53 protein-coding genes and 2 tRNA genes (1 of these 55 cut by a window edge) are annotated in these 55,774 nt (G+C 70.9%); 22 read left to right on the forward strand and 33 right to left on the reverse strand.

The annotated features are described in order from the left end of the window. The first annotated feature begins 400 nt into the window (after positions 1-400). Together ACIPRD_RS10175 and ACIPRD_RS10180 are read left to right on the forward strand one after the other, a co-directional pair. Positions 401-823, forward strand: a complete 423-nt coding sequence (locus ACIPRD_RS10175; protein WP_401561954.1) for a hypothetical protein — start codon at positions 401-403, stop codon at positions 821-823. Between the two features lie 152 nt (positions 824-975). Continuing rightward, a complete protein-coding gene (locus ACIPRD_RS10180; protein WP_401561957.1) occupies positions 976-1,320 on the forward strand; it encodes a DUF2750 domain-containing protein in 345 nt (114 codons plus the stop codon). Here the strand turns inward: ACIPRD_RS10180 and ACIPRD_RS10185 are convergent. Next, a protein-coding gene (locus ACIPRD_RS10185) for an IS5 family transposase (RefSeq protein WP_401561960.1) occupies positions 1,317-2,164 on the reverse strand; the annotation gives its coding sequence in 2 pieces (ribosomal slippage) (positions 1,317-1,804 and positions 1,804-2,164; 849 coding nt in all). The two genes, ACIPRD_RS10180 and ACIPRD_RS10185, sit on opposite strands and share 4 nt — an antisense overlap. 332 nt (positions 2,165-2,496) lie before the next feature. On the opposite strand from ACIPRD_RS10185, the gene ACIPRD_RS10190 reads away from it, so the two are divergent. Continuing rightward, positions 2,497-2,718: a hypothetical protein gene (locus tag ACIPRD_RS10190; protein WP_401561963.1), complete on the forward strand. Its 222-nt coding sequence runs from the start codon at positions 2,497-2,499 to the stop codon at positions 2,716-2,718. Positions 2,719-3,340: 622 nt separating this feature from the next. Here ACIPRD_RS10190 and ACIPRD_RS10195 read toward each other — a convergent pair. From ACIPRD_RS10195 to ACIPRD_RS10215, 5 genes are all read right to left on the reverse strand, one after another. Then, positions 3,341-3,428, reverse strand: a tRNA-Lys gene (locus ACIPRD_RS10195). A gap of 486 nt (positions 3,429-3,914) precedes the next feature. Continuing rightward, a tRNA-Lys gene (locus ACIPRD_RS10200) sits at positions 3,915-4,002 on the reverse strand. A gap of 418 nt (positions 4,003-4,420) precedes the next feature. Then, the gene (locus ACIPRD_RS10205; protein WP_401561966.1) at positions 4,421-5,917 is read right to left on the reverse strand and encodes an FAD-dependent monooxygenase; all 1,497 of its coding nucleotides are present in this window, start codon (positions 5,915-5,917) and stop codon (positions 4,421-4,423) included. A 412-nt stretch (positions 5,918-6,329) separates the two neighbouring features. Beyond that, the gene (locus ACIPRD_RS10210) at positions 6,330-7,157 is read right to left on the reverse strand and encodes an alpha/beta hydrolase (protein ID WP_356411902.1); all 828 of its coding nucleotides are present in this window, start codon (positions 7,155-7,157) and stop codon (positions 6,330-6,332) included. Between the two features lie 312 nt (positions 7,158-7,469). Further along, positions 7,470-8,219, reverse strand: a complete 750-nt coding sequence (locus ACIPRD_RS10215) for a glucose 1-dehydrogenase (protein ID WP_401561969.1) — start codon at positions 8,217-8,219, stop codon at positions 7,470-7,472. Positions 8,220-8,585: 366 nt separating this feature from the next. Here ACIPRD_RS10215 and ACIPRD_RS10220 point away from each other — a divergent pair, with 366 nt between their 5' ends. Further along, positions 8,586-9,167: a TetR/AcrR family transcriptional regulator gene (locus ACIPRD_RS10220; protein WP_401561972.1), complete on the forward strand. Its 582-nt coding sequence runs from the start codon at positions 8,586-8,588 to the stop codon at positions 9,165-9,167. Positions 9,168-9,332: 165 nt separating this feature from the next. Here the strand turns inward: ACIPRD_RS10220 and ACIPRD_RS10225 are convergent, their stop codons facing one another. Next, on the reverse strand, positions 9,333-9,893 hold the full coding sequence (locus tag ACIPRD_RS10225; RefSeq protein WP_401561975.1) for a rhodanese-like domain-containing protein: 561 nt from the start codon (positions 9,891-9,893) through the stop codon (positions 9,333-9,335). Positions 9,894-9,968: 75 nt separating this feature from the next. Here ACIPRD_RS10225 and ACIPRD_RS10230 point away from each other — a divergent pair, with 75 nt between their 5' ends. After that, positions 9,969-10,250 carry a metal-sensitive transcriptional regulator gene (locus tag ACIPRD_RS10230; protein ID WP_356411890.1) on the forward strand — a complete coding sequence of 94 codons (282 nt, stop codon included), beginning with the start codon at positions 9,969-9,971 and terminating at the stop codon, positions 10,248-10,250. 30 nt (positions 10,251-10,280) lie between these two features. Here the strand turns inward: ACIPRD_RS10230 and ACIPRD_RS10235 are convergent, their stop codons facing one another. The 3 genes from ACIPRD_RS10235 to ACIPRD_RS10245 form a co-directional block, all read right to left on the reverse strand. Next, complete coding sequence (locus ACIPRD_RS10235; RefSeq protein WP_401561978.1) at positions 10,281-11,033, reverse strand: sulfite exporter TauE/SafE family protein; 753 nt, start codon at positions 11,031-11,033, stop codon at positions 10,281-10,283. Positions 11,034-11,486: 453 nt separating this feature from the next. Further along, complete coding sequence (locus ACIPRD_RS10240) at positions 11,487-12,890, reverse strand: rhodanese-like domain-containing protein (protein ID WP_401561981.1); 1,404 nt, start codon at positions 12,888-12,890, stop codon at positions 11,487-11,489. Positions 12,891-13,411: 521 nt separating this feature from the next. Then, positions 13,412-13,933 carry a hypothetical protein gene (locus ACIPRD_RS10245; protein ID WP_401563143.1) on the reverse strand — a complete coding sequence of 174 codons (522 nt, stop codon included), beginning with the start codon at positions 13,931-13,933 and terminating at the stop codon, positions 13,412-13,414. A 117-nt stretch (positions 13,934-14,050) separates the two neighbouring features. Here ACIPRD_RS10245 and ACIPRD_RS10250 point away from each other — a divergent pair, with 117 nt between their 5' ends. Next, complete coding sequence (locus ACIPRD_RS10250) at positions 14,051-14,623, forward strand: GNAT family N-acetyltransferase (RefSeq protein WP_401561983.1); 573 nt, start codon at positions 14,051-14,053, stop codon at positions 14,621-14,623. Positions 14,624-14,704: 81 nt separating this feature from the next. On the opposite strand, the gene ACIPRD_RS10255 is transcribed toward ACIPRD_RS10250, so the two are convergent. Then, positions 14,705-15,691 (reverse strand): ArsR/SmtB family transcription factor, encoded by a 987-nt coding sequence (locus ACIPRD_RS10255; protein ID WP_401561986.1) that lies wholly within the window; start codon positions 15,689-15,691, stop codon positions 14,705-14,707. Between the two features lie 89 nt (positions 15,692-15,780). Here ACIPRD_RS10255 and ACIPRD_RS10260 point away from each other — a divergent pair, with 89 nt between their 5' ends. Then, the gene (locus ACIPRD_RS10260) at positions 15,781-17,118 is read left to right on the forward strand and encodes an MFS transporter (protein WP_401561988.1); all 1,338 of its coding nucleotides are present in this window, start codon (positions 15,781-15,783) and stop codon (positions 17,116-17,118) included. Between the two features lie 34 nt (positions 17,119-17,152). On the opposite strand, the gene ACIPRD_RS10265 is transcribed toward ACIPRD_RS10260, so the two are convergent. Continuing rightward, positions 17,153-17,605: a VOC family protein gene (locus ACIPRD_RS10265; RefSeq protein ID WP_401561991.1), complete on the reverse strand. Its 453-nt coding sequence runs from the start codon at positions 17,603-17,605 to the stop codon at positions 17,153-17,155. Positions 17,606-17,899: 294 nt separating this feature from the next. On the opposite strand from ACIPRD_RS10265, the gene ACIPRD_RS10270 reads away from it, so the two are divergent. Beyond that, complete coding sequence (locus ACIPRD_RS10270; RefSeq protein ID WP_356411867.1) at positions 17,900-18,742, forward strand: RNA polymerase sigma factor SigF; 843 nt, start codon at positions 17,900-17,902, stop codon at positions 18,740-18,742. Positions 18,743-18,767: 25 nt separating this feature from the next. On the opposite strand, the gene ACIPRD_RS10275 is transcribed toward ACIPRD_RS10270, so the two are convergent. Further along, positions 18,768-19,211: an ATP-binding protein gene (locus ACIPRD_RS10275; protein WP_401561994.1), complete on the reverse strand. Its 444-nt coding sequence runs from the start codon at positions 19,209-19,211 to the stop codon at positions 18,768-18,770. A 294-nt stretch (positions 19,212-19,505) separates the two neighbouring features. On the opposite strand from ACIPRD_RS10275, the gene ACIPRD_RS10280 reads away from it, so the two are divergent. Continuing rightward, positions 19,506-20,033 (forward strand): DUF6584 family protein, encoded by a 528-nt coding sequence (locus ACIPRD_RS10280; RefSeq protein WP_401561996.1) that lies wholly within the window; start codon positions 19,506-19,508, stop codon positions 20,031-20,033. Positions 20,034-20,306: 273 nt separating this feature from the next. Here ACIPRD_RS10280 and ACIPRD_RS10285 read toward each other — a convergent pair whose 3' ends face one another. Further along, on the reverse strand, positions 20,307-20,873 hold the full coding sequence (locus tag ACIPRD_RS10285) for a hypothetical protein (protein ID WP_401561999.1): 567 nt from the start codon (positions 20,871-20,873) through the stop codon (positions 20,307-20,309). A gap of 266 nt (positions 20,874-21,139) precedes the next feature. Here ACIPRD_RS10285 and ACIPRD_RS10290 point away from each other — a divergent pair, with 266 nt between their 5' ends. Continuing rightward, the gene (locus tag ACIPRD_RS10290) at positions 21,140-21,763 is read left to right on the forward strand and encodes a TetR/AcrR family transcriptional regulator (RefSeq protein WP_401562000.1); all 624 of its coding nucleotides are present in this window, start codon (positions 21,140-21,142) and stop codon (positions 21,761-21,763) included. Between the two features lie 70 nt (positions 21,764-21,833). On the opposite strand, the gene ACIPRD_RS10295 is transcribed toward ACIPRD_RS10290, so the two are convergent. After that, positions 21,834-22,736, reverse strand: a complete 903-nt coding sequence (locus ACIPRD_RS10295) for a hypothetical protein (RefSeq protein ID WP_356402484.1) — start codon at positions 22,734-22,736, stop codon at positions 21,834-21,836. Between the two features lie 174 nt (positions 22,737-22,910). Then, positions 22,911-23,438, reverse strand: coding sequence for a hypothetical protein (locus ACIPRD_RS10300; protein WP_401562003.1), 528 nt, complete (start codon positions 23,436-23,438; stop codon positions 22,911-22,913). Positions 23,439-23,797: 359 nt separating this feature from the next. On the opposite strand from ACIPRD_RS10300, the gene ACIPRD_RS10305 reads away from it, so the two are divergent. Next, entirely contained in the window at positions 23,798-24,373 is a 576-nt protein-coding gene (locus tag ACIPRD_RS10305; RefSeq protein ID WP_401562006.1) for a DUF3291 domain-containing protein, read from the forward strand. Here the strand turns inward: ACIPRD_RS10305 and ACIPRD_RS10310 are convergent. Then, on the reverse strand, positions 24,370-26,214 hold the full coding sequence (locus tag ACIPRD_RS10310; RefSeq protein ID WP_401562009.1) for a pentapeptide repeat-containing protein: 1,845 nt from the start codon (positions 26,212-26,214) through the stop codon (positions 24,370-24,372). The genes ACIPRD_RS10305 and ACIPRD_RS10310 overlap by 4 nt on opposite strands. Positions 26,215-26,379: 165 nt before the next feature. Then, entirely contained in the window at positions 26,380-26,679 is a 300-nt protein-coding gene (locus tag ACIPRD_RS10315) for a type II toxin-antitoxin system Phd/YefM family antitoxin (protein WP_401562011.1), read from the reverse strand. A 412-nt stretch (positions 26,680-27,091) separates the two neighbouring features. On the opposite strand from ACIPRD_RS10315, the gene ACIPRD_RS10320 reads away from it, so the two are divergent. The 3 genes from ACIPRD_RS10320 to ACIPRD_RS10330 all read left to right on the forward strand — a co-directional run bounded on the left by ACIPRD_RS10320 (position 27,092) and on the right by ACIPRD_RS10330 (position 29,297). After that, entirely contained in the window at positions 27,092-27,445 is a 354-nt protein-coding gene (locus ACIPRD_RS10320) for a hypothetical protein (protein WP_401562013.1), read from the forward strand. A gap of 70 nt (positions 27,446-27,515) precedes the next feature. Further along, positions 27,516-28,367 carry a class I SAM-dependent methyltransferase gene (locus tag ACIPRD_RS10325; protein ID WP_401562016.1) on the forward strand — a complete coding sequence of 284 codons (852 nt, stop codon included), beginning with the start codon at positions 27,516-27,518 and terminating at the stop codon, positions 28,365-28,367. Positions 28,368-28,646: 279 nt separating this feature from the next. Continuing rightward, positions 28,647-29,297 carry a chloramphenicol phosphotransferase CPT family protein gene (locus tag ACIPRD_RS10330; RefSeq protein WP_401562019.1) on the forward strand — a complete coding sequence of 217 codons (651 nt, stop codon included), beginning with the start codon at positions 28,647-28,649 and terminating at the stop codon, positions 29,295-29,297. Positions 29,298-29,506: 209 nt separating this feature from the next. On the opposite strand, the gene ACIPRD_RS10335 is transcribed toward ACIPRD_RS10330, so the two are convergent. Then, the gene (locus tag ACIPRD_RS10335; RefSeq protein ID WP_401563145.1) at positions 29,507-30,043 is read right to left on the reverse strand and encodes a GNAT family N-acetyltransferase; all 537 of its coding nucleotides are present in this window, start codon (positions 30,041-30,043) and stop codon (positions 29,507-29,509) included. A 244-nt stretch (positions 30,044-30,287) separates the two neighbouring features. Between ACIPRD_RS10335 and ACIPRD_RS10340 the strand changes: the two genes are divergently transcribed. From ACIPRD_RS10340 to ACIPRD_RS10360, 5 genes are all read left to right on the forward strand, one after another. Continuing rightward, positions 30,288-31,394 carry a hypothetical protein gene (locus tag ACIPRD_RS10340; RefSeq protein WP_401562022.1) on the forward strand — a complete coding sequence of 369 codons (1,107 nt, stop codon included), beginning with the start codon at positions 30,288-30,290 and terminating at the stop codon, positions 31,392-31,394. Between the two features lie 183 nt (positions 31,395-31,577). Then, on the forward strand, positions 31,578-31,967 hold the full coding sequence (locus ACIPRD_RS10345) for a hypothetical protein (RefSeq protein WP_401562024.1): 390 nt from the start codon (positions 31,578-31,580) through the stop codon (positions 31,965-31,967). Between the two features lie 149 nt (positions 31,968-32,116). After that, entirely contained in the window at positions 32,117-32,536 is a 420-nt protein-coding gene (locus ACIPRD_RS10350; RefSeq protein WP_401562026.1) for an NUDIX domain-containing protein, read from the forward strand. A 211-nt stretch (positions 32,537-32,747) separates the two neighbouring features. Then, entirely contained in the window at positions 32,748-34,766 is a 2,019-nt protein-coding gene (locus ACIPRD_RS10355) for an NPCBM/NEW2 domain-containing protein (RefSeq protein ID WP_401562029.1), read from the forward strand. A 293-nt stretch (positions 34,767-35,059) separates the two neighbouring features. After that, positions 35,060-35,449, forward strand: coding sequence for a VOC family protein (locus ACIPRD_RS10360; RefSeq protein ID WP_356402511.1), 390 nt, complete (start codon positions 35,060-35,062; stop codon positions 35,447-35,449). 387 nt (positions 35,450-35,836) lie between these two features. On the opposite strand, the gene ACIPRD_RS10365 is transcribed toward ACIPRD_RS10360, so the two are convergent. Continuing rightward, positions 35,837-36,391 (reverse strand): hypothetical protein, encoded by a 555-nt coding sequence (locus ACIPRD_RS10365; RefSeq protein ID WP_401562032.1) that lies wholly within the window; start codon positions 36,389-36,391, stop codon positions 35,837-35,839. A 325-nt stretch (positions 36,392-36,716) separates the two neighbouring features. Between ACIPRD_RS10365 and ACIPRD_RS10370 the strand changes: the two genes are divergently transcribed. Together ACIPRD_RS10370 and ACIPRD_RS10375 are read left to right on the forward strand one after the other, a co-directional pair. After that, positions 36,717-37,232, forward strand: a complete 516-nt coding sequence (locus ACIPRD_RS10370; RefSeq protein WP_401562034.1) for an Imm50 family immunity protein — start codon at positions 36,717-36,719, stop codon at positions 37,230-37,232. Beyond that, positions 37,219-37,614 carry an Imm50 family immunity protein gene (locus tag ACIPRD_RS10375; protein WP_356402517.1) on the forward strand — a complete coding sequence of 132 codons (396 nt, stop codon included), beginning with the start codon at positions 37,219-37,221 and terminating at the stop codon, positions 37,612-37,614. Before ACIPRD_RS10370 ends, ACIPRD_RS10375 begins: the two co-directional genes overlap by 14 nt. Positions 37,615-37,795: 181 nt before the next feature. Here ACIPRD_RS10375 and ACIPRD_RS10380 read toward each other — a convergent pair whose 3' ends face one another. Continuing rightward, positions 37,796-38,623: an oxidoreductase gene (locus ACIPRD_RS10380; protein WP_401562038.1), complete on the reverse strand. Its 828-nt coding sequence runs from the start codon at positions 38,621-38,623 to the stop codon at positions 37,796-37,798. A 91-nt stretch (positions 38,624-38,714) separates the two neighbouring features. Here ACIPRD_RS10380 and ACIPRD_RS10385 point away from each other — a divergent pair, with 91 nt between their 5' ends. Further along, positions 38,715-39,620 carry a LysR substrate-binding domain-containing protein gene (locus ACIPRD_RS10385; RefSeq protein ID WP_401562041.1) on the forward strand — a complete coding sequence of 302 codons (906 nt, stop codon included), beginning with the start codon at positions 38,715-38,717 and terminating at the stop codon, positions 39,618-39,620. 270 nt (positions 39,621-39,890) lie between these two features. Here the strand turns inward: ACIPRD_RS10385 and ACIPRD_RS10390 are convergent, their stop codons facing one another. The 12 genes from ACIPRD_RS10390 to ACIPRD_RS10445 form a co-directional block, all read right to left on the reverse strand. Beyond that, a complete protein-coding gene (locus tag ACIPRD_RS10390; protein WP_401562043.1) occupies positions 39,891-42,128 on the reverse strand; it encodes an N-acetylmuramoyl-L-alanine amidase in 2,238 nt (745 codons plus the stop codon). A 244-nt stretch (positions 42,129-42,372) separates the two neighbouring features. Then, positions 42,373-42,672: a hypothetical protein gene (locus tag ACIPRD_RS10395; protein ID WP_356402525.1), complete on the reverse strand. Its 300-nt coding sequence runs from the start codon at positions 42,670-42,672 to the stop codon at positions 42,373-42,375. A 369-nt stretch (positions 42,673-43,041) separates the two neighbouring features. Beyond that, the gene (locus ACIPRD_RS10400; RefSeq protein WP_401562046.1) at positions 43,042-44,082 is read right to left on the reverse strand and encodes a hypothetical protein; all 1,041 of its coding nucleotides are present in this window, start codon (positions 44,080-44,082) and stop codon (positions 43,042-43,044) included. 206 nt (positions 44,083-44,288) lie between these two features. Further along, positions 44,289-45,452, reverse strand: a complete 1,164-nt coding sequence (locus ACIPRD_RS10405) for a low temperature requirement protein A (RefSeq protein WP_401562048.1) — start codon at positions 45,450-45,452, stop codon at positions 44,289-44,291. 338 nt (positions 45,453-45,790) lie between these two features. Then, positions 45,791-46,618, reverse strand: a complete 828-nt coding sequence (locus ACIPRD_RS10410; RefSeq protein ID WP_401562051.1) for an ATP-grasp domain-containing protein — start codon at positions 46,616-46,618, stop codon at positions 45,791-45,793. A gap of 152 nt (positions 46,619-46,770) precedes the next feature. Beyond that, positions 46,771-47,727 (reverse strand): tellurite resistance/C4-dicarboxylate transporter family protein, encoded by a 957-nt coding sequence (locus ACIPRD_RS10415; protein WP_401562053.1) that lies wholly within the window; start codon positions 47,725-47,727, stop codon positions 46,771-46,773. A 257-nt stretch (positions 47,728-47,984) separates the two neighbouring features. Next, complete coding sequence (locus ACIPRD_RS10420) at positions 47,985-48,644, reverse strand: MSMEG_1061 family FMN-dependent PPOX-type flavoprotein (protein ID WP_401562055.1); 660 nt, start codon at positions 48,642-48,644, stop codon at positions 47,985-47,987. A gap of 285 nt (positions 48,645-48,929) precedes the next feature. Beyond that, the gene (locus ACIPRD_RS10425) at positions 48,930-50,141 is read right to left on the reverse strand and encodes an acetyl-CoA carboxylase biotin carboxylase subunit family protein (protein WP_401562057.1); all 1,212 of its coding nucleotides are present in this window, start codon (positions 50,139-50,141) and stop codon (positions 48,930-48,932) included. Then, on the reverse strand, positions 50,138-52,915 hold the full coding sequence (locus ACIPRD_RS10430) for an amino acid adenylation domain-containing protein (RefSeq protein ID WP_401562059.1): 2,778 nt from the start codon (positions 52,913-52,915) through the stop codon (positions 50,138-50,140). Before ACIPRD_RS10430 ends, ACIPRD_RS10425 begins: the two co-directional genes overlap by 4 nt. Positions 52,916-52,931: 16 nt before the next feature. Next, positions 52,932-53,783 (reverse strand): SDR family oxidoreductase, encoded by an 852-nt coding sequence (locus ACIPRD_RS10435; RefSeq protein ID WP_401562060.1) that lies wholly within the window; start codon positions 53,781-53,783, stop codon positions 52,932-52,934. Next, positions 53,780-54,493, reverse strand: a complete 714-nt coding sequence (locus tag ACIPRD_RS10440) for an alpha/beta fold hydrolase (protein ID WP_356402560.1) — start codon at positions 54,491-54,493, stop codon at positions 53,780-53,782. The genes ACIPRD_RS10435 and ACIPRD_RS10440 overlap by 4 nt, the downstream gene beginning before the upstream one ends. A gap of 1 nt (position 54,494) precedes the next feature. Further along, positions 54,495-55,774, reverse strand: partial view of an amino acid adenylation domain-containing protein gene (locus ACIPRD_RS10445; RefSeq protein ID WP_401562062.1) — the end only. The gene runs 3,757 nt beyond the window's last position; the window shows 1,280 of its 5,037 coding nt (coding positions 3,758-5,037); the start codon falls outside the window, past its right edge; its stop codon occupies positions 54,495-54,497.

Genomic DNA, 55,774 nt, shown 5'->3' on the forward strand with positions numbered 1-55,774 from the left:
CCGAACACGTGCGCTGAACCGAACCGCTCACCAGAGGCGACGACAACGCCGTACCACTCCCCGCGTCCAGCCAGGACCCGGAAAAGCAGTGCGGCACCGCGACAGCCCCATGACCCCCGAACACACGCACGTCGACCAGCGCGCAGCTACCACCCCGCTCACCACGGAAATCTTCATGGCCTGACGCACCAGACACCACAAACCGGAACGAACACGCCGCCCCAGCAGACCTGTTCGAGAACGGCCGAGCCCGGACAAAGCCCAGGGGCGGCGTTGTGACGCCTCAGAGGTCGTTTTGAGAGCATCGAGCAGGCGACAGCAGGTGCGTGGGCCTCGCGAACCTTCATCGGTGACCACTCCCACCACGCTGTACGAGACAGCGCTACGCGATACTCGCCCCGTGGAAAGGTTCGAGCAGGCCCGGGCAGCGGAACAGCTTCGGGATTGGGATGCGGCTATCGCGTTGGTAAGCGCTCGCGCCGAGTGCTACTCCACCGATCACTCCATGCACGACAACCATCTGTGGCACATGGATTTGCTCGCCTGTGCGAAGCGGTTCCCCGAACTCACGGAACTCGCTCTTACGGATGTCCATGCACGTCGGAGACTCAACAGATCGCTTCGCGAGCAGGGGATGGAGGCGGCGCTGCACAGCCGCGCCAACGATGGTGACCGTGACGCTCTGTACGTCCTTGTCCGGCTGCTGTGCGAGACACGCCGGACCCAGGAGGCCCATCGAGCAGTCCAGGACTTCGGCCCGGACGATCAGTACGCACACCAGATCATGGCCCGCTTCCGACCGCCGTCAAACGGTACGCAGTAACGCTCGCCACCTGCCTCATCTGACCTACCAGGAGGCGGTTCGTGGAGTGTGCCGTTCACGGGTGAGACAGAGCCAGGGCTGTTGATCGCGGTGCTCGGTCGGCTAAGAACTCCTAACGAGATGGGTCTTGGGGAACGTTAGGCTCGGTGGTCATGAGTCAGAGCGGTTCGCAAGCGGCGGCATTCTTCCGAGATGTCCGTGAAAATAGAGTGGTCTGGCTTGTCCGGGATGACGACGGAAGCCCGACTCACCTCGCCGCGGACGGCACGCGAAGTTTTCCCTTCTGGTCTACCTCGCCCCGGGCTCAGAGGGCGGCGAAGATCTGGGGGCGTGGGCTCCGCGTCGATTCGATGCCCTTGGACACCTGGCGCGATCTTGTACTGCCCCATGCCGCCAGAGATGGACTCGTGATCGGCATCAACTGGAGCGGGCCGCGTCTGGTCGGCTGGAGCTTCACCCCCAGGGAAGTCCTCAACCGGCTCGCAGCAGATACCTAACCCACGGCATCGGTCACCAGAGCGCACAGCCGGCGCCAGCAGATGAGTGCGCATCCGAGAGTGAGGAAGGCTTCGTGGATGTCATCGCGGATCTCCCAGCGGATCCGCAGCCGGCGGAACCAGTACAGGTGGGCGAATGCGCGCTCCACCACCCAGCGTTGGGTGCCCAGTCCCGAGCCGTGCTCGGTGCCGCGCCGGGCGATCACCGGCTTGACGCCGAGGTCCCGGACCAGGCGGCGGTATTTGTCGTGGTCGTAGCCACGGTCACCGAGCACCACGTTCGGGCGGCGCCGGGGCCGGCCACGCTTCCCACGCACAGACGGCACGGCCTGGAGGAGTGGGATCAGCTGGGTGACATCGTTGCGGTTGCCGCCGGTCAGGGTGACGGCGAGCGGGATGCCGTTGGCGTCGGTGATCAGGTGATGCTTGCTGCCCGTCCTGCCCCGGTCAACGGGGCTTCGTCCCGTCTTGGAGCCCCTTTTAACGCGCGGATATGGGAGCCGTCGACGGCCGCCCGGGAGAAGTCCAGAACGTTCGCGTTGCGGAGCCTGGCGAGGAGGGCCTCGTGCAGTCGCGGCCACACCTCAGCCTCGGTCCACTCGGCCAGCCGGCGCCAGCAGGTCATGCCGGAGCCGAAGCCGAGTTCCTGCGGCAGGTGTTCCCAGGCGATTCCGGTATGCAGGACGAACAGGATGCCCTGGAACACCAGACGATCCGGATGCCGCTTGCGCCCGGGGTGCCGGGTCCGGCGCTCAACCCTGGGCAACAGCGGCTCGATCACCGCCCGCAACTCGTCATCGACTTCCCACGGCTTCGGCCGGGCCACCCCGCACCCCCGGATCATCAGTCCCGGAGCGATCCAATCACCTCGAAGATCATTTCGTTAGGAGTTCTAAGTGGTTCCTGGCGAAGCTGCCGGCGTCGACCTCGGCGAGGACATCGAGCTTGACCAGGCGTTTCAGCTTGGTGCGGGTGCCCTCGATGTTCTTCGGCAACAGTTCGTGGTCGAGAGTTTTCGCAGACATCGCGGGCCCGGAGGGGGCTGGTGGCCTCGTAGAAGACGGCGAGGATGCGGGGGTAGTCCGGGTGCCCGGGCAGGTCGGGCGAGTCCGGGTGGGCGGGGAGCCGTTCGCTGAGGGCGGTGACGGTCTTCCGGGTGATAACCAGATGAGGTGGGTGGGTCTCGACTTCCCGCAGCCAAGCCTGCAGTTCAGTGATCTGTGTGCGGAGGTCGTCGGCCACGGCCCGGGCGGCGTCCGCCTGGATGCCGAGCGTGTTGAGCAGGGGCTGAATGTTCACGCGGTCACCGTCTGCGGGTCGCGCCAGGCGGGAGTGTTCGCGCCGGTGAGTCTACTGGGCCATGACCTGGGTCATCGCCCAGTAGACACGGCACAATGATCGCCATGACGATGTGAAGAGCACCCGCCGGCCGGAAGTCCTGGCGCCGAGGCGCGACCGGCTGGGCAGTTCACGAAGGAGACCGCGGGCTCTGCGCGGTCTGCCGCGAACCTGTCCGCTCCTACCAGTACCGCTTCCACCCACCCGAGTCCTCCAGCTTCGAACGGTGCATCGGGTTCGCCTGGTGCTCCGGGTGCCGGATCTACTCCGGCACCATGGTCCACGTTCACCGCAAACGCGTCCTGGCCGACGCCCTGACATCGCTACCAACCGAAGCCCGCGAACAACTGCTTCGAAATGAGGCCGCGCTGCTCGACCATCTCGACAGCCGAGGCACCGGTCAGAACTGAGCCGCCACCCAGCTCTCATCGGAGCGGTCTCCTCGAACGCGAGGCAGTCAAGGACCTTCCACGCCGACCGCCCATACGACAAACAAGTCCCGGTGACATGGCGTCAAAGAAGCCCTGGAAGCCCACAACACCACCCGGGACACACCACCCACAACCAAAAGCCCAGAGCCCGCACCCGACTCCACCCCACGAACCCACAACATGCCGGCACACACATGACGTCCGCGGCCCGCACAATAATCTGCACGAGCCACGGACGACATCACACCGAGCGGAGAGGGCAGGATTCGAACCTGCGTGAGCCGAAGCCCGGACGGGTGAAACACCCGGCCCCCGCTAGGCCACTACGGGGACCTCTCCCAGCAGCGAGTCCGCGGACATTCCCGCCGTCCCGCCGTTAATGACAATCCTGCACCACCACACCTGACAGAACCCTGACACCACACTGACACCCACACCCCCAACACCCCACCAGGGAAAACACCACTACCGGACCCGGTACGAGACCCCGGGGAAAGCCCACTACCCGGCCGGGGACGCCGATGCGCCAGGAGCGATCAGAGGAAGCCCTCTGCCGTTCGACGGCCGGGAGCACACAGGCTCCGGCAGCCGGAGAACCGGGCTGGAACTGCAGCGAGCTTCCAACACGCTCCAGAACCCACAGCCTCCCGGCAGAAGGTCCCGGTCCCCCGGCGAATTCGGCACGAGAACCTCCCGCACGTCACGCCGTAAACAGAGACGGAAAGATTCAAGACCAGCCACCCACACTGCACGCACATACCACGATGCCCACCGCCACCCGCGATGAACTCGGCAAGGGTGACGGTGGGCATGGAGACACACGAGCGGAGAGGGCAGGATTCGAACCTGCGTGAGCCGAAGCCCGGACGGGTGAAACACCCGGCCCCCGCTAGGCCACTACGGGGACCTCTCCCAGCAGCGAGTCCGCGGATATTCCCGCCGTCCCGCCGTTAATGACAATCCTGCCCCAACAGGCCTGACAGGAGCCTGACACCACACTGACACCCACACCCCCAACACCCCACCAGGGAAAGCACCACCTACAGAGTCGGCGCGGGGTCGAGGGAAAGCCCACTGCCCGACCGGGGATGCCGATGCTCCAGGAGCGATCAGAGGAAGCCCTCTGCCGTTCGACGGCCGGGAGCACACAGGCTCCGGCGGCCGGAGAACCGGGCTGGAACTCCAGCGAGCTTACAACACACCCCACCCAACCCACTCAACCAATAACCACACCAACTGCACACCCAGCCAGAGACAATACCGACCCTGCGATGCCAGAAAAGCGCCCCCTGGCCGGGCCGGACAGAGGGCCAGCCCAGCCCGTCATGGCGCTACTCCCCCGCCACCACCCCACCACAACTCGCAGCCAGCACCTCACGGATCCTGACATCACGGCCCTCAGCAGACCGCTCCGACGTAGCCCACGCAATATACGCATCAGGCCTCACCAAAACCGCCCTACCCACCAAACCCACAGCAGTCACAAACTCCACCCCACTCCCCCACTCGCCGGCGATCGACCCGGGAAACGGCGCATCCGCCGGCGTCACCAGTACGAATCGGCGCCCGCGCAAAGCCTCGTAGAGGCGCCGTCCGTCAGTCAGAGGGATGTCCGGGACGCGTTTGCCGGTGAGCGGATGGGTACCGGCCGCCGCCCGGTAGGCGATGTCGATCCCGGCCATGGCCCGTGCCAGACGCCGGGCGACCGGCGGGAAGCGAAGGACGGTACGGGCTGCGAAATCCCGCACACCGCACAAGGCCCGAGGAGTGGTCAGCACTCCACGCAGAAGCGCACCACTCCTGCGAATCACCCTCCGCCCCACCGGATGCCTCTCAGCCTGATACGAGTCCAGCAGAGCTTCCGGGGCCCGGCCACGGAGGACGGCAGCGAGCTTCCACCCAAGATTCGCCGAATCCTGAATGCTGGTGTTCATGCCCATGCCGCCCGCCGGCGAGTGGACGTGGGCGGCGTCTCCGACGAGGAAGACCCTGCCGTCCCGATAGCGCGGGGACTGCCGCTCGTCGCTGTGGAAGCGGGAGATCCAGCGCGGGTCGTGCATGCCGAAGTCCCGGCCGAGGGCCCGGCGGGCGATCGCCTTGACCTCTTCCAGATCGACGGACGCGCTGTCGGGCATCTGGTGGCGGCGGCTCCAGGCCATGACACGGAACCATCCGTCACCGAAGGGCACGACGATGGCGAAAGCATCCCCCACCGCCCCCACCGTGGGAGGCTTCCGCGGAGGTTCAGCGAGCCGCACGTCGGCGAGCATCATCGACCGCACCGCCGCACGGCCGGGAAACGGCAGGCCGAGGCAACGGCGTACCGTGCTGTTGCGCCCATCGGCGCCCACGACGTAAGCCGCACGCAGCGTGTGACCGGCACCGTCGGCATCCCGCACCCGCACCTCGACGCCGTCGGCGTCCTGTCGGACATCGGTGACTTCGCAGCCCTCGCGGAGGTCGGCACCATGGGTGCGGGCGCGTGCCCGAAGCACCCGCTCGGTGTTGTACTGCGGCGTCACCAGCACGTGCGGGTAGCGAGTCGGCAACCGCGACAGATCGATCTGCAGGAACTGGAGAACGGGGTTGCGCAGACCCGTGGCGACGAGCTCGTCGGCGACCCCGCGGGCGTCCAACTGCTCCAGCGTCCGTGCGTTGACCGAGAACGCCCGTGTGAGCTCCGAGTCCCGCACGCGCCGCTCGACGACGATTGTGCTGACACCGGACTCCGCCAGGTCGCCCGCCAGCAGGAGCCCCGCCGGCCCCGCGCCCACGATCACCACCTGCGCGTCGAAGTCCACTGGTCCTCCTCCAGGTCGGCCGCCCATGCCACCCGTCGCTGCCGGCTTGTAGCCCCCAGCCCGTACGAGAGCCCGTACGAGCCGACGCCCTCACCCCCGGCCGGTCACGGCGCCCGAAGCCCCGAGGAGCCGATGACGCCGGGGGGCGTCGGGGGGCGTCGGGGGGCGTCGGCCTGGAATCCTCTGGAGACTTCGGATGCGTGCAGGCCAAGTCCGCCGCTCGCCGCCCCGTCCGGCCGCTCGCCGCCCCGCCCCACCCCGCCCGGGAGAACGCCGGCAGGCAGTCAGAGGGTGCCTGCCGACCCGTCGGCAAATCCCGCCGGCCGAAGCCTCAGCCGTATCGCGCGGTCCCGCTCGGAACGCGGAGGGGGAGCCTCAGCGGGGACGGCGTCCCCGCCGTCCCGAGGCCGCGCTGTCAGGGCGCAGCCGTGCCCCTGACTCAACTGCGGGCGAACTCCAGGAGGTCCCTGTTGAAGATCTCGGCGTACTTCGGGACCATCGCGAGGCCGTGAGGGGCGCCCGGGTACACCTTGTAGATCGCGTCCTTGACGATCTTCGAGGACTTGTCGCCGGCCGCCACGATGGGCACGATCTGGTCGTCGTCGCCGTGCACGATCAGCGTCGGCACGTCGACCTTCTTGAGGTCCTCGGTGGTGTCCGTCTCCGAGAACGCCTTGACGCAGTCGTAGGCGCCCTTGATGCCCACGGTCATGCTCCAGAGCCAGAACTCGTCGCGGGTTCCCTGCGTGACGGTCGAGCCTTCGCGATTCGCGCCGTAGAACGGGGCGCTCAGGTCCTTGTAGAACTGCGAGCGGTCGGTTTCCACACCCTCGCGGATCTCGTCGAAGACCTCGATGGGCAGGCCCTCGGGGTTGGCCTCGGTCTTGAGCATCAGCGGGGGGATCGCGCCGACCAGGACCAGTTTGGCGACCCGGTCCGTGCCGTGCCGTCCGATGTAGCGGGTGACCTCACCGCCACCGGTGGAGTGGCCGACCAGGATGACGTCGTTGAGGTCCTCGGCCTCGATGACGGCGGCCAGGTCATCGGCGTACGTGTCGAGGTTGTTGCCGTCCCAGGACTGCCCGGATCGTCCGCCGCCACGCCGGTCGTGAGCGATCACGCGGAAACCGTTGTCCGCCATGAGCTTCATCTGCGGGTCCCAGGCGTCCGCGGTCAGCGGCCAGCCGTGGGAGAAGACGACGGGCTGGCCGGATCCCCAGTCCTTGTAGAAGATCTGCGTGCCGTCCTTGGCCGTGGCGTAGGGCATGTCGGAGTTCCTCTCGAACTGGTCCAACCTCGTCGAGATCGGCGCCGAGAACGTACAGGCGCCTCGTCGGACTCTAATCGAGTGACCACGCGGTCGCGCGTCGAAGAGCGCTGGGCAGCGCGGCCCCCGCAGGTGGGCGCGGCAAGGCGCGGCAGCGGTCCGAGACGTGCCGGACCGGCCCGATTCCGACGGTCCTCACGATGCGTCGCCGTCACCGGTCGCGAGCGCTCCATGCCGAACGTCCGGCCGGGGCATCCCCGGCCGGACGTTCTGAGCGGACGGCCACCGACGACCGGGCCGCGAGGGTGGCGGTCAGATCTGGTTGAGTCCGCCGTCCACGAACAGTTCGGATCCGGTGACGAAGCTGCTCTCATCGCCGGCGAGGAACAGAGCGGCGGCAGCGACCTCGTCGGGGTCTCCCATCCGGCCCAGCGGAACCTGAGCGGCAAAGGCGTCCCGCATCTTCGCGGCCCCGTCGGCGTCGGCGGCCAGGCCGGTGATACCCGGCGTGAGGACCGGTCCGGGCACCAGGGTGTTCACCCGGATCGCCCGGTCCTTGAGCTCGTTGGCCCAGGTGCGGGAGAAGGAACGGACCGCCGCCTTGGACGCGGCGTACACGCCGAAGTTGGCCTCGCCCGAAGTCGCCGCGGTCGATCCGGTCAGGATCACCGAAGCGCCCTCGCTGAGGAACGGAACGGCCTTCTGGACGGTGAACAGCATTCCCCTGACGTTGATGTCGAACGTCGAGTCGAAGTGCTTCTCCGTGACCTGTTCGAGAGCGGCGAACTCGCCGCCGCCCGCGTTGGCGAACAGCACGTCGATGGGGCGGCCGCGCTCGGCGACGGCCGCGTAGAGGCGGTCGATGTCCCCGAGGTCGGCGACGTCACCCCGCACCGCAACGGCTCCATGGCCGATCTCGGCCAGGGCGGCGTCGAGGGCTTCCTGTCGGCGGCCGGTGATGAACACGTGGGCCCCTTCGCGCGCGAATCGTTTGGCCGTAGCCAGCCCGATTCCGCTGTTGCCCCCGGTGACGACGGCCGTCTTTCCGTCGAGCTGTCCCATGGTCATCACTCCTGTCCGGTGCGGGCATCGCCTGCGTGCACCAAGCTTCGCTGTTCGCCTCACGGCCCGCCTCAGGTGGCCGGCCTAGTTATGGACTATACGGTAAAGAACGTGGTTGTGGACCGCTCAGACAAAAACGAGGGTGCGAGCTGAATCACCTGCGGAGTGACGTCGGGCGCCGGGCCGGGCGGCCGTACGACCGGCATGCGAGGAGGTGACGGGGAATGCCGAACCGGAACCCCTGCGGACTCTCCACCGACGCCACGCCCGCCCCGACCGCTGGACAGGTACGCTCCCCGCGGACTGCCGCGGCGGACGCGCCCAACGATCTGGACCGGTGAGTCAAGAACGGAGTAGACTCCCCCCATGGGACGCCCTCGGAGTTTCGACGAGAAACGGATACTGGAGTCTGTACGCGAGCAGTTCTGGAGCCAGGGCTACGGGGCCACGTCGCTGCAGGATCTGACGGATGCCACCGGCCTGGGCAAGGGGAGTCTGTACGGCGCCTTCGGCGACAAGAGGCAGTTGTTCCTCAACGTGCTCGACAGCTACCGCGCCGAGCAGCTGAGCGGTGTCCGGGCCGTCCTCACCGGCCCCGGTACCGCCGTCGAACGGCTGACGCGGCTCGTGGAGGGCGTGGCCGAGGGGTTCACGGAGGACCCGAAGCGGCGCGGATGCCTTCTGGTCAACAGCACGTCCGAGCTGCACAGCAACGACCCTGATGTCGCCGCACGCGCCCGTGTCACCTATCAGGAGGTCGAAGACCTGCTGATCACGTGCGTGAAGGAAGCGCAGCAGGACGGGTCCGTGGATCCGAGCGCCGATCCGCAGGAACTCGGGCGACTGTTCCTCGCCGTCATGCAGGGCATCGAGTTCCTCTCCAAGACCAACATGGACGGCGCCGCTCTCCAGCAGATCGCCCACGCCGCGCTCAAGATTCTCGGCTGACGAAGAAGCGCGGGCGCGGCGGACGTGCGGGCACAGCGGGCGCGGCAGACGGGCGGGCGCGGCGAATGCGCGGAGGCCCGTCGACGGTCGACACCGGTGGGCTGTGGGCCGCCGTACGACCTGCGGCGCCTTCCGCGTGTCTGCCGCGCCCGCCGTACGACGGCGTCAGCCGGCGAGGGCGGCGAGGGTCGTGTCGAGGTCGCCGGTGGCGGGCCGGTTGTGGGGGAGCTTGGCGAGGATCCGGGCCATGCCGCAGGTGTCGGTCAGGGCGGAGAAGACCAGGCCGCCGGCGACGCCCGCGGAGCCCCACCGGGCCGCACTCCAGCGCCGTCCGGCGAGCAGCCCGGTCAGGACCAGGGATCCCGCGGCCAGGCGGACCTGGCGTTCCATGGCCCAGGGGGCGCGGGTTCCGGTGGAGCGGTCGGTCGCGTGGCCGAGCCGGGTCCAGGCGCCGGTGCCGCCGGAGAGAGTGGCGGCGCCGATCCCGTGGGCGGCCAGGCGCTCGCAGGCGGTGGCGGAGCGGGTGCCGGAGGCGCACACGACGAGGAGGTCGCCCCGGCCGGTGGCCGTCCTGAGGGCGTCCAGCGCACGGTCGAGCTGGTCGAGGGGGATGTTGTGGGCGCCGGGCAGGTGACCGGAGGCGTACTCGCCGGGGGTGCGTACGTCGACGACGGTCAGCTCGTGAAGACGGGCGTGGGCCTGGTCGGCGGTGAGGGTGAGTGGCACAGGGGGATTCCTTTGCTCGATGGGGGACACCGCCTTCGCTACGATACCCAAGGGGGTATCTCGAAGGAGTGGGCTGTGGAACTGGCGATGGCGGCCGAGGAACTGAAGACGGTGGTCAACCGGCTGCGCAGGGCGCAGGGTCAGATCGCCGGGGTGATCAAGATGATCGAGGAGGGGCGGGACTGCGAGGACGTGGTCACCCAGCTCTCGGCGGCATCTCGCGCTCTGGACAGGGCGGGGTTCGCGATCATCGCGACCGGGCTGCAGCACTGTCTGACGGACGGGGACATGGGCGCTCCCGAGGAGCGGGAGCAGATGCGGGCCCGGCTCGAGAAGCTGTTCCTCTCGCTGGCCTGAATGCGGTGCGCCGTCGTACGACCTCCCTTCTCAGGTGAGGGCGTCGACGAGCATGAACGCGGCCACGGCCAGCAGGACGGCGGCGAAGGCGCGCTGCAGCCCGGCGCCGCCCGCCTTCGCGGCCAGGCGTTTGCCGTCCCAGGCACCCAGGATGGCGGCTCCGGTGAAGGGGCCGACCAAGGTCCAGTCGATGCCGCCGGCCGTTGCTCCGCGGGTGGCCAGGGAGGCCAGCGAATTCGTCGAGATGACCAGCAGGCTGGTGCCGACGGCGGCCCGCATCTCGAAGCCCAGAACGGTGACCAGGGCCGGGACGGCGAGGAACCCTCCGCCGACGCCGAGCAGTCCGGTCAGCGCTCCCAGTCCCGCGCCGGTCCCGGCGGCTCTGGAGGGCCGTACCGACGAGGTCGGCTCGTGCGCGTGTGCGTGGCGGGGGCGCAGCATGTTGACGGCGGCGAGTGCGGCGACGGCGGCGAACGCGCCGGTCAGGATCGGTTGCGGGAGCCACGCGGAGAGGACCCCCGCCGCAGCGGCGGGCAGGAGTCCGGCGGCGGCGAACAGGGCGCCGGCCCGCCAGCGGACGATGCCGGTGCGGGCGTGGGCGTACAGGGCGGTCAGCGAGGTGGCGCTGACGATGACCAGGCTGGCGGTCGTGGCGGCGGCCGGGGTGAAACCGAGCAGGTAGATCAGCGCGGGCACGGCCAGGACGCTGCCGCCTCCGCCGAGGGCGCCGAGTGCGAGCCCGACCACCGCTCCGGCTGTCAGGGCCAGGACGATCGCGCTCACGCTATGACACCGTCGAGCAGGACGTTCTCGCCGCCGACCGGCAGTCCGCCACTGGTCCCGGGGGGCATGCCACCGGTGACGGGCGGCCGTCCGCAACCGGCCCGGGCGGGCGTGCCGCTGATGACGGGGCGCTGTCCGTCACGGGGCCGAGCGGTCGTGCCACCCGTGACGTCGGTGGCGCGTACACCCTGGCCGGTCAGCGGCTCGGTGGCCGGCGGGGAGCTGTGCCCGGAGCGGCAGACGGCCGGGATCGGCCCGCTCCGCCGCTCTCTCGGGAGGGCCGCGGCAGCGGCGACCGGTCGCGTCGGCGTCGTCGGGTACGACGTGCCGGGAGCGCGCCGGGCCTTCCGCTCCGGACTTTCGTGGACGTCCGGCGGTACGGCCCCGCCGCAGCGGGTCCGCCGGGGGGTGAGGCGGGCGGGGCCGCGGCGGAGGAGCGAGAACTTCACGTGATCACTTTCGAGCGGGTGACGCGGACAGCGGGTCGGCCGGTGCGGGGCGGGTGAGCTGGAGTCCCGCGTCGGCGGCGGCCCCGAAGCCGTCGTCGACGGCGACGACGGCCCGGCCGGCGGCGTCGAGCAGGGAGGCGGCGATCGCCGCGCGCATTCCGCCGGCGCAGTGCACCCAGACCACCCCGGGTGGCACCTCACCGACGCGGCCGTGCAGCTCGTGGACCGGTATGTGGACCGAGCCGTCGATGAACCCGCCCGCGCGTTCCGAGGCGCGTCGCACGTCCAGGACGACCAGCTCCTCGCCCCGCTCGCGCGCGCCGGCGAGGTCGGCGAAGCGGGCACGGCGGAAGGACGCGAGGCGTTCGCCGGCACGGATCCAGTCGGCCGGATCGCCCGTGGCCGCTGCGGCCGGGCGGTCGATCCCCACCCGGACCAGTTCCCGCTGCGCCTTCGCGATCAGTTCCGGGGTGTCGGCGAGCAGGGTGACGGGCTTGCCCCAGGGGATCAGCCAGGCCAGATAGGTGGCGAGCCCGCCCTCCCCCTCGAAGTTGAACGAACCGGCCACGTGCCCCTCGGCGAACGCGACGCGGCTGCGCAGGTCCACCACCCACTCACCGGCGGCGAGCCGGGTGGCGATCTCCTCGGCGTCCGCCCGTTCCGGCGGGGTCAGGTCCAGTGCCGTGGGGCCCGCGGCGTTGGCCGGGCCCATGTGGGCGTAGTAGGCGGGCACGTCCTCCAGCCCGGCGAGCAGCCGCGCGACGAAGGTGTCCACGTCCAGGGTCAGCGCGTCGTTGGTCGCACGCTCCGCGCCGATCGTGGTCGTGTCGCCCTCGGCCTGGGCGGAGGAGCAGAAGCTGCCGAATCCGTGGGTCGGCAGTACGGGCACGTCGTCGTCGAGCTCGTCGGCCAGCCGGCGGGCGGAGGCGTGCTGGGCGCGGGCCAGTCGCTCGGTCAGCCGGGGCTCGACCAGGTCCGGCCGGCCCACCGAGCCGATCAGCAGGGACCCGCCGGTGAACGCGGCGACGCCGCGCCCCTCCTGCTCCAGGACGTAGGAGGTGTGGTGCGGGGTGTGCCCCGGGGTGGCGAGCGCCCGCAGTACCAGGCCCTCGTCCACCCGCATCGTGTCGCCGTCGGCGACCGGTGTGCGTGCGAAGGCGACCGATGCCCCGGCCGGCACCAGATAGCGGGCGCCGGTCGCACGGGCCAGGTCCAGGCCGCCGGTGACGTAGTCGTTGTGCACGTGGGTCTCCGCCACGTACGCGATGCGGACGCCGCGCCGGGTGGCGGCGGCGATGACCTGGTCGATGTCACGGGGCGGATCGATGACCACCGCGGCCGTCCGGCCGCCGGCCAGATAGCTGCGGTTGCCCAGCCCCTCGATTTCGAGGGTGTCGACGAAGAACACGGCTCCGACTCCTTTCCGGAAAGTACCCCGGGGGGTATCTGGTCGCCACCCTAACAGGGATACCCCTGGGGGTATTCACATGGCCGGGGACCGCCCCGCCCGGCGGCGCCTGCCTCGGTAACGGGGGGGGAGGGAGAGGGTCCGGTGATCGGCTCCGGCCGGGAGAGAAGGTTCCGCGGAAGCGGGCCTGGCGGCGGACCGGGCGCGGCGGGACACGGACCTCCTACGGGGTTCCGCCCTCGGCCATGGCACGTCCGCCGTCCCCGCGCGAGGCATCCAGGGCGCGTCTGCCGTCCCGACGCGAGGCGTCAGGTGGGGGCCATCGCCGCCGTCGCGGCCCGCTCCGGTGACCGGGCCACGAAGCTCGCCTCGGCCGTCGGGAAAAGGAGGCTCGGGGGAGGCGACTCGGCTTCTCCCGGGGCGGGTTCGCGCTCCCGTCACGCGCTACGACGAACTCGACGTCCTCTTCGAGGCGACCGTCCTCGCCGCCGCAGTCGGCGAGGGGCTGTGGCTCTCCGCCGTCAGGTGGCGGGATCCACGTTCCACGCAGCAGGCAGATCACTGCCGCAGAAGACGCAGACGAAGTCGTCCTCACGCACGATGTTGTGCTCCTGGCACTCGGAACACCGCCGGAACACCACCTCGTGGGTGAAGCCGGAGGGCCGCCGGAGCCCTGCGGCGTCCAGAGCGCGGGCGACCTCCGCCCAGGAGGTGATGTCGGGGCAGTACCCGGTGGACTGGTTGCTGACCTCGCTCACGGTCCACCCGTCCGCCTCGCGCATGAAGCTGATCTCCCCGGCGCCGAGAACCCTGCCTCCGCCGGCACAGGCCACGTGCTCGCTTCGTCGCGGCGCCAGCCGGAGCGCACCGTCCGTACCGACCACGAAGGTGAACGGTTCGGCCAGTTCCACCGCCGATCGCTCCACGATCCAGCCGCCGAAGTCCCCCGCCGAGCCGATCCGACGGCCGCCGTCACCGGGCCGGACCGCGGCCTTCAGCTCGATCGGTCCGACATAGCGATAACTCCGCCCCCACTGGCCCACCTCGGCCAACCCAGCGCACCTCCCGAACATGCCCTTCCGCGCCAGGAAAAGCCGTTGCGAGTGGCTCGTATCGGAGGTCTGATTGACCGGCCACCGGTCATGGGAGGGAACACGAGCATGGCACTGACCACCCCCTCGTTGCGCACCGCCCGTCTTCGACTGCGTGCCTTCGAAGACGCGGACGCGGACGGCCTCTTCGCACTGCACAGCAACTCCCGCGTACTGCGCTACTGGGACTCGCCACCGTGGAGCGAACCTTCGCGCGCCGAGCGGTTCCTCACGGGTTGCCGGCAGATGACGGAGGAGGGCACCGGGGTGCGGCTGGCCGTGGACCGGGCCTCCGACGGGGCGTTCATCGGCTGGTGCAGCCTGAGCAGGTGGAATCCGGACTTCCGGAGCGCCTCCCTGGGCTACTGCTTCGGTGAGGCGGCGTGGGGCCACGGCTATGCGACCGAGGCCGCGCGAGCCGTGCTGCGGTGGGCGTTCGACACGCTCGACCTGAATCGCGTCCAGGCCGAGGCCGACACACGCAATGTGGCATCCGCCCGTGTGCTGGAGAAGCTCGGCTTCGCGCGTGAGGGGATGCTGCGGGAGGACTGTGTCGTCGACGACGAGGTCTCCGACTCGTTCGTCTACGGGCTGATCAAACGGGAGTGGCGGCCGCCGGCCGAGCCGGTTCCCGCCGGCTGAGTCCCGCCGCCCGGACCGGGTGCCGGTGCGCCTCCGCCCGGGCGAGCCTCCGGGGTCCACTCCCCCGCGTCGCCCCGCGTCTCATCCGGCGCCCTCGATCAGCGCGTCGCCGAGTGCGGTGCGGCGGTAGAGCACCGTGCGGCCGGCGCGTGCGCGGGTCAGCAGTCCGGAGGCCCGCAGTACGGCAAGGTGGTCGCCGACCGCGCCGGGGGCCATGCCGAGGCCGCGGGAGAGCTGCGTGGTGCTCGCGGGCGTTCCCAGTTCCATGAGCAGCCGGGCCCGTGAACGTCCCAGCAGGGCGGCGAGCGTGGCCTGGACGTCGGGGGACGGGGCGGTGCGTTCCCAGAGCGCCGCGGTGCCGCGCGCCGGGTAGACGAGCGCCTTGGGCCAGGGCTCGTCGTAGAACACGGCCATGCCCGGCCAGAGCAGCACGGAGGGGACCATGAGCAGTCCCTCGCCCGAGAGGTCGACGACCCTGTTCTCCGAGCGCAACGGCACCCGCAGGCCGGGGCCGCTCCATGCCAGTCCCTGGTCCAGGCCCGCGATCGCCTCCTGCCAGCCGCGCTCACCGATCACCCCGACGCGGTGCACGACGTCGCGCTCGCAGATGGCCCGCAGTCGCGGCCAGTCGTACGCGAGCAGGTCGTTCCAGGCGCGGTCGAGCGCGTCGCCGATCAGGTCGACCACGTCGTCCGAGTCCAGCAGTTCGCGCACCCGCGGGGTGCGGACCGGGGCCCGGCGTTCCAGTCGGCCGATCTCGGCGCGGGCCACGGAGAGCGGGGTGGCCCGGACGGCGCGGAGGTCGTCGGCCCAGGTCTGGGCGAGTCCGCGGGGCGGCGGGGCGATGAAGTTGGCGCCCGCCGAACCGGTGCAGAGTGCCAGGACGGCGTCCAGCGCGGTTTCACGGCGCAGGCGCTCGAAGGCGGGCGCGAGGCGTGCGGCCCATCCGTCGGGCAGAGGTGCGTCGTCACGGCCGAGGCGGCGCAGCAGGCCGTTGAGTTCGAACGCCGGTGAGAGGGCGAAGCGACTGCGCAGCAGGTCGTCGGCGGTGGCGGCGTAATGGAGCACGCCTCCACGCTAACGGGTGTGCCGCCGGACCTTACGTGCTGGGACGAATCATTGGCGGCGCCCGGGCCCTCCGCACGAATCTGCTGAGCATGACGACCGCTCCCCCGCCTTCCCCGGGCCGGCCGGCCACGGCCGCGCGACGCACGACCTACCGCGCGGTGCTGGCAGAGCCGCGCTTCCGGCTGCTCTTCCTGACCCGCGTCCTCGGTGTGACGGCGGGCTCGTTGCGGATCACCACCTTCTCCGTGCTGGTCTTCACGGGTACCGGTTCCGTACTGCTCAGCACTGTCGCCTTCGGGGCTGGATTCCTCCCGCAGTTGTTCGGCTCGCTGTTCTTCGGCTCGCTGGCCGACCGTCTGCCGCCCCGGGCGGTCATCGCCTGCGGCTATCTGCTGGAGGGTGCGGTGGCGGCGCTGCTCGGCCTGGTCCGGCTGCCGACGGCGGCCGGACTGGCGTTGGTCGCGCTGGTCGCTCTCGCCGCCCCGGTGTCCACCGGGGCGTCGGCCCGGCTGATCGCCCGCTGGCTGACCGGCGACGCGTACGTGTTCGGACGGGCTCTCAACAACATGGCGTCGAGCGGCGCGCAGTTGTTCGGCCTGGCGCTCGGCGGTGCCGTCGTCGAGACGCTGGGCCCGCGAGAGGCGCTCGCCATCGGTGCCGCGCTCAACCTGCTGTGCGCGGTGGCCGTACGGCTCCGTATGCCGCAGGTCCCCGCGGAGCGGGAGGCGCGGGACGGCACCGGCGGCGGCACGAGCGGCGGTCCGGGTTTCGATGCGAGTGGTAATGCGGGTGGCGATGCGGGTGAGGGTGGCGCCGTGCGAACCAGCCTGCGCGGCGGGGGTGCCTTGCTGCGCGACCACGCGGTACGCCGGCTGCTGCTCGCCCAGTGGCTGCCGAGCGCGTGCGTGGCCGGCGCGGAGGGGCTGATCGTGGCCTACGCGGGCACGCGCGGTTTCCCCGCCGGCTCCTACGCTGTGCTGCTGGCCTGTCTGCCGGTCGGGATGCTCCTGGGCGACCTCTTCGCCGGGCGTCTGCTCCGGCCGTCGGTGCGGGAGCGCCTGGTGGTCCCGCTGATCGCGCTGATGGGCCTGCCGTTGGTGGGCTTCGCCGCGCAGCCGGGCCGCACGGTCTCGGCCGTGCTGCTGCTCCTCACCGGCTGCGGCTTCGCCTACGGCCTGGGCCTGCAGCGCGAGTTCCTGGCCGCCCTTCCCGAGCACGGCCAGGGGCTCGCCTTCGGCCTGCTCGGCTCGGGCACCATGACCCTGCAGGGAATCGGCCCGGTGTGCTTCGGCGCGGTCGCCGCCGTCGGTGGCACAGGCGGCGCGATGGCACTGGCAGGGGCCGGCGTCCTGCTCACCGCTGTCTGGGTTCCGACGTGGCGGCGCGCGGGTCGGACGGCGGTCTCACCGGTGTCCGGAACGAGCTGACGGACCGTACGGCCGGCGTGGGGGGTGTCTCCGCCTACGACGCGCAGAACTCGTTGCCCTCAGGGTCCCGCATGACCCACCAGTGTCCGGCCGGGCCCTTGTCCACCTCGCGGACGCGGGTCGCTCCCAGCCCTTCCAGCCGGGCCACCAGTTCACCGAGGCCGCCTGGTTCGCCGTGGACATCGAGGTGCAGGCGGTTCTTGCCCGTCTTGCCCTCGGGTACGTCCTGGAAGAGCAGCCGGCGGCCGCGGCCGATACCGCTGAGTCCGTCGAACGGGTCCTCGGGATGGCGGATCGCCGCATAGCCACGGAAGACCTTGCGGCCCCGGTGCTCGGTGACGGCCTCTTCGCCGATGCGGCCGGCGGACAGCAGCTGTTCGACCAGCGCGCTCGGGTCCTCCACCTCGTACTCCAGCGCCAGGGCCCAGAAGTCCGCGAGGGCGGACGCGTTCGTGCTGTCGATGACCAGCTTCCAGCTCAGTGCCATGCGGACGGTTCTACGGGTTGCGCCGACTCCCCCGCAACCGAAACCTCCACCCTGCCCGGCCCTGCCCGGGGACCACTACGGCACCGACGCCGCGGGCCCTTCGGCGAGGCACCGTCCCCGCGTACACCCTTGGGAGTACCAGCCACTGGGCAGTCTCACCTGTGACCGGCCTCTTCCGCCGCACGCTCGTATGAAGGCAGGCATGAGTGCCTCATGACGGGGTATCCGAACGACGGCGCCGCCGCGGTACGGGTGGCAGCCACGGTTGGCTTCAGCTCTGGGAAAGGAATCGTCATGGCGCTCATGACCAGGACGGCAACGCACACGCACACCACAGGTCTGCCCGAGGTGACGGAGCCTTCCCAGGTCGCGCCCAAGGACGCCCGCGAACTCTCCAGGCTGTTCTTCGGCCAGTTGCAGGAGCTGGAAGAGGGCACGCCTGAGTACAGCTACGCCCGCAACACGCTGATCGAGATGAACATGTCCCTGGTCCGGTACGCGGCCGGCCGGTTCCGCAGCCGCGGCCCGGAGGAGATGGAGGACATCGTCCAGGTCGGCATGATCGGGCTGATCAAGGCGATCGACCGGTTCGAGCTCTCGCGGGAGGTGGAGTTCACCTCCTTCGCCATCCCGTACGTCGTCGGTGAGATGAAGCGGTTCTTCCGCGACACCACCTGGGCCGTGCACGTGCCCCGCCGTCTGCAGGAGGCCCGCGCCCAGCTCGCGCGAGCCACGGAGGAACTGAGCAGCCGTCTCGGCCGTACCCCCACGGTCAAGGAGCTGGCGGAGCTGATGAGCCTGCCCGAGGACGAGGTGCGCGAGGCGCGCCTGGCCGCGAACGGCTACACCTCCGCCTCGCTGGACGCCGCGATCAGCGGCAGCGAGGACGGCGAGAACGCGCTCCAGGACTTCATAGGCGCGGAGGACCAGGCCCTGGAACTGGTGGAGGACTTCCACACCCTCGCGCCGCTGATCGCCCAGCTCGACGACCGCAGCCGGCAGATCATCCACATGCGGTTCGTGGAGGAACTCACCCAGGCGCAGATCGGCGAGCATCTCGGCGTCTCCCAGATGCACGTCTCCCGTCTGCTCTCCCGGTGCATCGTCCGCCTCCGCGAAGGCATGCTGGCTTCCTGAGGCTCTCCTGCCGAAGAGCCACCCCTCAGGCGCCGGATCTGCCCAGCCGGAGGCGGGCGATGACCTGCTTGCCGGTGCCGGCGGCGATGACGTGCACCTGATGGCACAGCTGTTGCACCAGGTGCAGCCCGTGGCCGCCGATGCGGTGCGGGTCGTGCGGTCCGAGCCGCGGTGAGCGGGGTGAGCTGTCGCTGACGGTGATCCGCAGCGCGGTCCGGTCGGGTGTCACGTCGAGTGTGAGGCCGCCCGGCCCGGGTGCGTGGCGTACGGCGTTGGTGACCAGCTCGCTGACGACGAGCTGTGCGTCCTGACTCGGCCGGCTGTCGGGCTGGTGCCCGGCCTCGGCGAGCAGGGCACTCACGGCGTGCCGCGCTTCGGCGATGGAGGTACCCGCGGTGGTCCAGGCGGTGGTATACCGGAGGTGCGCCGCGGGCTTCTGTACGTCTCGCTTGCTCAGTGGGGTGACCATAGAACCGTCCTGTGCCATGCTCCTTGTCCGGTGATACGTGTACAGGCCTGTGTTGACTCACGTACCCGGTGTCGCCCCGGTCATGGGCGACTCGTGGCTCCGGACCGGAAAGTCCACGGAGAGCGGGACGACACCCGGGTCCTGATCGAGGGTGCCGCCGGGTCGGCGCGCATACCTCGGGTATCCGGCGCGACGCGCCGGGCGGCGTCGCGTACCGGCCCTGCCCGGACCGAGCGCGTGGTGAGCGACAAAACCCGGTCGACGCGGGTGAGCGCGGTACTCGATCATGCGTTCATGCCACTGAGTGAGACCGTAGCCCGAGCAGAAGCAGACCTGGCCGCAGGCCGTATTCCCGTCGCGCGCCAACGCCTGCGCGGTCTCGTCTCGTCCTTCCCGCACGATCTGACGCTCCGCCGACGGCTGGCCGAGGTGTACCGGCTCTACGGCGACGCCGCCGAGGCCGGACGCTGGATGTACCTCGAAGAGGACCGCAACGCCGAGGAGACCGCGGCCTTCGAGGCCCGGTACGGCTCTCCCGGTTGGCGGATGAAGGCCCTCGCCTGGCAAGGTCCCGAAGCGAAGGCTGCGACCGCCTTCGCCCGGGGGCAGCTGGCCGCGGTACGGACCGCCTGCACCGAGGAGCTGGGGCGCCCCGCCGACTGGGACGACCCCGCCTCGTACGGGAACGGCCTGGGGAACACGCACGAGACGCCCACTCGGCCCTGGACGGTCAAGGGCGCTCTCGCGGGCGCCGGCTGCCTGGCGGCGGCCCTTGTGTTCCTCGCGATCTGGGTGAACGGACTCGTCGCCCTCTTCGGCTGACTCGGGCCATCAAGACGTGCTCCAGCCGGTAGCCATGGCTCAGCTGGGTCCACCACATCGACGCCGGGCTACGCAGTCGCATCGCCGCAGTGCTCACGGCACACATCCCCGAAGCAGCGCTTGGCGATCCTTGGGGTGGAGCACCGTCGGGCTGAACGCTGAGCGACTCCGCAGCCTTGACGGCGCCTCATCTCGGACAGCCGGCCTACCGGTAGCGGACGACCCGTGGCCGACGCGCCAGAACCACGGCCCGGAGGTGTCTCCGCAGGCGGTTCATCCGGTCTTGCCCGCTTGCCGCAGCCGGAGTGCGGAGACGAGGAAGAAGACGCCGCCCAGGAAAGCGTAGCCGGCCAAGGCGCTCAACGAGGCGTTGCCCTTGCCCGCTTGGGCCACGAAGGACGCTCCGGCGAAAGTGGAGAGGGCGCCGCTCGCGATCATCGGCCACTGCCCCGCCATGCCGCGCCGCAGCGCGCCGACGACCAGTTGGGCGATTCCCGCGGTGATGGCCCAGGCGCCCCAGACCCGCAGGACGGCCGGGATACCTGACGCGACGGCGGCGACCAGGCCCGCGGAAGTGAGGGCGCTGAGCGCGATGTTCGCGTAGAGACCTCGCACCGGGCCCCGGTCGGCCTTGGCGGACCTGACGTCGACGACTGCGCACCCCACGTCGAACAAGGGGTAGATCACCAGCAGTGTCGCGCTGAGGAGGCTCAGGGTGTGGGCGGAGGCGAACAGGAGGGCGGACCAGACCGCGGCGAACACGAACCGCAGTAAGTACAGGCGGCGCAGTGCCGTGGTGTCGCCCGTGATGCGGGCGGGGGCGGCGAGGGAGGAGTCCACGAGGGGGCCTTTCGGTCGAAGTGGAGGTGAAGGTGGAGGTGGAGGTCGAGGTGGTGGCGGAGATGAATGCGGATGCTGCGGGGGCCGGTCGGCTCGTCCGGCGCCGTGGTCCCTGCGGGCGCGGCATGCCCCTTCGAGCAAGTCGCCTTCTCTGTAGCCGAATTGACGGTGAGGGAGAACGTTCGTTCTGCCTCCTCATCTAAGGGACTCCCGCGGCGACTGTCAAGACCGAACGTTCTCCCTCACCGGCTGCTACCGTGACCGCCATGAGCGCAGGAAGAGAACGCGGGAGTGTGCCCGAGGCGCGGGTGCGGCTGCTCGACACGGCGACCCGGATCTTCTACACCGAGGGGATCCATTCCGTCGGCGTGGACCGGATCATCGCGGAGGCTCAGGTCACTCGCGCGACCATGTACCGGCATTTCAAGGGGAAGGAGGAGTTGATCCTCTCCTACCTCCAGCGGGCCGATCACGGCATCCGCGCCCAGGTGAGTGCCATACAGGCGCAGGACATGCCGGCGGCCGACACGGTCCGGGCGGTCGGGCGTTCCATCGCCCAGGGCATCCAGTCCTCGGGTTTCCGTGGATGCGCCTTCCTGAACGCGGCGGCCGAGTATCCCGACCCGGCGCACCCCGTCCATCAGGCCGTACTGGCCCACCGGCACTGGTTCCTGGAGACCGCCACGCAGCTGATGGAGAACGCCGGCTGCTCCCCCGCCGACGCGGCGGGCCGGCACTTCGTCATGCTCCGGGACGGCGCCATGGCGGCCGGCTGCCTCTTCGAACCGGCCTTGATCTGCGAGACGTTCCTCGACGGCATCGAAGGCCTCCTGCGGACCGCGACAGCGTCGGCGCCCGCGCCGGACGCCCCGGCCACCCTGCTCACCTGACCGTCCGGGCGGACCGCGGCCGAGGTGACGCCGCCATCGGCACATCGGCCGCGGCTCCGAGGGAGTGGCCTCACGCGTCTCCGAGTCGTCCCACCAGGTCCATGGCCTCCTGCGTGAGTTGGACGTGCAGGCCGGTGCTGTCCTGCGTGGCGACCTGCGTGAAGCCGCCCTTGTGCCACCAGAACACCGAAGGGCTCAGCGCGCCCGCCGACTCCTCGAAGCCGACGGCGGCGAACCGGGCCATGGTGTGCAGCGACGGTGCCACACTCTTGTCGCGGATGACGTGGAAGGCGAGCTGGTGCCGGTGCGGCAGCGCGACGAGGACCCCGTTCGGCACCGGCGCGTCCTTGGTGTGGCGGCGTACGACCTCGTCGAGGATCAGCGCGAGACTCGCGATGAAGTACGAGTCGCCCATCAGCACGTCGAAGCGCGTGCCGTCTTTGTCCTTGACGACCTTGTGCTTGTCGACGCGGACGGCCCTGAGGTTCTGCAGCGCACGGTCCCGGAGGTCCGGAAGTTCCCCCAGCGCGGAGACGGAGTCCGCGGTCAGCATCTCGACCGTTTCCGGGAGGTCGAGTGCCAGCACCTCCAGGAGCCCCGGAACCGGCCGGGAGCCGTACGCGAAGGCCTTCAGGCGTGCAGGGTCGCTGGGGATGAAGCGGGGGTACAGCTGAGCCAGGATCCGTTCGCGCGGCAGGGTCTTGAGAGCCTGGGGTCCCTTCATCGAACGGATGGCGCGGTCGACGTGCTGGTCCACCAGCGCCCGCCAGGACCGCGGGCCGCGGCGGTCGTTGTGGCACACCGCCGCGAGATTGGTGAGGCCGAAGCGCCACCCCTCATCCGTGCTGACGTGTCCCGATTCGACCGTCACCTCGATACCGCGCTCGGCGAAGGCCTCGCGGACGAAGCTCCGCAACCGTGCGGCCTCCCCCTCGGACAGGAACGTGAACTCCCCGTCGCGCGGCTGGTCCATCCCCTCGCGACGCTCTCCGCGCCGGAACATCCCCACCGGGTCCCCTATCGCTCGATGATGTGGATCATAGACGTCACCGTCCCCGGCGTGCTCCTCGGTTTTCCGCGCACGGCAAGTGGCGCAGAGCGTCGGGGCACCCCGCCGACCGGGCCCCGGCGGCCCTGCCTGAGCTGGTCAGGAAGTCTGTTCGTCGCGGATGCCGGCGTGCCCGGTCCGGCACGCGAGGACCGCTTGGTTCAGCGCCCGGACCGCGTCCCGCGCGCGGTCGGCGTCGCGGCCGTGGTCGATGGCTTCCAGCGCTTCGGCGGCCGTCAGCCGCACGGTGACCGCCACGTCGTCGAAGGCGGCGAGCCGGTAGGCGATGGCGCGGCGGGCCAGTCGCTCCTCGCTGCTCGTTCCCCCGGCCGTCAGCGGGAAGACCGACGCTTCGTACAACGCGACCCCGCGCAGGACGGCGTCGGCGATGGCCTCCGCCTTCACGTCGCCCATCACGAGGTCTTCCAGAAGTGCCTTCGTCTGCAGGCGGCACAGCGCGATCGTGATCCTCGCGCCCAGCAGCATCGCACCGGAGGCGGCGCCCATCCCGGCGAGCGCGCCCGCCCAGCCCCCCAGCAGGAACCCGGCCGAGCCGCCCACCACTGCCAGGCCTACGGCCAACAGCCCGAAGGCCGCGTACAGGAGTGTGCTGGACGGGACTCTCATACCTCGAAGTATGCCTGGTCGACCGGCCCGCGACGGCCGACTCGTCGGCGGTGTTCCGGACCACGGGACGGGGTGCGCAAGGCAAGGGCACGACAGGCACGCCGATCGACCGCAGCGCATCACCGGCACCCCTCAGCAGGCGTTCTCTCCCTTCCCTTCGGCCTTCACCGCCCCAACTCCCCTGGTGCGCCGCACAAGAGGCCACTTCGGCAGGAAAAACGCAACTTCGACAAGGCCCGCGGGGGCAGTTACCTTCACCTGGCCCTCCGCAATCAACCAGCCACGACGTCACGGGAGTTGTGCCGCCCTCGGGCCACCCGTGGATCCACTCCGGGCACCTCGGAACAAGGGAGAGAAGCATGCCTCGACTTGCGCTGTACACCTTCGGCGTCCTCAAGTCGCCCCTCGTCGATCCCGGAGCTCTCACCCGCGAGTTCTACGACATCGGTGCGGCCGTCTACGGGAACATCGGCCGGCATCCCGGCTACCTCGCGCATGCCGAAGCGGCAGACGGCGAACAGGGCCTGCTCTTCGGGGCGGACTGGGGTGTCTGGGGAGAGTTCACGGTGCCGGCCTGGTACGGCAAAGGCCGTACGGTCGAGACCACCGCCCTGGCCACGACCCTCTCGCTCTGGACAGACCTGCGTCCCGCCCTCGACGCCGTCTACTCCGGTCGGCACCGTGAGGCGCTGGCCAGGCGTCGCGACTGGTTCGAGAGGTCGGCGCACCCGAACTACGTGTGCTGGTGGGTCTCCGACGGCGCGACACCCACCTGGCAGGACGGCGTCACCCGGCTGGAACACCTCCACGCCCACGACCCAGCGCCGTACGCCTTCACCTTCCACCACTCGTTCACTCCGGACGGAACTCCGGCCGGGATCGACCCGAGCGGGGGCAAGAACACCGGGCCGGAGACCGGACAGGACGCCCCCTAGCGTTTCAGACGGCTGCGGATCGCCAGGACGGCCAGGCCGAGGAGGGCGGGCTCGGCCAGACGGGAGGCCATCTCCGTGTAGGTGCCGGCGGTGGTGAGGTTCTGGTCGGAGGACCGGAAGACCACCGAGTCGATGACCACCCGCAGGGACTTCTCGAAGCGGCCGCTCGTCAACCGGTCGGCGTAGGACCCGGACGGGTCGACCGGGTCCGCCATGCCGATGGCCGTCGTGACGCGCCGCCCGGTCACCGTCACCGTGCTCCGCGGCTCCGGGTCGTTCTGCGGCAGGCCCCACAGCATCATCGCCAGCACGGTGGCGGTCATGGCGACCAGGAGCCAGCCGAGGGCGCGGGAAGCCCGCATCCCGTAGCCGGAGAGCGCCCAGTACGCGGTGAGCAGGCCTCGCTCGGCCCGGGGGATGTCGTCGGCGTGGCGGCGCATCTCCATCTCGCCGTAGTAGAAGTCGGCGGCCCCCGGTTCGTGCTTGCCGTCCTCGAAGGCTTTGCGCAGTTGCCGGTACACCGGCGCCAGTACGGCCGGTTCCCGCACCTCCTCCCCCTCCGGCGCGGGCGTCCACCCCTCCGCGCCCCGGCCGCGCGCGGCACGCCAGTGGTGCTCTTCGGCGAGTGTGCGGCGGGGGGTCCAGCGCACCGGCCGTATGCCGCGCCGGCGCAGACCGGAGGGGCCGGAGGCGAAGGTGTACGTGCCCTCCAGCCGCAGCTGGTCGAGGTGGACGGTGCCGGCGAAGAGGCAGTCGGTGAGGTCCACTCCGGTGAGCACCAGGTGCGCGGCGTCCACACCCCGCAGCGACATGACCCGCACGCCGGCGCCCACGAGGCCGGGCTCGGCCATTGCTCCGTCGCCGTCGCCGGGCTCGCCGTCCACGGGGAAGGGGCGGGACCGGGCGGCGATGCTCAAAGGATGCTCGACGATCGCGTCGCTCAGGTCCACGGCCGCGTAGCGCAGTCGCAAGGCGGCGGTGGACGTCCACCGGGTGCGCCGGCACCGCACGGCCGTCGCCGCCGCTTCGACGGTCGCCGCGTCCCCGAACACCGCCTCGGACAGGTTCAGCGTGCCCGCGCACACCAGCGGCCCGAGCAGTGCGCTGCGCCCGAACACCACACCCAGAAAGGACACTTGACCGCCGATGCTCAGGCCACGGAACGTGGTGATGCCGTTGAACCCGGCCCGGTCGAATCTGCCGTCACCCCCGATCGTGGCCCGGTCGAGCGAGAAGAAGCCGCCGATCTCCACCCCGGTGAAGCAGGCGTCCCGCCCGATCCTCGCCCCGTCGAAGACGGCACGGCCGGTCACGATCAGCCGGTCGAACGAGGCCCGGCCGGCCACCTCCACTTTCTCGAACATGGCACGTCGGCGGACCTTCATCCGGTCGAAGCAGGCGTCGCCCCCGATCCTCACGTGCCGGAACAGCGCGCGGCTGCCGATCTCCACCCGGTCGAACGAGAGGTCGCCGGCGATCTCGGCCCCGTCGAACAGGACGTCACCGTCGATCTCCGCGAGGTCGAACCGCGCCTCGCCGGGGAACACCGCTTCCTGGAACAGGGCGTTGCCGATGCGCGGCCTGTGCGTCGAGGGATCCGTGAGCGCGGTGAGCAGTTCGCTCACCCTTCCCTCGGTGAGACGTGTTCCCCGGTGGTCGAGGTCCGCACCGGGCCGGAGACGCGCGAGGTGGGCGGTGCGATCGTCGTCGGACAGATGGGCCAGGCACGCGGCGTGCGGCGCGACCTGACGGCCACGGCACTCGGCCTCGCCGGGCAACGGTTCGCCGCAGTGCGGCCATGACGGTACGCCAGGTTCGGTCCGGTACGCGGTGGCGGTCATGTCCATGGGACGTGGAGAAGCGCACGGCCGGTTGCGCCGGCCCGCCCGTGGCCGTCAGCGCCGCACCAACGCCTCGCCCAGGCTTTCAGAAGGCGCAGTTGCACAAGCGGCCCGCGCAGGACGGGAATCAGGCCGTGTTCGCGCGAGTGGCCGGACGCGACGGCTTCACCTGGTCCGGTAAGGGTCCTGGGGGTTTCCGTATTCGGCGGTCAGGCCGAACTGGTTCCTCTCCGCCTGCGGGGACCGGGCGTCCAGGACGACGGACACCGTGCCGATCACTTGATCCTGATCCCGTTCCCGCTCCCGCGTGGCGGACTCGAGCCGTTCCAGGTCGGCGGCCGACACGAGGGCGACGAGCGGCTTGCCGTGACGGGTGAGGACGACGTGTTCCCCGCCGTAGACGACGCGGTTGATGAGGTCCGCCAGCTCGGAACGGGCTTGCGTCACCGGGATCTCATGGGCCATGATCCCGATCATACGCCCTGTACATTCTGTACGTTCTGACGGCACGCTCCCGCCCCAGGTGATCACTCGTCACCCGGGTGCCGAGCCACCTGTCGCCGACCGAGAGCGGGTTGCCTGAAGTGCGGGGCAACTTGGCACGCACGGAGAGGGCTGGCGATGGCGGCTCCGAGGCCCTGTCGGTCGACCGCCTGCTCGGCGAGGCCACCATCGTGCTCGACAAGGGCGCCGCCCCGATCGCCGCGCCGACTGACGCTCCCCGTCGACCGCCTTCTCCAGCACCTCGCTCCCCCGCGCGACGGCGGTGCGCCACCCGACGCAGCCGTCTGACGTAGCCGTCCGACCCAGCCCTCCGACGGCCCGCCCGGGAAGAAATCCCCTTGGCCGGACCGTCCCCGTCGGCCACGCTGTACGCATGCCTCGCAGAATCATGTTCGTGCAGCTCAAGACGGGATACGACACCGATCGTGGACCCTCGTGGATCGGGTGGGTGGAGTTCTCCAAGACCTGGAAGACGGCCTACTTCCACGACCGCACCCTCCGGCGCGCGACGGGCCTCGGCCTGTTCGACGCGAATTTCTATGACGTGGACACCGATGAATCCTTCTGGATCTCCGGACCCAAGCGGGATCGCCGGGACACCCGGTACGTACCGGCGGCGCCGACCGTGGAGGAGGACGCCGCTGACGCCTACCGGGCGTTCCTCCAAGGGGCACCACTGCCTGGGCGAGGGAACGGCGCGAGCGGCACAGAGGCCCCGTCCGCCTGAGGGGTCCGGTGCGACAGGCCAGGTCCGGGGGCGAAGACCTCCCTCGGAATCACTCGTCTAGGCTGGTGCGATGGCTGATGAGCGGGAGCGAGTGCGGCCGTCGGGAGTGTGGGCCACGGCGGTGGGGGTGGCCCGGGTGCGGGCGCTGGAGACCGAGCGGGAGAACGCACTGTTCCGCGATCCTCTGGCGCAGGCCTTCGCCGCCGCCGGCGGTCTGTGGCCCTCTTCGCCGACACCGCCCGGGGACGAGGCCGCGCGACGCCGCCGTCTGGCCGTGGCGTTCTCCATCGTCATCAGGACGAAGTTCCTCGACGATCTGCTGCGGCAGGCCGCCGCGTCCGGGGTACGGCAGGTCGTGCTGCTCGGCGCCGGGATGGACAGCCGGGCCTTCCGGATGGACTGGCCCGAGGGCACCAGGTTGTTCGAGGTCGACACCGCCGCGCCGCTGGACTTCAAGGCCTCGGTGCTGCGCCAGGAGCGGGCTGTCGCGCGCTGCGAGCGGATCGCCGTGGCGGTGGATCTGCGGGAGGACTGGCCGGGCGCCCTGGCCGCCGCAGGGCACGACCCCACGCTGCCGACCGTATGGATCGCCGAAGGGCTGCTGATCTATCTGCCCGAGGACGCGGTGGAGCTGCTCCTCGCCCGCATCGGCGCGCAGTCGGCGGCGGGCAGCCGGATGGGGCTCACACTGGGCTCACGCGGCGTCATCGAGCGCTTCGGCGCGGACGCCGCGCCGGGATCGGCGGCGTCGATGTGGGTCTCGGAGATGCCCGACGACCCGGTGGGGTGGCTGGCGGGCCACGGCTGGGAGGCGAGCAGCCACACCCTGCGCGAGCGCGCCGCCGCCTACGGCCGCCCGTTCGGCACACCGCCGCAGCGGGAGGAACAGCCCGGCGGTCTGATCGCGGCGGTGCGCCGGTAGGCATCTCCCGGCCGAGTGAGCGGCCGGGGCCCTCCCATGCCTGCCACGGGTCTGGCCGGCGACGAGGCCGGGGACGTCGTGGGCCGAGCTTGGCCACCGGCAGGGCTCGGCCGGCCTGCGCGCAGCATCCCGACTCCGCTCGGCCGTACGAACCTTGGCCACGGGCCTGTCGGCTCGCGGACGCCCGTCTGTTCGTTGTGCCGCAAGGACTGCGGCCAGTACGTTTCGTGCTGTCAAGATCGAGATCTCGGGGAGCCTGTGCACGATGCGAGAGCGCGCATGACGACGAATCCGACGGTCCGGTCGGCGGAGCCGGCCACCTCGCCGGGGGCCGATCCCGCGCCGGGCGGCCTGATCATCTTTCTGAACGGCACATCGAGCTCGGGCAAGTCGAGCATCGCCAGGGAGCTGGTCCGTGTCCTGGAGGAGCCGTGCTTCCACATGCCCGTGGACGCGTTCCATGCCATGCGCTCAGGGCCTGAGATGCCGCCGGACCAGCTGAGCGTCGTACTGAGACGCACCTGGATGGGGTTCCACCGTGCGGTCGCGGGCATGGCCGCGGCGGGCAACACAGTCGTCGTGGACCATGTGCTGAGCGAACCGTGGCGGCTCGACGACTGTCTGGCCCTGTTCGTCCCCCAGGATGTCGTGCTGGTCGGAGTGCGCTGTCCCCTGGAGGAGTTGGAGCGCCGGGAGCAGGCGCGGGGTGATCGTCCGGCGGGCCTGGCCGCCCGCCAGTTCGAGCGCGTGCACGCCCACGGCATCTACGACGTCGAGTGCGACACCGGAAGTTCGAGCCCGCTCGAGTGCGCCCGGGAGATCAAGGATTTCCTCCGCAGTCGGACGGCACCCACCGCGTTCGAGCGCATGAAGGACGAAAGCCCCGCCCGGCCCGCGGTGGGCAGCCACCTGCCCGACCCGTCGTCGTGACCCGAACGCAGCCGGGACAGTGAGCCGTTCGTCCCCGGATTCCACGGACCGTGGTTCCGCCTGCGGCCGGAGCAGCGCGCGGACAGTCCTCCGCCACCATGACGACCACCGTCTCTGCTGGCGCTGGTGCTGGTGGCATGGGGGCCGGCGCAACACGCGAGGCGCGTGCACCGCGAGACTCCGGCAGACCGGCGCTGTGGGGCGTTGGTTCAGTCGGACCGGGTGGTCGGCGACCACATGCCCAACCACTGCTCGGCGTCGTAGGCATGGAACCGCTCCACCTCGGTGAACCCCAGCTTCGCCGCGAGGCGCATCGAGCGGGCGTTGGCCGTCTGGGTGGCAAGTACCACCGGTTCGCCGGGAAGTTCGTCGGCGAACCAGTCGAGTACGGCCGTGCACGACTCGGCGGCGTACCCGTGTCCCCACGCCTTCGGCAGGAACAGATAGCCGAGTTCGGCCTTCCCCCCGGCATGGCGAAGCTTTCCGGCGTTTCTGGTGAGCGTGATCTGCCCGATCAGCTCTCCGTCCAGATCGACGGCGAAGAGGCCGGGGCGCCGGTGGGGCGGGGCGGGCATCGTGCGCTCCAGCTCGTCACGCGGTCGGGGGCCTCCGAGGTAGGTGCCCACCTCGGGCGAGGCCAGCAGGTCGATGAGCGCGGCACGGTCCCGGGCCTCGGGCTCACGGAGCACGAGCCTCGCGGTCCTGAGTGGGGCGGGCGGCCAGGCGACGGGTCCGAGGTCGGTCATGCCGGTCAGCCAACCAGCAGACATCCTTGCGATCAAGGCCGTTACAGGGAAGGCAGGTTGAAGCACCGTGCCTCCGGTCGTCCGAGGGCAGCGCAATCGGCCGGAGGCGGCGGACAGCACCTTCCCGCGCCGCGTCGGACCACCACGGAGGTCACAGTTGCCGCTCCCCCGGGCTGGTGAGAAAACACGTTGGCCGGTAGCCCGCGAGCTGCGACGATACGTCGGCTATCCAGTCGGAGGACGCTTGTTCGTTTTTGTGTGCGCCGGATGCGGTGCCGAGTTGACCATCCCGATGTCCCAGGTGGCGTTGCCCGTTCACGCCCGTCAGAAGTACGGGAACGGGACTCAGCTCCCCGTGCTCATGGCGTCCGGCACGTTCGCCGTGGATCCGGACCCTTGGGGAGGACCGTGGCGGATGTGGGCCGACGTCGATCCCGATGAGGCGGAGGCACGCGGCATCTACGCGCCCGTCCGCGCCTTGTCCGACGGCACACCCGGGGCGAGTGTCATCGCGCCCGGTGACATCCGTGGCACCCGGCTGATCCCGGAAAAACGCGGCACTGCGTGCTGCGGCCTCGACGGGGCCGATGGGCCCAATATGGCCTGCGAGGCGTGCGATCTCCCCGTGGCGACCAGGATCGACGACTGCTCCCTCTGGCAGGCGGTACGGCTCAGCCCGGACGCCGTGCACCGCGTCCCCGTAGGCGGAGTGCCCGGCGCGCCCCTCTCATGGGCGGAGCTGGTGGAGGCCAGGGAGAGGACGCCCCCGTTCGAACCGATCGCCATGTGGGGAGGGCGACTGGGCCAGGACCACTACTGGTCGTGGAGCCCGCGATGGGAGGCGGCAGCCGGCCAAGCGCTCGCCCATCTGCTGGTCGCCTCCGAGGGGCAGCCGGTGCGGGTTCCGGGCGGTCTCACCGCGGACGTGTTCCAACGCGCGCTCGACGCCCTTCTTCCGGGCGACGCTCCGCAGCGGCGTGCGGGCCTTGCCGGGCCGGGACGGCCCGCACCGGCTGCGGGCGCCGACATCCTCCTCGTGCCGGTCCATCCCGAGACGGGGCAACTCTGGGCCCCTGCCGGTCCGGTCGATTCGGCCCACCTGGTGCCTCTACCGCTGGGCGTGTGGCTGCGGCTGGTCGATCCCCGGCCGTACCTGCCGGTTCCGGCGTCAGGGCGCCTTCCGCGGGACGTACTCCGCGACGACCCGCTCCCGCTGCTCCCCGGCCATTCGTTCCGGACCGACCGGAACACGTTCCAGCACACGCTGGTACGGCTGCCGGCCGTGCGGCAGCCGTGGCTGCGCACACTCCTAGAGAGCGTCATGCAGGGCAACTCACCCGATGTCTTCTAGCTGATCGGACCGGAGGCCCGGCCCTGCGCAGCCGCTTGCCGTAGGCGGGCCGCTGGGGCGGTTCGGCGCATAGAGTGCTGTCGCTGTCGCGAGGGTGTCCACGCCGTTCGCCGCAAGAAGGCTCCAGGACACCTCGTTGTCGTCTCCGCAGGCGCCCCTTGGACCACACCACCAGGAGAACCAGTGTCACACCCGGAACCGCACACCCCCGAGGGGCAACTCGCCGACGCGAAAGAGCTGTTGGACCTCCCGCGTATCGTCGTGATCTGCGGATCCACCCGCTTCATGACCGAGATGAACGAGGCCGATCTGCGCGAGACCACCGCCGGGAGGATCGTCGTCAAGCCGGGATGTGACATGAAGTCGCCGCACGCGCTCTGGTCCGATCCTGTCGAGGCGGCGGCGCTGAAGGTCCGGCTCGACGATCTGCACCGGGCGAAGATCCGGCTCGCCGACGAGGTGCTCGTCGTCGGCGACTACATCGGTGACAGCACCAGGTCCGAAATCGCCTACGCCCGGTCCTTGGCGAAGCCCGTCCGGTTCACGCATCCCGAGGTCGACCCGGACGCTTGACCGTCTCACGGAGGCGTCGACCGCCGCCCACTCACCCCCATTCCTCCGCGAATCCCGTGGAATTGATCACCCAGCGCCTGCGACGAGGGGCAGTCTTCGGGGCCGGAGTCCTCGCCCAGTTGCTTCACCCCAGGAAGGGACGAACGACCATGGATACTCATGTGCGCACGCGTGTCTCGGCATACGCCGTCGCGGTGGACGACGGACGGCTGCTCCTGGCCCGGTTGTCGGACGCGTCACCCGTCTTCGCCCCAGGGCTGTGGCACCTACCGGGTGGCGGGATCGACCCAGGCGAGCAGCCCACGGAGGCACTGGCGCGTGAGCTTCTGGAGGAGACCGGTCTCGAACTGGCCGCCGCCGACCTGCTCGACGCGCGGACATACGCAGTTCGGCGAGATGGAATCGACTGGAGCCTCACCGCACTGTTCTACGCCGTGGAGTTGAAGGCAGGGGCTCTGGCGGTGACCGAGGTCGAGGGTTCCACCGACGCGGTGGCCTGGATCCCCCTGGCGGACCTCAGTGAGTCCATGCTGTCGCCGGCGGCTTGCGACGCACTCAAATACGTGTGAGCCGACCGACGCTCTGCGGGCTCAGGTTCGCCGCCACTTCCGGAGGGCGGCAGACTCCTGATCGACGCGTTTCACCCCGGCCGGGACCACGGAAGAGCCAAACAGGATCCACCACATGTGTCCCACCCCTTCCAACAGACTCGGACACGTCCTACCATAATCGCGCACCGATGCCCGTCCCTGCCCGCCGCAAGCCGGAGGAACGTCGACGATGCGTCACCCGCACCCCCACACGTCTCGTAAGCACCGCACCAGAACGGCCGCCGCACTCTTGGCGGTTCTGCTGGGCGCGGGTGGTCTCGCCGCTCCGGCAGCCACCGCCGCGCCTCCCGCGGCGCCGGCCGAGGGGCCGGCCCTCACCCCGCCCATGGGCTTCAACAACTGGAACTCCACCCACTGCCGCGCCGAGTTCAACGAGGACATGGTCAAAGGCATCGCCGACCTCTTCGTCTCCGAGGGGCTGAAGGACGCCGGCTACCAGTACGTCAATCTCGACGACTGCTGGGCGCTCCCCCAGCGCGACGCCGACGGCGAGCTGGTGCCGGACCCGGTCCGCTTCCCTCACGGCATCGCCGCGGTCGCGGACTACGTCCACTCCAAGGGACTCAAGCTCGGCATCTACACCAGCGCCGGCACCAAGACCTGCGACACCGTGGGCTTTCCCGGCGCGCTCGGCCACGAGGTGAGCGACGCCCGGCAGTTCGCCGACTGGGGCGTGGACTACCTGAAGTACGACAACTGCAACAACCAGGGCGTCGACGCCCGGCAGCGCTACCGCACCATGCGCGACGCCCTCCAGGCCACCGGGCGCCCCATCGTCCTCAGCATCTGCGAGTGGGGTGAGAACAAGCCGTGGGAGTGGGCCTCCGGCGTCGGCCAACTCTGGCGCACCACCGGCGACATCAGCGACAACTGGGGTTCGATGCTCTCGATCCTCAAGCAGAATCTGCCGCTGGCCCCGTACGCCGGTCCGGGGCACTGGAACGACCCCGACATGCTGGAGGTCGGCAACGGGGGGATGACGGACACCGAGTACCGTTCCCACTTCTCGCTCTGGGCGGTCATGGCCGCCCCGCTGCTCATCGGCACCGACCTGCGCACGGCCTCCGCCGCCACCCTGGACATCCTCGGCAACAAGGAGGTCATCGCGGTCGACCAGGACCCACTGGGCCGACAGGGCACGGTCGTCTCCAGTGAGGGCGGACGCTGGGTGGTGGCCAAGGAGATGTCCGACGGCAGCCGCGCGGTGGCCCTGTTCAACGAGTCCGGGACCGCTCAGCGCATCGCCACCAGCGCCACCGCCGTGGGCCTGCCCCGTGCCTCCGCCTACACCCAGCGCGACCTGTGGCAGCACCGGGACACCAACACGGCGGGCACGATCGCGGCTACCGTCCCGGCCCACGGCACCGTCCTGCTCCGGGTCTCGGCCGACGGACGCTGGGCGGAGCATCCGCCCGCCGTCGAAACCGGCCTGACCGAAGCGCCGTTCATCGAACAGGACACCCCGGCCACGCTCACCACGGCCGTCACTGATCTGGGCCGTACCCCGGCCCGCGCGGTCTCGGCCACGCTGACCGGGCCCGACGGCTGGATCGTACGAGCCCTCTCCCCCGCCACGGCGGCCGCGCTGCCCACCGGGGCGTCCCTGCGCACCCGCTGGCGGGTGACGGCCCCGCCGGGAACGGCCGTGGGGTCGTACGCCCTCTCGCTGCGCGTCCGGTACCGCTCGCCCGCCGGAGAACGGGCCTCCACCGACCTCCCCGTGACCGCATCCGTAGTCGTGCCCCCGCCGTCCGGAACGTCGTACCTGAGCGATCTGCCCTGGCTGTCGGCGGCCAACGGGTGGGGACCGGTCGAGCGTGACACCAGCAACGGGGAGAGCGCGGCGGGCGACGGCGGCCCGCTCACGATCAACTCGACGGTGTACGCCAAGGGGCTCGGGGTGCATGCCGCCGGCGAGATCGCCTACTACGCCGGGAAGCGCTGCACGAAGGTCAGCGCGCAGGTGGGCGTGGACGACGAGAAGGGCACGAAGGGCAGCGTGGCCTTCGAGGTCTGGGCGGACGGCGTGAAGGCCGCGTCGACGGACGTGCTGACCAAAGCCCAGGCCGCCCAGCCGCTCACCGCTGACGTCAGCGGCGCGCGCGTGGTGCGGCTCGTCGTCACCGACGGCGGCGACGGCATCGACTCCGACCACGCGGACTGGGCGGACGCCAGGCTGAGTTGCTGAACCTGCCGCGTGGCCACGGGAGGCCGCTCCCTGTGGCCACGCGGTGCTCGAACTCGGCGATCTCGGCAATCGTCGTGCCCGCCCTGCCGGCCGGCGCGACGGCCATCACGCCGACGAGACAGGTGCCGGTGCCCGACCGCGCGGATGCGACAACCCGTCTCCGCCGTGCCTCGCCGTCATGACCGGAGAGATTCGAGTCGACTCCACCGACTAGTATCTGCGGACGACATCGCGTGCCGGTCACCGACTGGGTGAGGCATGGAGGTGTCGGGAGATGCCCTCGGAGGCATTCCTTGTCAGTCGAGTTGAATCACACCATCGTCCACGCCCGCGACAACCGGGTGTCCGCAAAGTTCTTCGCGGACCTGCTGGGACTCGAGATCACCACCGAATGGGGTCCCTTCATCGCGGTCGCCCTGAGCAACGGCGTCACACTGGACTTCGCCACCGTCCCCGCGGACACGATCACCCCTCAGCATTACGCCTTCCTGGTCTCCGAGGAGGAGTTCGACGCGGCGTACGCGCGGATCAGGGAGCACGGCATCGAGCACTACGCCGATCCGCACCGCAAGCAGCCGGGCACCGTCAACCACAACGACGGCGGCCGCGGCGTGTACTTCATGGACCCGGCGGGCCACGCCATGGAACTGATCACCGTGCCGTACGGCGGCTGGACCTCGTAAGCCACGTGCCGAGGGCCGCGCGGGCAGCTGGGGTGCGTATCGAGTCGTGATCAATCTGTGGGTGCACTCTCGCTCCGAGTACTGATCCGGTAGGGCACTTCCGGCTGTGACGTGACGCACCACCGCGCCCGCCCGTCACGATGCAGCCGGGATGCACCTAGGCGAGGGCGCGCTCACCACCCTGGAGCAGGCAGCCGTTGCTGGACATGTGCCGGCAACGGTTCCAGGTGCCGTCGGCCGAGCAGCGGAGGAACCGGCAACGGCTCTCGATCACCGACCGTGATTCGTGAGTCAGCTCATGACGACGCACCAAGAACAGCCCAACGAGCCGACGACTTTACGGGCACACCCTGGGAGCGACCCGTTGACCAGGACTCGCTCCGCACCCTAGCGGCGTCGTCCGCGTCCGCCCTGCCGTCTGCCCTTGTCCCTTCTGGGACGCGTGCTCTTTGCGTTGCTCCTGTGTATGCCCGGAGCCTGCACGGGGCGCCCCTGCCAGTCGATGCTGTCGTCCCCCGACAGGCTCGCCGCATACGAGAGGGCATGCTGGATCTGCCGCGACAACAGGCGCTTGGACTCCGCCGAGGGAAGCCGGCTCTGCCAGGGGCAGAGCGAGTACCAACCCTGGCCCGGATCCGTCAGGGGTGGGCGGGGCTCTGCGGGCTCCAGGGACTCGGCCGGCTCTTCGGGACAGCGCACCAGCAGCGTGCCCATGCCCCAGGCGACGACCGCGGCGATGCCCTTGGCTGCAAGCACCGGAATCCCGAACGTCGTCAGGACGGGCCACTGAGGAGCAAGGTCCTCAAGTCTCTCGACCAGATCGGGGTGAGTATGCAGCTCCCACCCCTCGCAGACGTAGGCACCGCGCTCCTGGGGAATGCCCTGCTGACGCAGCAGGTCGAGCAGTGCCGTGTTCTGAGGCAGGTCCGGCAGCAGCGTCATGCCTCGACACGCTACGCGCCGTTCAGCAATGGAGGCAGTGGTGGTGCTCCTCTCCAACAGGCTCACCCGGCCTGCACCAGCGAACGGTCTCCGCCAGCAGCACCGCACCGGCCTGCGAGACCGATCCCGTTCCGCGGCCTGCCCGCTCACGTGGAAGGAACCATTGCGCTTCCTCAGGCATACCTCGTGCCGGACGACGCAACCGCACCGTAGACGGGCAGTATCATCCCAGCTCACGTGCGCTTCGTAGATCTCTGACCGCCGCCTGGGGCCATGAGTTGCCGGTCTCGCCGGCACGAAGCAGCCGGAGCGGAAGGGGCCGCCCATGCCAGCCGTCACGTGGCCGGAACTCCTGGTCGACTCCGATCGGTTCACCGCGCTCTACACCGACTTGCCGCCCTTGGAGAACCTCCTTCTCCGATCGGTGCACCTCGGTCCGTACGGCCCCGCCGTGACGTTGCGGGTCGAGTTCCCGAGGTTCCCGGATCTCGGTCCGGCGGAGTGGAGCGAGGCGGGGTGCGACCGGTTCGAGGCCCAGATCGAGTTCATCGCGGTGGGCCAGGGCCTGCGGATGCGTGGCGTGCCCGACAGCACTGTGGTCGACATCGAGTGGGGTCCCCACGTCCAGAGCCGGGAGCGCCGGCTCAGGGTCGCGGTGAGCGGTCCGGGATTCTCGATGGGCTTCACTGCGCACGCCCTCAAGATGGGCCGTCTCAACGCCTATCGCTCCGGCGATTCGGAGCCGTACACGGCTCTGCGATGGTTCGAGAGTCCTCTTGACCGGCGCCTGCACCAGGTGCTGCCTCCCACCACTGCGAAGGTGTTCTATGAACGCACGTGACTGGTCTGTTGAGGTGTCCGACCCCGAAGCGATCTGCGAAGTGCTCGGTTCACCCCCACCACCACTCACGGCCTACCACCTGGACTCCGTCCTCATCGACGAGCGCGAAGCGTCGGTCACGTTGAGGTTCTCCGCCTTCATGGTCCCGGCCGGTGCCGCAGACCTGTGGCGTGCGCGAGGGCACAACGCGGTCGAGTTCGTGCTGGTCTGTATCGGCGTGAAGAACTTCGAGGTGGACGCCTGGTCCGGGTGGCCCACGACCGTCGCCACCCTCGACGGGGGAACAGTCGTACTCGCCGGCCAGGACAAGCGCGTGTCGTTCGAGACCGACGAGATCCGGGCTCAGCCTCCGGTCGGAAGCCTGCGGAGCCGAGCGCAGTGACCTCACCCGGAGGTCAGGACGGATCGGCACCGCGCAACCGGGGAGAGCCGAGTACCGCGCATGGCCGAGGCGGGCCCGTCGCGACCGGGCCCACCTCGATCTGGAGCGGTGCCGCTGATGGCTCGTGATGCGCGCGGGTCCGCCGTGTCATGGAGCGCGGGGACCGGCCTGTCCCGCCGGCCTACTGCGGGTAGGCGGTGTCGCGGGCGGTCTTCTCCCAGGTGGTGACGTCCGAGCGGACGGCGTCGAGATGAGTGAGGATCGCATCGACCGAGTCGTTGCCCAGGGGCAGGTGCAGCGGGGTCTGCGGGGCGTCCAGGGCGGCCAGGATCGCCGCCGCGGCCTTGGCCGGGTCCCCCGGTTCCGTGCCGCCGGCGTTCCGGACCATCCGCCGGGTCGTACCCACCGTGCCGGCGTAGTCCGCGATCTCCTCACTGACGCTGATCTTGTCCATCAGGCTGGTGCGGAAGCCGCCGGGTTCGACGATCATCACCTTGATGCCGAGGGGACGCACCTCGTCGACCAATGCCTCCGAGAACCCCTCCAGAGCGAACTTGGTGGCGCTGTACCCCGAGAATCCCGCGAAGGACATCTGGCCGCCCATGCTGCTCATCTGGACGATCGCGCCGCTGCGCCGGGCGCGCATCTGCGGGAGCACCGCCCGGACGAGCGCTGCCGGTCCGAAGAAGTGCAGGTCGAACAGCGACCGCAGTTCGGCGTCCGTGGTCTCCTCGGCCGCGCCGACGTGGCTGCGTCCGGCGTTGTTCACCAGCACATCGATCCTGCCGTGACGGTCCACCACATCCCGCACCACGACCTCGATCCTGGCTTTGTCGGTGACGTCGAGCGGCAGCACCTCCACCTGACCGGGGTGCGCGTCGGCCAGGTCACGCATGGCCTCCGTGTGGCGCGCGGTGGCCACCACCACGTCCCCCGCGGCGACCGCCACCTCGGTGATCGCCCGGCCGAAGCCGCTGCTCGCCCCGGTCACCAGCCATACCCTGTTCATCGGAGATCCCTTCACCACACTGCCGCGGAGCTGACGGGTTCAACTCTGCCGAGGACATCCGGTGGCCGTCCAAGACCCTCTGTGATAGCCAATGGCCATGGATGTGCACGGGAGAGATCTACGTTACTTCGCCGCCGTGGCGGAGGAATTGCACTTCACCCGTGCGGCCGAACGGCTCTTCGTCTCCCAGCCCGCCTTGAGCAAACAGATCCGGATGCTGGAACGGCAGCTGGGCGCGCCGCTGTTCGAGCGCGACCGGCAGGGTGTCCGGCTCACGCCGGTGGGGACCGCACTGCTGCCCCACGCCTGTCAGGTGCTCGCCGCCTGGGACGCCGCGCGGGAGGCGGTCGAGGTCGCCAAGGCCGGCCGGCGGGCGACCCTGACCGTGGGGATGAGCACGAGCCCGGGGCGCGGCGGTCTGCTGCCGGCGATCAGATCGCGGTTCACCGACATCCATCCCGACGCCACGGTGAAGCTGCGCCAGGTCGGCTGGGAGGACCCGACCGCGGGCCTCGCGGCCGGCTCCAGCGACCTCGCCTTCGTCTGGCTGCCCCTGCCCGGCCCCACCGGCCGCTACGCCTGGGTGGTGGTGGCCGAGGAGCCGCGCGTGGTCGCCCTGTCCCAGGAACATCCACTGGCCGACCGTGAAGTCGTCGACTTCGCCGACCTGATGGACGAGCCGTTCCTCGCGCTGCCGGAGAGCGCCGGGGTGCTGCGCGACTACTGGCTCGCGCTGGACGCCCGCGACGGCAGGCCACCGCGCATCGGGGCCGAGATCGCCAGTACCGAGGAGACGTACGAGGCGCTCGTCGACGGACGCGGTGTCTGCCTGCTGGCCAGTGGGAACACACCGCTGGTCTCCCTGGGCGGTGTCGTGACACGCCCGGTGCGCGGCATCTCCCCCAGCCGGCTCGCGCTCGCCTGGCGTACCGAGGACCGCCGTCTGCTCGTACTGGACTACGTGCAGGCCTGCCGAGAGGCGACCGGGCAGCTCTGAACACGGCGCCCATGAGCCGTAGTCGAGCCAGTGCGGGATGTCGGCGTCGCCGAGATCGCTGACGCAGTGCCCGGTGGCGGCGCCCATGCCGCCGCAGGGCTCCAGCCCCGGCCGTCCGTTTGACTCCAACTCCGGTCCGTTCGCCGGACTCCAGCCCCGGGCCGTCCGAACGGCTGCCGACCCCCGCCCCTCTCCCCCCACACACACAAGGCTCCAGGCCCGGTCGTCTCGTGGACGGCCGGGCCTGGAGGAGGGAAGGAGTGGGGGCGTTTACTTCACGTACACCAGTGCGTCGGTGGTGACCGCCGGGCGTCCGGAGGTGCCGACGACGACGATCTTGATGGTGTGGGCCGCGCTCGTGGTCCAGGTCTTGGTCCACAGCGCGTCGCGGAACTTGGTGGTGGTGGACTTCAGGTCCACCGTGGCCGTCTTGGTGCCGTCGACGTAGACGTACGCCTGGCCGGAGGTGCTCGCCCGCGAGACCACCCACGCCACCGAGCGGCCGGTGAACTTCCAGGTGAGCGACGCGTTCTTGGTGCTGGAGCTGTACGACTTGCCGCCCAGGTAGCTGCTGGAGGACTTGGTGGTCCAGGTGCCGGTCCGGGTGGCCGAGGTCTCCTGGAGGACGACCGGGGTGGCCGCGACGGAGGACACGGCGGTGTTGCCGGCCTGGTCATAGGCGGTCATCGACCAGGTGGTGGCGGCGCCGGACTTGGCGGTCAGGGCCGCGCTGTAGACGGTCGGGCCGTAGGTGTGCGCGGACGGGGACGTCAGGCGCACCTCCTTCAGGGCCGCGGAGTCGGTGGCCTTCCAGCCGAGGGTGACCGGTACGGCGGCGGTGTCGACGGTGCCGGCGCGGAGGGCGATGGAGGGCTTGGTGGTGAAGGAGGGGACGGTGGCGTCGGCGACCACGGTGGCGTCGGGGGTCACCGCGGTACGGCCGGACACGTGCACGGCCCGTACGGCGACGGTGTGGCTGCCGGCGGCCAGTGTCAGGGAGGCGGACGTGGCGGTGGGGGTCGCGGTCTTGGCGACCTTGCCGTCGACGAGCACCTCGTAGCGGCTGACCAGCGCCGCCGGGGAGGTGATGGCCCAGTTCACCGTGAGCGGGCCCTTGGTGTAGGCGGTGCTGCCGACGACCCCGGCCTGGCCGAAGGGCTTGAGGACGAGTCCGCTGACGGGACCGGCGGCGAGGGTACGGATCCCGGGCAGGGAGGCGTAGAGCTTGTCGCCCGGGCATTCGGTGGAGTAGCCGTCGCGGTGGCCGGAGATCCGGTAGAAGCTCGCGGTCTGCCCGAGCTTGAACTTGCCGTTGTCCAGTCCGGCCGTCAGGTCGACCTTGCTCGCGGGGTCGTAGTGGTACTGGCCGAGTTTCCAGGCGGCCAGGCGGGCGACGGATGCCTTGGCGGCGTCGGAGGCGTCGATCGAGGTGTACTCGCCGAGGACGGAGATGCCGACGGTGTTGGTGTTGAAGCCCGGGTTGTGGGCGCCGATCACGGGCCGCTCCACGCCGCCCTTGCGGCCTTCGAAGATCGTGCCGCACTTGTCGACGAGGAAGTTGTAGCCGATGTCCTTCCAGCCGTTGGACTGGATGTGGTACGTGCGGATCGCGCGGACCATCGCCGCGGAGTCGGCGCACGAGTAGTCGTTGGCGTCCACGGTGTGGTGGACGAAGACCGCCTTGACCTCCGTGCCGTAGTCGGACGCCTCGTCGTTCATCGACTCGTCCGCGCCCCACTGGACACGGGTGACGATCGTCGGCTCGGGAGCGTTCGAGACCGGGGCGGGCGGCAGCGTCGCGGTGGCCGGCGCGGTCGGCGTCGCGGACGGGGCCGAGGTCGCCGTGTCGGTGGGCGCCGGGTCGCTCGCGGACGGCGTGCTCGGCGACGGGGCCGGAGTGGTGGGCGCGTCGGTGGGCGCGCCGGTGGCTGTGGCCGTGTCCGAGGGCGTGCTCGTCGCGTCGCCGGGCGTCGACGTGGGGTCCTCGTCCGAGACCGCGTACGCGGCCGGTTCGGTGCCCGCCGCTGCCCGCCCGGCGCCCGGGTCGACCATCTCCAGCCGCATCCCCGCGGGCAGGGGCGTGCCACGGCCGTCCACGCGGGCCTGCACGCCGTCGGACGGCCCGACCCAGGCCGGTTCGGTCGCTCCGCGCCGGCTCTCCTCCGCGGCCGCGCCGTGGCCGCCCGTGTCGAGGGTGATCCACGATCCCCACGCGCCGGTACGGGCATTGCGGGCCCGTACCTGGACCGTGCCCGGTATCTGTACGGACGGCTTGGTCCACGACAGGCCGACGAGGCTGAAGGCCGCGGTGTCGTGCTCGGGCACCTCCGCACGGTCGCCCTGGCCCTTCACGGCCGCCGTGTGCACCGTGGTGCGTACGGGCCCGGTCACCAGCGGCGCGTTCGCACCGTTCTTCCCTCCGCCGTCCCCCTGGACCCCCTGGAACACGACGACGCCGGTCACCGCGGCCACCACGACGGCAGCGGTCCCCCACACACGTCTCTTCATGTCTTTCGACGCCCCCTCAGGCATGTGGCATCGCACACCGGGAGCAACCCTCGACCGGTGCGTGCCGGGAGCAATCTCAGCACGACCGCGAAAGATTCATCCAATCACGGGGCGTGAACTGTTCCCCATATGTGCTCTATCGCCACACCGGCTGGAAAGGTTGTGAGGAAACCGAATCCGTCCCGTGACCGGACCCCCGATCCAGCGGTACCGCGATGCCGCACGGCGCGGCCGGCGAGCGGTGTCATGCACCACGCCGCGCGGCCACGGAGGCGAACAGGGCGGTCGCCGTGCCGAGGACAAGCAGTTGCAGAGAGCCGGTGATCCACAACCGCAGGCACATCGGCGTGCCGCCGACGACGACCGCCGCGCACCCGGTGATCCTCGCTCCGCGCCGCGCGGCACGGATCGTACGGATGCCGACGGTTCCGAAGTCGTCTCCCGAGAGCAGCACGTGCGCCAGGTGCCAGACGACGATCGCGGCCGACACCGGCAGCAGGGCGATCGCGAGCCCGAGATCCCACCACGCCGACAGAGGCTGCATGTCCGTCAGCGTCCTGCGCCGCACGCGTGGGCGCATGAGTACGGATGCTCATCTTTCACGCCGGCCGGGCGGACCGTGCCGACGGGGGCGCGGTCCGCGCGAATGTCCGCCGTGGATGGGCAGTCGGTCAGCGGATGCGGAGGGGGTCCGGATCGGGGCGGGGACCGGGCTCGTTCTCGGGCCCCGTTTGTACTCCTGCCCCGCAGAGCGACGGCCGTCGACTCCGTCCAGCAGTTCATCGATGGTGTGAACGAGTCCGGTCAGCGCCCCGAGGAGATCGGTCCGTTCATCCGCGAGCACACGACCGTGGCCTCGTACGTCATCAGCCGGCGCCATGCCGAAGCCCATACAGCCGATGCACGAGCACAGTCAGGTGGTTCGGAACAGGGAGTCCCAGAAGGCTGTTTCGGGGTCGGGTTCGTCTGGGTGGAGCATGCAGCGTCTGCAGCGCAGGAGTCCTGGTTCGTCGGTGCCGGAGGCAGCGCTCATCCACGGCAGGGTCTCCATGGCGTGTGCGCGCCGGTCGTCGGCAAGGGCGTCGACGGTCCGGCGGAGTTCCTCGGGCGCGCCTCGGCCGGTGAGGCAGAGCCAGCCGATCGCCGCCGCGAGGCGGGCCTCGGGGGCCTCCGTCCGGTCGCGCCACCGTTCCCGCAGCCAGGTGACGGCCGGCGGGTGCGGGCGGGCCCGGGTGATCTCGGCGGCGGCCAGGAGCAGGGCGGCGCGGACCATGGCGTCGTCCTCGGCGGTGAATCCGTCGGCCAAGGCGGTCCGGATGATGTGGTCGGGGTCGGCGGCGGTCGCGAGGACATAGGCGGCGTCGACACGGATGGTGGGGTCGGAGTCCGTGAGGAGGGTCAGGAGTGCGGAGGTGTGCGTGGTGATCGCGGCCCTCGCTGCGGCCACCGACCAGCCGGCCGGGTACCCGGTCACCTCATAGCCATAGCCGTCGTGGGAGCCGGGGGCGTCACGCAGGGGATCGTTGCGATGGAGGAGGAATTCCTCGCGGGAGGCGACGCCGTAGTGCCGGGCACGGGCAGGGCCGGAGAGCACGGCGAGAACGGCCGCGCGGTGCGGGTGGCGGGCGTCGACGGCCAGGGGGATGAGGAACGGCACGGCGAGGGCGGCAGCGGCCCGGCTGTCGTCGGCGCACAGACCCGACAGCACACCCGTCGCGTCCACGCCTGGTCCGCCGTAAGCACGCAGGAGATGCACAGCCTCCCGGACGTCGTACCCATGAGGGAAGTTGCCCCACGGAACGGCATCCAGATCCAGGCCCTGTCCGGGTTCGGACAGGATGTCGGCCATCACCGCCCGTACATCGAACGGGCCGCCCGAGAACAAGGCCAGGTCCGCCCCGTCCGCCACTTCCCGGCACATCGCGAACGTCGGATCGGTCCGCCAGTCCTTCACACCACACTCCCCCACTGAACCCCCCGGAACTCGATCATGACTGGCCCGGCAGCCCGACGGAAACCACTCGACGGACGCCCCAGCCGCACCCCGCACCCCGCACCCCGCACCCCGCACCCCGCACCTACGGATACCAAGTGCGGGGGCGGTCAGAGCAGCGCCTGGTGCGACAGCGGGGGGCGTGTCCCCAGGGGGCGCCGAAAGCGTCAGGTCGCTGCCCCGTCCCGCAGGGTGTGTGTCAGGTTCCGGTGGACGTGTGCGAGCACGGTGGCGGTCGCTACGAGGATGAGGTCGAGAAGGCCGAGCGAGGCGAGCGGGGGGAGCCAGATGGCGGCGACGCCGGCCGGCAGGCAGGCGGCGCAGGCGAGAAGGCGTTCGGTCCAGGCACCGTGGGCGGTGGTGCGGAAGAACCAGGCCGTGGCGGCCAGGTACAGGGCGGGGGCGCCGAAGAGGAGGAGGGCGAGTGTGAGGGAGCCGTGGCCGAGCGGGTGGGTGATGACGAGCTCGCCCGCGACGGCGAGGCCGACCAGGGCGGCGAACACGGCGTAGGCGCTGTTCGTGCCCATCCGGACCGACCGCAGGGGGTCGGTCGTGTGCGCGACGGCGGTGGTGAAGGCGTCCTCGGCGCCGCCGAAGTACACCGACCACAGGCACACCAGGGCGACGAACACCCCGATGGCCGCGAAGACGCCGGCGGGGTCGACGGGGGACTCGGCCATCGCTGTCCCCGCCGTGAGGACGGTCTCGCCGAGGATGATGATGAAGAACAGCCGCAGGCGTTCGATCATGTGGTCGGCGTCGAAGGCGAGTTCCTGGCTGCTGAGGGAGCGGCCGGGCAGCGGGTGCGCCAGCCAGGTGCCGACGAGGTCGATCAGGGCGGCGCCGGCCCACCACCACAGGCGTGGCCCCGGTCCGACGACCGCCCCGACGATCCACAGCGGGGCTGACGCCGTGATCCAGACCAGGGTGCGGCGGAAGTGCTCGCGCAGCACGTCGGTACGGCCGGCCACCGCGGTGACGAGGCAGACGAAGAAGAGGATCAGCAGCAGCGCCGCCACGAACGCCCAGGCCCGGTCCGCGAAGGCGCGCGGGATCGCGGAGTTCATGAACAGCCCGAGGCCCATGACGACGACCACCGTCCACCGGGTGACGTCACGGTGGACATCGAGCAGCGTGACCACGTAACTGGTGTAGACCCAGGTGCCGAAGACGGCGACCAGCAGCACGGCCGTCTCCGCCGCGCCGCGCCAGGTCAGATGTTCCAGGAGGTGGTGGGAGAGCTGCGAGACGGCGAAGACGAAGACGAGGTCGTAGAACAGCTCGACCGGGGACACTTCCCGTCGCATCCTCAGCGACTCGGGCACGCTCATCTCTGGTTCTCCTACGCCGGGCACGTCGCTCCGGCCGGTGCGTCGGGTGGGCTGTTCCTGGGGTCGCGTGCCCTGCCGGGTCACGCACGCCGCGTCATGGTACGGCGGTGGGGGCACCGGTGCCCGGACGTCGTAGCGGTGTCACGGCCGGGGCAGGGCGGTTCGTCGTCCCCTCGTCGGCGCGCCCGTCGGTACGGTGTTCCACCGGCTGTCCGGTGGATCCATCGGGTCCCGGGAGAGGGACGCGGCGCAGGCGCGTGACTCCCGACCGGCGCAGCTTCCGGCACCGACCGCCGAGCCGGTGCGCTCTCCTGTCCTGGACCGGTCACGCGCGCACGTCAGTCCTCCGTGTCGGCGTCCGTGGCGTAGCGGCGGCAGAACCCGCGGTCCCGCTCCGCCATCAGCGTCCGCGGACCGGCCGAGCGCAGGACGACGTCCAGGGCGCGGCCGGGATCCGCGGCGTAGCAGTTGCTGAACCAGGCCATGTTCGCCTCGACCACCGCCCACCGGCCGTGGGCGCCGTGCTCGGGTCCGGTCAGAAGACCGATGTCCACCACCACAGCGCTGGGCAGGCTCTCGGCGCACGTGGTGAGGAGGTCGTCCGCGAACTCCCGGACGGCGCCCGCGTGTCGGTGTCCGTCCAGCCGTTCGGCGTCGAGACGGCCGAAGGCGGCGTACTGCGAACCGGTGCGGACCTCGCCGTCCAGCACGTACAGGCGGAACTCCGCGGCCCAGGTCACGACGTCGCTGATGTGTACCGGGGTGTGCGGTGGCAGCTCCGGCCCTGCCGGCAGGCGGCTGCCGTCGGGGTAGACCGCGGCCGGGAAGCTCTTGTCGCTCGGCGGTTTGACGAACGCGGGCCGGGACAGCCGGCGCGCCTCGCCCAGGGTCGCCCTCGCGATGTGCCGTCCGGTGTACGTACGGGGCAGTCCGGTGAGCCAGTCGTCGGACGGCTCCAGGAGCGCGACCTCCAGGTCATCGACGACACGTGACGCGAAGACGGGGCCGCCGAAGTAGTGGCCGCCGTGCCTGCCCCTGGCACTGCCCGCACCGCCACGGGCGGGAAGTGCTTCCACTTCCATCCCGCGCCGCCGCGCGGAAGCGGCGAGCAGCTCGGCTGTCGTGCTGTATTGCGGCGCCATCGCGAGGAAACGTTGCTCCGTCATGATCGCCCACGATGCCACCCGTTCGGCCGAGCGGTCCACGGCGTTCCGGCACATCTCCGCCGAGCGGTTCACCGCGTTCCGGTGCGTCTCCGCGGCACGGCGTGGAGCAGCCCGGGGCGCACGGACAGGGCCGGAAGGCTGTCCCCGGTCTGTCAGGTGGAGCGGGCGGCCGCACGTGCCGTGCCTGCCGCCACGATCACCCATACGGCCACGGCCAGCCACAGCAGGGCCTCGCCGAGCGGCCGGAAACCCGAAAGACCCAGGGCGGTCGCGACCGAGAGTGTTCCCGTGGCCGTCACGGCGATCGGGAAGACGGTGGCCCAGCGCCGTACGTCGTAGCCCGGCCGGGGCCGGATCACCTCCGCGAGGGCGAGGACGCAGAGCAGGGCGAGAGCCAGCACGATGAGGACGACGGAGACGCGGCGCAGTACGTTCTGGTCGTCGTCGTTCCAGGCGTACGGGGCGACGTGCCGGACGTCGACGAGGCGGGCCCCGGCCAGGGCCGAGGAGCCCAGCGCGCCGCCGGCGATCCAGTGGTCCCCGGCGCCCTGGCGCAGTTCGTCCAGGTGGAAGCGGCTGAGGGCCACCGCGTACTGCGCGAGGCCGAGCCAGAACAGCACCAGGGCCGCGTACAGGAGCCACATGACGTGTCCTGTCACGGCGATCGACACCGCGAGCACCGAGAGGGCCTGCGTGGCCACGCAGATGAGGAACACTCCGCCCGGCATCCGAGGTCGGCGGTTCAGGAACACGGTGCACTGCAGCACCGGCCACCACAGCACCGAGAGCGCGAGGAGGGCTTCGGCGAGTTCCTGCAGGCCGAGCGCCGAGCAGCGTGTGCCGAGCGTGGCCGTCGCCGCCACCGCGGTGAGCCCGGCGGGCATGCCGGCCTCCCGGAGCCACCGGTCCCGCTCGCGCACCAGCCGGACGCCGAATCCGGCGGCGAGCGCGAGCCAGCCGAGTGAGGCGAGGACGAGGGCGATGCCGGACAGGACCGCGAAACCGGTGAGATGCAGTCCGATCGAGATCATGCCGGTGCCCATCACGGCGGCACCGGCAGCGGGCGGCCACCGCGCCCACCAGTCACGCATCCGGGAGATAGCTGACATTTGCCCGATGTTAAGGGGGTATGCGCCGACTGTCTCGATGCCGGAGCCGCAGCGACACGTGTGCCGGACCGGGCGAACGCGGATGCGTTCGGGGACCTCGGTCATCTGCGGTGCGTCGCACCGCTGCCCGACGAGCCTGACCAGGAAGGCCCACCGCATCCCCTAGGGCTGCCGTGCCGACCGGTGCCAGGCAGGGATGTCCTTCCGGTTCCGGTCACGTGAACCGCCGGACAGCGCCTGGGCGGTGTCCGGGCCGGTCACTCGTACCGGTACTTCAGCGAGTCCGCCTCCGCCTGTTCGATGTCGGCGATCGTCAGCTCCGGCATCCGCAACTGGGCCAGGGTCACCTGGGCCGAGGTGGGCTGGGCGTCCGCCGGCAGCCACTGCTCGGGCTTCCAGGCCCCGGCGCGCAGCAGCGACTTGGGGCAGTGCGGGTAGACCTCCTCGATCCCCAGGACCAGCGCGCTGGCGGGCGGCTTGCCCACGGCGGTGAGCTGGGACAGGAGCTCGGGGCGGGTGGAGACACAGGCGCGGCCGTTCACCCGGAGGGTGGTGGTCCGGCCGGGGATGACGAACAGCAGCCCCGCACGGCCGGTGGCGATGACGTTCTCCAGGGTGTCCAGCCGCTTGTTGCCGGTCGCGTCCGGGATCGCCACCGTGCGCTCGTCCAGGACGGCGACGAACCCGGCGGGGCCTCCGCGCGGCGAGACGTCGCAGTTGCCCTCGGCGTCCGCGCTGGCGACCAGGACCAGCGAGGAGCAGCCGATCAGGCGCCGGGTCTCCGCGGTGAGTTCGGTCATCTGCTTGCGTCTGGCCGCGTCGCCGGGAGTTGCGTAGACCTGGCGCAGCGCCTCCAGGTCGGACACGGCGTCGAAGCGGAGCGAGTCGAAGGCGCTGTCGGTGCGTGATGTTGTCATGACCTCGACCCTAATGGGCGCCGACCCGTGATTGATCTTGGTCGGCGAAAGCCGTGACCCGACGCCAGGAACCGGGCCCGGCGCCACACCCCCGTTCCCGGTGCCGGGCTCGGTTCCTGGCACCACGCTTCGTTCCCGACGCAGGCTCGGTTTCCTGGCGCCACACCCCCGTTCCCGGTGCCACGCTCGAATCCTGGCGTCATGCCCCGTTCATCGGGCGGCGCCGGGACGCCGGCCGGCCGCGTCCGCCCCGGTGAGGGAGGACGCGGCCGGCGGCCGGGACCGTCACAGGGGCCGCAGGACCTCCAGTCGGACGGCGCCCGCGGCCTTGTCCAGGTCGGCCTGGCACTGCTGCTCGCTCTCCCCCACGACGGTGAGCAGGGCGTACCGGCTGGAGACATGGCCGTTCGGGGGGAGCCTGAGTTCCTGGCCCGGGAGCGCGATCGTCACCGCCGAGTCGACGGAGTCGGGCAGCGCTCCGGGGTCGAGGCGGACGTCGCGGGCGATGCAGTCCGCACCCGGGTACAGGAACCGTACGGCGGCGACGCGGTGGTGCCGTGGCGTCAGGTCGGGTGAGCGGCCGCAGGCCACCTGCGCGGCGGTGCGCGCCGCGTCGACGCCGAGGGCGAGCCGTCCGATGTCGGGGATGCGGTCGCCCCCGATCCGGGCGTTGATCTCGATGATCTTCGGTCCGTCGGAGGTGAGCCGCAGTTCGGTGTGGGTCCACCCCGTGCCGAAGCCCACCGCGGTGTGCGCCGCCTGGACCGTCCGCAGGATCCGGGGGTCCGACAGGAGGGGGTCCCGGCCGTCCACGACGTGGCCGGTCTCCTCGAAGTACGGCGCGAAGCCGCACTCCTTGCGGGCGACGAACGCCGGTGTCATGCGGCCTTCGTGCCAGGCGGCGTCGAAGCTGATCTCGGGGCCGTCCAGGTACTCCTCCACCAGGACGTCACCGGGTGCCACCTCCACCGCTCCCGGCGCGGTCGCCGCCCGGGCCAGCCGGAAACCGCGGGCCAGCGCGTCGGGTGAGTCGACCTTCACCACCCCGGTGCTCGCGTTGAGCGCGCGGGGCTTGAGCACCAGCGGATAGCCCAGCCGGGCGGCCGCGGCCCGGGCCTGGGGCAGCGATGCCGCCGGGATCGACCCGGCCTGGGGCACCCCGGCGCGGGCCAGGGCTTCCCGGGTGGCCTGTTTGTCCCGGCAGCGCAGGGCCGCCTCGGCGCCGGCGCCGGGCAGACCGAGGGCGTCCGCGAGCCGGGCGGTCTGCACCACGCGGGTGTCGTCCCAGGTCAGCACGCCCTCGCAGGAGAGCGTGCGGGCCACCTCCCGCATCGCGTCGACGTCCGTGGTGTCCACCACGGTGTGTCCGCTCAGCAGCGGCGCCTCCCAGGTCGGTGCCCGGTCGGCGAGCAGGTGGACGTCGTACTCCTCGGCCACGGAGCGCAGCAGGTACTCGCGGTAGGCCTGCGATCCGGCGCCGATCAGCAGCAGGGTCATGTGCGGGACTCCGTCGCTTCCAGGACCGCGCTGAGGGCGTTCACGGTGCGGTGCAGATACAGCTGGGGCAGCGGGAACGTGGGCAGGCCCTGTTCCCGCATCGCCGCGAGCAGGCGGACGCCGAGCAGGGAGTTGCCGCCGAGCGCGAAGAAGTCGTCGTCGGGGCCGACGCGGAAGCCGAAGAGCTTCTCCCACACCGCGCGCAGGCGTGAGGGCAGGTCGTCGCCCGCGGGCTCGGGGGTGCCGGCGGCCGGTCCGGCGAGGGGCAGGGGCAGGCGGGCGGTGTCCACCTTGCCGTTCGGGGTGAGCGGGAGCGCCGAGAGTTCGGTGAGGGTGGAGGGCATCATGTGGTCGGGCAGGAAGCGGGCCGCGTGGCGGCGCACCTCGTCGATGTCGCCGGTGGCGCCGGAGGTGGCGCGGAAGACGACGTAGCCGTCCAGCCGGGCGCCCGCCGTGTCCCCGTCGGCGGCTTCGCGGAGGACCACCGCGGCCGCGTCGACGGCGGGCGCGTCGAGCAGCCGGGCGCGTATCTCGTCGAGTTCGATGCGGAAGCCGCGGAGCTTGACCTGGTTGTCCAGGCGGCCGAGGTGCTCCAGGCGGCCGTCGGGCAGGAGCCGTCCCCGGTCGCCGGTGCGGTACATGGGGCCCGGCGCGTGGGGGTCGGGCAGGAATCGCTGTGCGGTGAGTTCCGGCCGGTTGAGGTAGCGGCCGGCCACGCCGTGGCCGCCGACGTGGATCTCGCCGGGTACGCCGGGGGGCAGCTCGCGGCCCTGGGGGTCCAGGACGTAGACGTGCCAGCCGGGCAGGGGGCGGCCCACGGAACGCGAGCCGGTGAGGGCCTCGTGCCGGGTGACGGTCTGCGCGGTGACGTGCACGGTGGTCTCGGTGATGCCGAACATGTTGACGAGCCGGCACGTGTGCTCGGGGTGGTGGTCCTGCCAGAACCTGAGGGGCCGGGTGTCGAGCGGTTCGCCGCCGAAGACCACGAGGCGCACGGAGGAGGAGATCCGCGTCCTGCGGTCCACCTGCGTCAACTGCGCGAAGGCGCTGGGGGTCTGGCTGAGCACGGTGACCTGTTCGGTGCCGAGCAGCCCGGCGAACTGCTCGGGGTCGCGTGAGGCCCAGTACGGTACGACGACCAGCCGGCCGCCCGTCATCAGGCAGCCCCAGATCTCCCACACGGAGAAGTCGAAGGCGCTGGAGTGGAAGAAGGTCCACGCGTCGTCGGGGCCGAGCCGGAAGTCGTCCTTGGTGGCGGCGAGCAGGGCGGCGACGTTGCGGTGCGGTACGCCGACGCCCTTGGGACGGCCGGTGGATCCGGAGGTGTAGATGACGTACGCCGGGGCGTCGGCGGACGACGGCGGCGCGGTGGCGTCCTGGGCCTGTGGTGCGTCGAGGTCCGCGGGCGCGACGAGGCGGACGTCCGGGCCGGCCGGGAAGGCGTCGGAGTCGGTGACGACCAGGCGGAGTCCGGCGTCCTCGGTGGTGTACTCCAGACGTTCCCGCGGGTAGGCGGGGTCCATCGGTACGTAGGTGGCGCCCGCCTTGAGCACGGCGAGCAGGACGACGACCAGGTCGGCGGAGCGGTCCAGGCAGACGCCGACGCGGTCGCCGGCGGTCACGCCGAGGTGGCGCAGTCCGGCGGCGTACGCGGCGGCCCGCCGGTCGAGCTCCTGGTAGGTGAGGGTCAGGTCCCCGAAGGTGACGGCGGGTGCGTCGGGCCGCCTGCGTGCCCAGCCCTGGACGGTCTGTTCGATGCGTTCGTCGGGCACCTCGAGCGAGCGGTCCAAACCTCCCAGCCGGGCGAGGGCGTGCCGTTGGGTGTCGTCGAACAGGGCGATGTCGGCGAGCGGGGTGTCGGGGCCGGCCGCGGTCAGGGACCGGTGGGCGGTCGTCAGCATCCCGGTGAGCCATCGCACGGTGTCGTCCCCGAAGGCGGAGCGCCGGTAGTGGCAGGTGCCGGTGAGGGCCGTGGAGCCGTCGTCGGTGAGATGGACCGACAGGTGGTGGAGGGGGGCGAGGAAGGGCCGGACGTCGATGGTCTCGGCCTTCAGTCCCTCGCCGGTGAGCGCCTCGGGCGTGTCCGTGGTGAACAGGCCGACGGCGGGGGCGGATCCGGGAGCGGGGACCGCGTCGCGGACGCGTTCGAGGTAGGCGCCGACGGTGGGTGATCCGCCGGTGGTGAAGGCGATGGTGTGCTCCGCGTCCACGCCGAGTTCCACCTCGTCGCCGCCGGTGCAGCGGGCCAGGACCAGCCCCAGGGCGGCCCGGAGGGTGAGTTCGGCGGGGAGGCTGCCGTCGGCGGGCAGGGTGAAGGGGTGGCGGCCGGTACCGGAGTCGTCCGGAGTGCCCAGGGTCCACGCGGGTGCCGGCGCCCTGTCGTACGCGTCGAGGGCCTGGCGCAGCCGCTCGCCGTGCTCCTCCGGCGCGGCGGCCGGTGCGGCGGCTTCGGCGAGGACGGCCTGGACCAGGTCGTAGGGGTCGGCCAGGGCCGCGCGGTGGGCGACCACGACCAGGTCGGCCACCGCGTCGGTGTAGCGGAGCAGTACGGCGCGCAGGCCGGGGCCGGTGTGCGGGTTGACGGGGCGGGACAGTTCGCGTTCCCGGTACAGGCCGGCGGTGTCGCTGTCGGCGCCGTCGGGCACGTCCTCGACCCACAGGCGGGCGCCGCCGGCGGCGCGGGCGAGCGCGGCGCCGAGGTGCCGCGGGTCGGCCCCGGAGTACAGGCGCAGGGCGGTCGCCCGGCACAGGCGGTCGGTGTCGGTGGACTTCATCGGTTCCTCTCCCCCCTCATCGGCTGGTGAATCCGCCGTCGACCGTCACGGTCGTGCCGGTCACCTGGCGTGCGTCGTCGGAGCCCAGCCATACGGCAGCGCCTGCCACGTCCTCCGGTTCGATGAGCCGGTTCATGGGCTGGGCGGCCACGAAGGTCTCCTCGTGCTCCTCGACCGGCACCTCCAGGGAGCGGGCGATCTCGGTGAGCATGCGTCCTTCGGCCGCGTCGTCGTCGCGGACCGAGCCGGGGCACAGGGCGTTGACCCGTACGCCGAAGGGCGCGAGGTCCAGCGCGGCCGCCTTGGTCAGTCCCACCAGGGCGTGTTTCGCCGTGACGTAGCCCGCGAAGTGGCGGTATCCGACGAGTCCGGCGGTGGAGGCGACGTTGATGACGCTGCCGGAGCGGCGGCTGCTCATGGCGGCGCCGACGGACCGGATCATGCGCCAGGCCCCGGAGACGTCGATGTCGAGCATCAGGTCCCATTCGTCGGGCGTGATGTCGTGCACCGTCTTGCCGGACGGGGCCGCGATCCCGGCGTTGTTGAGGAGGATGTCGATCTGCCCGAAGCGGTCCAGCGCGATGTCGGCGACCGCGCGTACGGCGTCCAGGTCGCGGATGTCGGCTTCCGCGGTGAGGACGGTGCCTCCCGCGCCCTGTTCCCGGCACAGCCGGGCCGTGTGGTCCAGCTGGCCGGGGCTGCCCAGCGGGTAGGGGACGGCGTCGAGGTCGTGGCCGATGTCGGTGAGCAGGAGGTCGGCGCCGGCCCGGGCGTAGGCGAGGGCGCAGGCGCGGCCGATGCCCCGGGCGGCTCCGGTGACGATCGCGGTCTTCCCCGTGAGCCGGCCGGTGGTGAGCGTCGGGTTCACCGGTGCACCTCCGGTACGGCGAGTTCGGCGTCCAGGAGCCTGACCAGGTCGGCGGGCGAGTCGACCAGGTACATGTGTCCGCCGGGGAGTTCGACCTGCCGGAAGCCGGCCGTGGTGGAGGCCTGCCATTCGGCGGCCTGCTCCGGGGAGACGAGTTCGTCGGTCGCCCCCCGCACGGAGACCACCGGGATCGCCAGGGGCTTGTCCGAGGGCGCCCGGTAGTTCTCGTGCATCTCGACGTCGGCGCGCAGCGGCGGCAGGAGCATCTCGCGGAGGTCGGGGTGTTCGAGCGCGGGGTGGGAGTAGCCGGCGAACGAGCGGACCTGGCTCAGGAACTCGTCGTCGCTGAGCCCGGTGGCACGTGTCTCCCGCTGGGTCCAGGGGCCCGGGGAGCCGCTGACGAACAGCTTGACCACCTCGGGCCGGGCGAGCGCGCTGATGCGGTGGGCCATCTCGTAGGCGAGGACGGCACCGAGGCTGTGTCCGAAGAGGGCGACGGCGGGGCTGCCGGCCACCTGGTCCAGCACGGTGGGCAGCAGGTCGTCGACGGCCCGGACCACGTCGGTGTACGGCTCCTCGCCGAACCGCTCCTCGCGGCCGGGCAGCTGGACGGGGGTGATGAGGACGGTGTCGCTGCCGTACTCCTGGCAGCGGCGGAACGCGGAGGCGCCGGCGCCGGCGAAGGGGAAGCACAGGACGGGTATCTGCATGTCAGTTCTCCAGGTCGGCGGCGGACACCCAGGCCTGCCGGATGAGTTCGGCGGTGCCGGCGGGGTTGCCGCGCACGAAGTAGTGGCCGCCCGAGTCCAGCCGCTGGAAGGAGACGTGGGCGGCGACGCGCTCCCAGCAGCGGAACTCGTCGGCCGCGTGCGTCAGGCCCTTGTCGTCGTCGGCGACGACGACGGTGAGCGGGGTCTCGATGCGCCAGTCGGGGCCGTCGTCGCTCAGGCCGATGAAGTAGCGGTATCCGCCGCACACGTCGTGCCGGAAGAGATCGCCGGTGAAGGAGGTGAACCGGGGGTCGAGGCCGTCCAGTTCGCTGTAGCCGGTCTCCTCGACCATGTAGCGGATGATGTCGTCGTCGCTCCAGGTCTCGATCATCGCGACGGACTCCCCCATCTCGGCGACGGAGGGCAGCAGCTTGGAGCCGAGGAAGACGTGCCGCAGGTCGAAGCCGCGTTCCTCCAGCGCACGGGCGAGTTCGATGGTGACCGCCGCGCCGCCGCAGTGGCCCCACAGGATCAGGGGCAGGTCGGCCTTCTGCTCGATCTCCGCGACCGTCCGCTCGACGGTCTCGGTGACGGCGGTGAACTCCCCGGGCCGGCTGGGGTTGTGGCCGGGGGGCTCCAGGCCGTAGACGGCCAGGTCGCCGGTGAGGGCGCCGATGGCGTCGGCGAGCGGCTTGAAGTTGACCGGGTGACCGCAGGGGTACGGCACGCAGATCACGGCCGCGCGGGCGCCGTCGGCGGTGGCCGACAGCAGGTGCAGCAGTTCCTCCTCGTCGTCCTGCTCACGGGTGTCGACGAGGGCGGCCAGTTCGGTCAGCCGGGAGACCCGGGTCAGGTCGGAGAGGGTGACCAGGCCGTCCAGTTCCAGGACCGTCCGCAGGGCGGAGAGCGAGTTGCCGCCGAGGGCGAAGAAGTCGGCGTCGGCGGTGATCTCCTCGTCCGGCAGGCCGAGGACGGCCGCCCAGGCGGTGCGGATGCGGGCGACGGTGGCCTCGGAGGCCGTGCCCGTCGCGGAGGCCGGGGTGTTACCGGCACCGCCGGTGGTGCCGGTGCGCGTGCCGGTGGCGGCGTCCAGCAGGGCCACGTCCTGCTCGGCGAGGAGCTGCGACGCCTCGTGCGGGGCGTCCGGCTCGCTCGTCATGCGCTCCAGGACGCGGACGAACGTGGCGCCGATCCGGTCGATCTGCTCCTCGTCGTAGAGGTGGGTGTGGTAGTGCAGGCAGAGTTCGACCTCGTCGGAGAAGAAGTTGCGGGAGAACTCCG

It is taken from the genome of Streptomyces sp. NPDC090108, from assembly GCF_044747185.1.
Lineage (GTDB): Bacteria > Actinomycetota > Actinomycetes > Streptomycetales > Streptomycetaceae > Streptomyces.

Bases quoted from the DNA above. Each gene is read 5' to 3' on its own strand.
- ACIPRD_RS10180 (WP_401561957.1), top strand. From the start codon at position 976: ATGAGTCAGAGCGGTTCGCAAGCGGCGGCATTCTTCCGAGATGTCCGT.
- ACIPRD_RS10205 (WP_401561966.1), bottom strand. From the start codon at position 5,917: ATGGGCGGCCGACCTGGAGGAGGACCAGTGGACTTCGACGCGCAGGTG.
- ACIPRD_RS10210 (WP_356411902.1), bottom strand. From the start codon at position 7,157: ATGCCCTACGCCACGGCCAAGGACGGCACGCAGATCTTCTACAAGGAC.
- ACIPRD_RS10215 (WP_401561969.1), bottom strand. From the start codon at position 8,219: ATGGGACAGCTCGACGGAAAGACGGCCGTCGTCACCGGGGGCAACAGC.
- ACIPRD_RS10220 (WP_401561972.1), top strand. From the start codon at position 8,586: ATGGGACGCCCTCGGAGTTTCGACGAGAAACGGATACTGGAGTCTGTA.
- ACIPRD_RS10250 (WP_401561983.1), top strand. From the start codon at position 14,051: ATGGCACTGACCACCCCCTCGTTGCGCACCGCCCGTCTTCGACTGCGT.
- ACIPRD_RS10260 (WP_401561988.1), top strand. From the start codon at position 15,781: ATGACGACCGCTCCCCCGCCTTCCCCGGGCCGGCCGGCCACGGCCGCG.
- ACIPRD_RS10265 (WP_401561991.1), bottom strand. From the start codon at position 17,605: ATGGCACTGAGCTGGAAGCTGGTCATCGACAGCACGAACGCGTCCGCC.
- ACIPRD_RS10270 (WP_356411867.1), top strand. From the start codon at position 17,900: ATGGCGCTCATGACCAGGACGGCAACGCACACGCACACCACAGGTCTG.
- ACIPRD_RS10275 (WP_401561994.1), bottom strand. From the start codon at position 19,211: ATGGTCACCCCACTGAGCAAGCGAGACGTACAGAAGCCCGCGGCGCAC.
- ACIPRD_RS10280 (WP_401561996.1), top strand. From the start codon at position 19,506: ATGCCACTGAGTGAGACCGTAGCCCGAGCAGAAGCAGACCTGGCCGCA.
- ACIPRD_RS10290 (WP_401562000.1), top strand. From the start codon at position 21,140: ATGAGCGCAGGAAGAGAACGCGGGAGTGTGCCCGAGGCGCGGGTGCGG.
- ACIPRD_RS10295 (WP_356402484.1), bottom strand. From the start codon at position 22,736: ATGGACCAGCCGCGCGACGGGGAGTTCACGTTCCTGTCCGAGGGGGAG.
- ACIPRD_RS10300 (WP_401562003.1), bottom strand. From the start codon at position 23,438: ATGAGAGTCCCGTCCAGCACACTCCTGTACGCGGCCTTCGGGCTGTTG.
- ACIPRD_RS10305 (WP_401562006.1), top strand. From the start codon at position 23,798: ATGCCTCGACTTGCGCTGTACACCTTCGGCGTCCTCAAGTCGCCCCTC.
- ACIPRD_RS10310 (WP_401562009.1), bottom strand. From the start codon at position 26,214: ATGACCGCCACCGCGTACCGGACCGAACCTGGCGTACCGTCATGGCCG.
- ACIPRD_RS10315 (WP_401562011.1), bottom strand. From the start codon at position 26,679: ATGGCCCATGAGATCCCGGTGACGCAAGCCCGTTCCGAGCTGGCGGAC.
- ACIPRD_RS10320 (WP_401562013.1), top strand. From the start codon at position 27,092: ATGCCTCGCAGAATCATGTTCGTGCAGCTCAAGACGGGATACGACACC.
- ACIPRD_RS10325 (WP_401562016.1), top strand. From the start codon at position 27,516: ATGGCTGATGAGCGGGAGCGAGTGCGGCCGTCGGGAGTGTGGGCCACG.
- ACIPRD_RS10330 (WP_401562019.1), top strand. From the start codon at position 28,647: ATGACGACGAATCCGACGGTCCGGTCGGCGGAGCCGGCCACCTCGCCG.
- ACIPRD_RS10335 (WP_401563145.1), bottom strand. From the start codon at position 30,043: ATGACCGACCTCGGACCCGTCGCCTGGCCGCCCGCCCCACTCAGGACC.
- ACIPRD_RS10350 (WP_401562026.1), top strand. From the start codon at position 32,117: ATGGATACTCATGTGCGCACGCGTGTCTCGGCATACGCCGTCGCGGTG.
- ACIPRD_RS10355 (WP_401562029.1), top strand. From the start codon at position 32,748: ATGCGTCACCCGCACCCCCACACGTCTCGTAAGCACCGCACCAGAACG.
- ACIPRD_RS10365 (WP_401562032.1), bottom strand. From the start codon at position 36,391: ATGACGCTGCTGCCGGACCTGCCTCAGAACACGGCACTGCTCGACCTG.
- ACIPRD_RS10370 (WP_401562034.1), top strand. From the start codon at position 36,717: ATGCCAGCCGTCACGTGGCCGGAACTCCTGGTCGACTCCGATCGGTTC.
- ACIPRD_RS10375 (WP_356402517.1), top strand. From the start codon at position 37,219: ATGAACGCACGTGACTGGTCTGTTGAGGTGTCCGACCCCGAAGCGATC.
- ACIPRD_RS10380 (WP_401562038.1), bottom strand. From the start codon at position 38,623: ATGAACAGGGTATGGCTGGTGACCGGGGCGAGCAGCGGCTTCGGCCGG.
- ACIPRD_RS10385 (WP_401562041.1), top strand. From the start codon at position 38,715: ATGGCCATGGATGTGCACGGGAGAGATCTACGTTACTTCGCCGCCGTG.
- ACIPRD_RS10390 (WP_401562043.1), bottom strand. From the start codon at position 42,128: ATGAAGAGACGTGTGTGGGGGACCGCTGCCGTCGTGGTGGCCGCGGTG.
- ACIPRD_RS10395 (WP_356402525.1), bottom strand. From the start codon at position 42,672: ATGCAGCCTCTGTCGGCGTGGTGGGATCTCGGGCTCGCGATCGCCCTG.
- ACIPRD_RS10405 (WP_401562048.1), bottom strand. From the start codon at position 45,452: ATGAGCGTGCCCGAGTCGCTGAGGATGCGACGGGAAGTGTCCCCGGTC.
- ACIPRD_RS10410 (WP_401562051.1), bottom strand. From the start codon at position 46,618: ATGACGGAGCAACGTTTCCTCGCGATGGCGCCGCAATACAGCACGACA.
- ACIPRD_RS10415 (WP_401562053.1), bottom strand. From the start codon at position 47,727: ATGTCAGCTATCTCCCGGATGCGTGACTGGTGGGCGCGGTGGCCGCCC.
- ACIPRD_RS10420 (WP_401562055.1), bottom strand. From the start codon at position 48,644: ATGACAACATCACGCACCGACAGCGCCTTCGACTCGCTCCGCTTCGAC.
- ACIPRD_RS10425 (WP_401562057.1), bottom strand. From the start codon at position 50,141: ATGACCCTGCTGCTGATCGGCGCCGGATCGCAGGCCTACCGCGAGTAC.
- ACIPRD_RS10430 (WP_401562059.1), bottom strand. From the start codon at position 52,915: ATGAAGTCCACCGACACCGACCGCCTGTGCCGGGCGACCGCCCTGCGC.
- ACIPRD_RS10440 (WP_356402560.1), bottom strand. From the start codon at position 54,493: ATGCAGATACCCGTCCTGTGCTTCCCCTTCGCCGGCGCCGGCGCCTCC.